Origin of the sequence: Bradyrhizobium sp. AZCC 1588, assembly GCF_036924735.1 — a bacterium.
In the GTDB taxonomy this organism is placed as follows: domain Bacteria; phylum Pseudomonadota; class Alphaproteobacteria; order Rhizobiales; family Xanthobacteraceae; genus Bradyrhizobium.
Genome location: NZ_JAZHSC010000001.1, coordinates 2,448,605 through 2,505,222, shown reverse-complemented (window position 1 = coordinate 2,505,222; position 56,618 = coordinate 2,448,605). Strand labels below are relative to the sequence as shown.

Here is a 56,618-nt window from a genome sequence, read left to right as displayed (position 1 = left end):
GTCGATGGGCGACAAGGACGGCGAACATCGCCACAATGTGCTGAAGCCTTATCAGGTCAATGCGAAGCTGATGTCGCTGGCCAAGCCGGACGCGATCTTCATGCACTGCCTGCCCGCCCATCGCGGCGAGGAGGTCACCGATGAAGTGATCGACGGTCCGCAATCGGTCGTGTTCGACGAAGCCGAAAACCGCCTGCACGCGCAAAAGGGCATTCTGGCCTGGTGTTTTGACGCGGCGGGATAACTCTCCGTCGTCCCTGCGGCTCCGTCGTCCCTGCGAACGCACTAGGGTTTCTACACGTCTGGCGCGACAGATTGACTCGGTGCGTCATGATGTTATCCCGCTTTGCGGTTTGTATGATTCTGTTTCTGACGCTTTGATTCGAAGGAGCGTCGGAGATGCAGCGAGAGCCGGATTTATCACTTGGCGAGTTTGGCGACGTTCGCCTCGATAAAAGGGGGCGGCGTTTGTTCAGGCTATGCTTTGCACGCGCAGCGTCTGCTTGCGCCAGATGGCGCAGGGTGACTGGGCCGCGTACATGGCGTACTGGCGGTTCGTGAACAATCCGCAAGTCACGACCGATCAACTGATTGAAGGCTGGAGCAGGCAGACGGCGACCGTGGTCAGCGGGCGTCATGTGCTGGCGATCCAGGACACCAGCGAGGTCAAGTTTCAAACGCGGCAGGGACGTCGGCGTAGACTGGGCAAAGTCGGCAAAGGCAATGCCCGCGGCGTGTTGCTGCATGCCATGATGGCGGTCGATGCCGACAGCGGGGCCTGCCTCGGCCTCACCGGCGGCAAGGTGTGGACGCGCAGGGGCACGGTTAAGACCCCTCACGACGAGCGTGAGTTGGCCAACAAGGAATCGGCGCGCTGGGTGACGACGGCCGAGCAGGGCTGCGAGGTTTTGGCTGCAGCGCGCATGATCACTGTCATCAATGACCGTGAGGGGGAGTTCTTTGCGCACTGGGCGTTGACGCCCGGCGACAACGTCCACCTGCTGACGCGGGCCATGCATGATCATGCGCTGGCCGACGGCAGAACACTTTATCAAGCGGTGGAGCGAGCCCGCTTCTGCAACAAGGCGGTGATCGATCTGCCGCAGCGGATGGATCGTCGCGGTCGCCAAGCCCACCTCTCGCTGCGCTTCGGAACCATCGTGCTCAAGCGGCCGGCGCGCCCCGGCGTGAAGGACCTGCCGGAGCGTGTCGAAGTCAGCTTCGTGGAAGTCGTCGAGTTGCACCCCCCGAAGGGGGCTGAGCCCGTTCATTGGCTGCTCTCTTGACCACTCATTCGATCGCCAATGCGGCCGATGCCTGGCGGATCGTCTCCTGGTACAAGCAGCGCTGGATCATCGAACAGTTGTTTCGCTCGCTGAAGAACCAGGGTCTGCGTATCGAGGACAGTCAGCTCGAAAGCGCCGAAGCCCTGATCAAGCTCGTGGCGATCGCCACTAAAGCAGCATGTATCGTCATTCAGCTCGTTCAGGCCCGCAATGGTGGTGGACAATTGCCGGTCAAATGCGCCTTCACGCCAGAAGAAATCGAAACACTTGCCGCCATCAACAGAACCATGAAAGGCAGGACCGAGCTTCAGAAGAACCCGCATCACCCCTACACTCTTCAGTGGGCGGCATGGATCATCGCCAAGCTCGGCGGATGGACCGGCTACGCCTCGCATCGGCCACCCGGACCAATCACCTTCCACAACGGAATGGCTCGCTTCCAAATCATCGTCGCTGGCAGAGCCCTCGAAAATGCGTAGAAACCCTAGTGCGTTCGCAGGGACCCATACGCCGCGGCCCTGATGATTGAAGGCAGCGGCTGACGCTCTGCCTGACTCACGACGCCCTGTGGTTATGGGTCCCTGCGTTCGCAGGGGCGACGGGTGGAGATAGTTTCGCTGCTCTCAAACCCCTTCCGTTTTGCATTCCGAACCCCCAGATAGAGCGCCATGGTTTCAGATTCCCCCGACATCAAAATCACCACCGAGGCGCCGATCCGCGCGCCCTCGTCCGTTCCCGTCGATGATGCGGTGCTGCCGTTCGAGGTCGCCTCGCTCGATCTGCGCGGACGGCTGACCCGGCTCGGCCCCGCGCTCGACGACATCCTGACCAAGCATGATTATCCGGCGCCGGTCGGCAAACTGCTTGGAGAGGCGATCGTGCTGGCGACGCTGCTCGGCACGGCGCTGAAATTCGAGGGCCGCTTCATCCTGCAGACGCAGACCGATGGGCCGGTGTCGTTCCTGATCGTGGATTTCCAGTCGCCGGATCGGTTGCGCGCCTATGCGCGCTATGACGCAAGGCGGCTGAAGGACGGCCAGGATTCAGGCGCCCTGCTCGGCAAGGGCCATCTCGCCATGACCATCGACCAGGGCGCGGACATGAGCCGCTATCAGGGCCTGGTGGCGCTCGACGGTGGCAGCCTGGAAGACGCGGCGCATGAGTATTTCCTGCGCTCCGAGCAGATCCCGACCCGCGTGCGGCTTGCGGTCGGCGAGGAGTGGCGCGGCGGCGACGGCGGCAAGCATCGCTGGCGCGCCGGCGGCATGCTGCTGCAATTCCTGCCGAAGTCGCCCGAGCGCGCGCGGCAGGCCGACCTGCATCCGGGCGATGCGCCGGAAGGCGCGGTCACGCATCAGGTGGCGGAAGACGACGCATGGGTGGAAGGTCAGTCGCTGATCGGCACCGTCGAGGATGTCGAACTGATCGATCCCGATCTGTCGGGCGAGCGGCTGCTGTATCGCCTGTTTCACGAGCGCGGCGTGCGCGTGTTCACGTCGCTGCCCTTGCGCGCGCAATGCTCCTGCTCGCGTGAGGCGGTCTCGGCGATGCTGAAGAGTTTTGCGCCCAAGGATCGCGCCGAGATGGTCAAGGACGACAAGGTGGTGGTGACCTGCGAGTTCTGCTCCTCGGTCTACCAGTTCACCCCACATGAAGCGGGCGTGGAGGAGTAGCCGGTGTTCGTAGGGTGGGCAAAGGCGCGATAGCGCCGTGCCCACCATCGATCATCGAGCGCGCGGTTAGATGGTGGTGGGCACGCTACGCTCTGCCCACCCTACGGGGCAAATCACTTCTGATTTTCAGAAATCGTGTCAAGTTCCGGAATCAAAAATAATCCGCTTTCGTTCTCACCCAAATCAGTCGCATAACTCCGCCCGTCTCACCCATTGAGGGGCGCTCGCGATCGTCACGAACGTGCGGTGAGATGCGATGGACGCTGAATGCGCGATAGACGTACGCGCAGGAGGCGTACGGCGAAGTCGTGTGGTTCGGGCGTCGCGGTGCTGGCGTTAAGTTCATTGAGAAGCGAAGCTTCTCAGGGGCGACGGAGGCAAGAAAGCCGTTCTCCGGGAAGAGCACGAAGTAAGCCGTAAAGCCATTGCGCAGGGAAGGCCGGAGTGTTTCCGCTGTACCTGTATGCTCGTGTGCGTTTCCTTTATGCGCAACGGCACACGAGACCTCGGGTGCAGCCAGCACCCGGTCTTCCCTGCGCCCTTGATTGGAAGAGGGCGGGAAGTTCTCAGAGCAAACCTCGGGCAGATGATGCCGCGAGGTCGCGAAGTCGTATTCGAAACCGTAGTATGGGTAGAGCGCAGCGAAACCCATCATCGCATGTGCCCGCCGGTATTGATGGGTATCGCTTCGCTCCACCCATCCTACGGTTTCGCTCCGCTCGACAGCAATGACGAACGATTTTATCGCCGCGAGTACACTGCGTTCCCTCCCCCCTTGCGGGGGAGGGTTAGGGAGAGGGGTGGCGGCATCGGCAGTGTTCGTGGAGAGAACCCCTCTCCCCAGCCCTCCCCCGCAAGGGGGGAGGGAGCCGACCGCCCGAGCGGTGAGACTGTTCGTTCGCATGACCGGGAGGGGGCGATGCCCCCAGATCCGCGCTACGAAATCAGAAGACGAAATCCCTGCCCCTAATTCAACACCCGCTTATTATCCGGGCTGTCCAGCGAGAACGTCGGCACGTCGATCTCGAAACGCTCGCCGCTTTCGCTGACCATTTGATAGCGCCCGGTCATGAAGCCCGATGCGGTCGGCAGCGGCACGCCGCTGGTATATTCGAAGCGTTCGCCCGGCGCCAAAACAGGCTGCTCGCCGACCACGCCCTCGCCGCGGACTTCCTGCTTGCGGCCGGTGGCGTCGGTGATGATCCAGTGCCGGGTACGAAGCTGCACGGTCTCGGCGCCGGTATTGGTGATGACGATGGTGTAGGACCAGAAATACTGGCCCTTGTCGACCGACGAGCGCTCGGGGAGGAAGTTCGGCTCGACGGTGACTTCGATCTGGCGGGTGACGGCGCGGTACATGCGGGCAAGCTTCCGGAAATCCTGTGTCGCATCATAGCCGGGAATGCCGGGGGAACCAATCTCCGCCGCGCCGGGTTGCCGCTTGCTTCATCGCGGTTTCAACATAGTTCCGTTCTAGAGCGCAGCCGCGCTGCCCGGCCCCGGACCTTCCGCTTGCGTATTCCTTGCGTATCTGGTGTGCAAGTTGCGGGCGGATATTACCATTTCCGGACAGTGCACGCGCAAAAGCTCAACTGCCCAAACGGTGCCAGATGTCGTCCATTGCCGATCCAGTCGCCGGAACGCCTCGCGGCGATGCCAAGGCCAGCGATACCAAGGCCGCCGCTGCATCTTCCGCGCCGGCGATTGCGTTCCCGGTGGCCGGCGAGCGCGAATTGCGGCTCGACCTGTTTCGCGGCATGGCGCTGTGGCTGATCTTCATCGACCATCTGCCGACCAACATCCTGACCTGGTTCACGATCCGCAACTACGGATTTTCCGACGCTACCGAGATCTTCATCTTCATCTCCGGATACACCGCCGCCTTCGTCTACGGTCGCGCGATGCTCGAGGCCGGCTTCGTGGTGGCGACCGCGCGCATCATGCGGCGCGTGTGGCAGATCTACGTCGCGCATGTGTTCCTGTTCACGATCTTCCTGGCGGAAATCTCCTACGTCGCCACCCGTTTCGAGAACCCGCTCTATAGCGAGGAAATGGGCATCATGGATTTCCTCAAGCAGCCGGATGTCACGATCGTCCAGGCGCTGCTGCTGCGATTTCGGCCCGTCAACATGGACGTGCTGCCGCTCTATATCGTGCTGATGCTGTTTCTGCCGATCATCCTGTGGCTGATGAAGTGGCGGCCGGACGTGTCGCTGGGTCTATCGGTGTTGCTGTACGCGCTGACGTGGCACTTCGACTGGTATCTGACGGCCTATCCGAGCGGCTTCTGGATTTTCAATCCGTTCGCCTGGCAATTGCTGTTCGTGTTCGGCGCGTGGTGTGCGCTGGGCGGTGCGCAGCGGATGTCCCGCATCCTGTCGTCGCCGGTGACGATGTGGATCTGCATCACCTACCTGGTGGCCGCATTCTTCGTCACGCTGACCTGGCACGTGCCGCAACTCGGCCACTTCATGCCCAAGCGGATCGAACAGTGGATGTACCCGATCACCAAGACCGATCTGGACGTGCTGCGGTTTGCCCATTTCCTGGCGCTGGCCGCGCTCACCGTGCGCTTCCTGCGTAAGGATTGGTCGGGCCTCAAGTCGCGCTGGCTGCGACCATTGATCCTGTGTGGCCAGCATTCGCTCGAGATATTCTGTCTCGGCGTCTTCCTGGCCTTTGCAGGACACTTCGTGCTGGCCGAAATCGGTGGGGGTGCCTTCACGCACGCCCTGGTCAGTCTTGCCGGTATCCTCATCATGTGGGGCATGGCGTCGGTGATTTCGTGGTACAAGCATTCGGCCGACAAGGGAGCCTCGAAAACGAAAAGCACGGCAATCAACGCCGATATGGCGGGAGGAAGCGCATGACGCCCGGCTCGGGAGCTGTGCTGGTCCTGACACTGCTTGCGGGTCTTGCGGCGGCCGGATTGGCTCGTGCCCAGGACGCCGCCCCCCAGGCTTGCGAAGTTCCCTCCTACCTCCTCTCCACCGAGAGCACGCTTCCGAAGGTGGCCGAGGCCGTCAAGAACGCCCGGCCGCTGACCGTCCTGGTGGTGGGGAGCCGCTCATCGACCATCCTGTCCTCCGAAAACAGCGCCTATCCGGCCAGGCTGCAGGCGGCGTTGAAGGAGAAGCTGCCCTCCACCCCAATCAACCTCTCCGTAGAACTACAGACCGGCAAGACCGCCGAGGAGGTGGATGCCGGCCTCGTTAAGCTGGTGGAAGCAAAAAGGCCTACTTTGGTCATCTGGCAGACGGGAACCGTCGATGCTATGCGATCCGTCGATCCCGACGATTTTCGTGGCGCCGTCGACGAGGGCGTTGCTGCGATGCAAAATGCGGGAGCCGACGTGGTTTTGGTCAATCTGCAATACAGCCCGCGTACGGAAACGATGATTTCGGCGCCGCCATACCTAGATAATATGCGCGTGGTGGCGCAGCAGCATAATGTTCCGCTGTTCGATCGGTTCGCCATCATGCGCCACTGGAACGACGCCGGAGATTTCGATCTGTTCAGTACTTTTCATGGCACCGACATGGCCAAGAGAGTTCATGCCTGCCTCGGCCGCGCGCTGTCGAAATTCGTGCTCGATGCGGCCCGCCTCGATCAGGCGCAGCAGAATTAGGGGCTAGCGTTAATGAGTTCTCACTGCCCTTTTCGTTTGTCGACATTGCTGACCGTCTTCGCCGCGGGCCTCGCGCTGTTGATGCCTGCCTCGGTGGTGCCGCTGCATGCCCAGACGGCTTCACAACAAGCCGGCCAACAGGCGGCGCTGTCCGATGGCGCCAAAGCCGAAAACAACCCGGAAAAGAAACCCGCGGCTGAAAGCGCCCCGCCGCAGGCTGCGCCGGCGGCCACCGGCAATCCGGCCGCGCAGAAGGGCGTCACCGGCAAAGCGATCGACAAGGTGAAGGAAGTCGCGAAATCGGCCGGCGACATCTTCAGCCGCGTTCCCTGCCTGCCGCCGAAGGGCGCTTCCAAATCGATGGGATCGCTGCCGCGTGTCGCGAACAAGCTCGTCGCGGGTCAGCCAGTGGTGATCATAGCTTTCGGATCGTCATCGACCCAGGGGTACGGCTCCAGTTCACCGGAATTCACCTATCCGAACCGGCTGGCGGCGCAGCTACGCCGCAAATATCCGACAGCCGACATCTCCGTGGTCAATGCCGGCAAGGGCGGCGAGGACGCGCCGGAAATGATGAAGCGACTGCAGACCTCCGTGATCGACTTGCATCCGGATCTGGTGATCTGGCAGGTCGGCACCAATGCGGTGCTGCGCAACCTCGATCCCGCCGAGACCGCCAAGCTCGTCGACGAAGGCATCGCACGCATTCAGGCTGCGGGCTCCGACGTCGTGCTGATCGATCCGCAATATTCGCCGCGGGTCAACGAGCACGCCGAAAGCGCCGGCAAGATGATGAAGCTCTTGAACAAGGCGGCCGAGCTTCGCAAGGTCGGCGTCTTCCCGCGCTTCGCGGTGATGAAGGACTGGCACGAGCGGCAGGCGATTCCGATCGAGAATTTCGTGATCGCCGACGGCCTGCATATGAGCGACTGGGGCTATGCCTGCTTCGCCCAACTGCTCGGCGACGACATCATCAAGTCGGTCGGCCAGATCAAGCTCGGCGTCGCCGTGCCGTCGGACGTCCGGGCCTATCGGCCGATGTGATCTCTCACCCTCCCCTGGAGGGGGAGGGTCGGCACGGATCGAGCGAAGCGAGATGCGTGACGGGGTGGGGTGATCTCTCCACTCGGGCACTGTTGGATGTGGAGAGACCGTCACCCCACCCCGCCGCGCGTTACACGCGCGTCGACCCTCCGCCCTCCAGGGGAGGGTAAGCGGCAGGCGCCTCACGCCTTCTCCAGCGCCTGCGCAAAATCCTCGATCAGATCATCCGCATGCTCGAGCCCGGCCGAGAAGCGGATAAAGCCTTCGCTGATGCCGAGCTCGGCGCGCGCCTCCGGCGTCAGCCGTTGATGCGTCGTCGTCGCGGGATGGGTGACGAGGCTCTTGCTATCGCCGAGATTGTTGGAGATGCGCGAGATCTGCAACGCATTGAGGACGCGGAAGGCGGCGGCTTTGCCGCCCTTGACCTCGAAGCCGATCAGCGTCGAGCCGCCGCGCATCTGCTTCTTCACCAGCTCCGCTTGCGGATGATCGGCGCGGCCAGGATAGATCAATCGCGCAATCTTCGGATGGCTTGCCAACGCCTCGGCGATTTTCGCCGCGTTGTCGGTCTGCGCGCGTACCCGCACGCCCAGCGTCTCCAGTCCCTTGAGCAGGACCCACGCGTTGAAGGGCGAGAGCGATGGCCCGGTCTGGCGCATGAAGTTGTGAATGTGCTCTGCGATGAAGGCTTCGGACGAGAGAATAATGCCGCCGAGGCAGCGCCCTTGACCGTCGATGTGTTTGGTCGCGGAGTAGACCACGACATCGGCGCCGAGCGAAAGCGGGCTCTGCCAGATCGGCGTGGCAAAGACGTTATCGACGACCAGCCGCGCGCCGCCCTTGTGCGCGATCTCGGCGATCGCCGGAATATCGAGCACATCGAGCGTCGGGTTGGTCGGGCTCTCCAGGAAGAAGGTCTTGGTGTTGGGCCGCAATGCGCGCTGCCATTGGTCGAGATCGAGGCCGTCGACCAGCGTCGTTTCGATCCCGTAGCGCGGCAGGAGGTCCTGCACGACGTAAAGGCACGAGCCGAACAGGGCTTTCGAGGCCACCACATGGTCGCCGGCTCTGAGCGGCGCGAGGATCGCGGTCGTCACCGCGGCCATGCCGGTGGCGGTGGAGCGTGCCGCTTCCGCGCCTTCGAGCTCGATCATTCGGCGCTCGAACATTGAAATCGTGGGATTGGAATAGCGCGAATAGATAAAGCCGGGATCCTCGCCCTTGAAGCGCGCCTCGCACTGCTCCGCGCTATCGTAGACATAGCCTTGGGTGAGAAACAGCGCTTCCGACGTCTCGCCGAATTGCGAGCGCAGCGTGCCGCCATGGACGAGGCGGGTTTCGGGACGAAAACGCTTGGTAGAACCAACTTCAGACATGTGACCTCCGCCGTGACCAGTAAGAAAATGGTCACAAAAAAACCGGCCTGGAAAAATCTCCACAGGCCGGGATCACACGTGTCCCCGGCCTGTTTAGCTACTTATTTAACGTGGCTGCAAGCCGGCCGGCTCAAATCACCACGGGATAAGTCATGCTGATATTCGCTTGCGCCCTTTCAGTCAAGGCGGCCATCGGATAACCCCTAAAAGCCCATATTTACGAGGTTTGGATGACATTTGGGCATCCAGGGCCACCTCAGAGGACCGCGCCGTGTCGTTCACGCTTCCGCCCGACGGTAACGGAATTCTACCCGACCGCATGATCGCGGCGATGGCGGATGCGGGCCTCATCTTGCCGGCCTATCCGTTTGTCGAGAGCCAGATCCAGCCCGCAAGCCTCGATTTGCGCCTCGGCGACGTTGCCTACCGGGTGCGCGCGAGCTTCCTGCCTGGGCCGGGCGCGACCGTCGCCGAGCGCATCGACGAATTGAAGCTGCATGAAATAAATCTCTCCGACGGCGCGGTGCTGGAGACCAATTGCGTCTATATCGTGCCGCTCCTGGAAAGCCTCGCGCTGCCGCCGGAGATCGTGGCCGCTGCCAACCCGAAAAGTTCGACCGGACGGCTCGACGTCTTCACCCGCGTGATTGCCGACGGCACCCGCCGCTTCGATATGATCGGCGCGGGCTATCACGGCCCGCTCTATGCCGAGATCAGCCCAAAGACGTTTCCGGTGCTGCTGCGCGAGGGCTCGCGGCTATCACAAGTGCGTTTCCGCACCGGCGACGCCATCCTCAATGCCGACGAACTCGACGCGCTGCATGGCGCCGAGCGCCTGGTCGATATCGATGACGCCGATCTCGCCAATGGCGTGGCGCTGTCGGTCGATCTCTCCGGCGAGAACACCAGTGGCTTCGTCGGCTACCGCGCCAAGCGCCATACTGGTGTGGTCGATATCGACCGCCGCGGCGGCTATGCGGTCGATGAATTCTGGGAACCGATCCCGGCTCGATCAGACGGCAGCCTCATCCTCGATCCCGGCGAGTTCTACATCCTGGCCTCGAAGGAGGCCGTGCAGGTGCCGCCGGATTACGCCGCCGAAATGGTGCCATTCGATCCCCTGGTCGGCGAATTCCGCGTGCATTACGCCGGATTCTTCGATCCCGGCTTCGGCTATGCCGGCGCTGGCGGGCAGGGCGCGCGCGCCGTGCTCGAAGTGCGCTCGCGCGAGGTGCCGTTCATCCTCGAGCACGGCCAGATCGTCGGGCGCCTGGTCTACGAGAAAATGCTGTCGCGGCCCGATGCGATGTACGGCCAGCGCATCGGCTCGAACTATCAGGCGCAGGGGTTGAAGCTCTCCAAGCACTTCCGGGTCTGACCGCCTGCGCCAGACCGCGCCTCAGTCGCGCACGTCAGAGATAAACTCGCCGATCTGCGCAATCGCGCGATGGGCCTCAGGCAACACCGGCACGAACAATTGCCAGACGTGCGGCATCCGCCGCCAGACCTCGAGCTTGCTGCGCGGATTGTGTGACCGAAGATTCTCCACCATTCGGACAGCGTCGTCCCTGAGAATTTCGTCGCTGCCGACCTGAATAAGCACCGGCGGCAATCCGGCGGGATCGCCGTAGAGCGGCGAAGCATAGGGCGTACGCGGATCGGCTCCACCGAGATAGAGCTTCGCCAGATCGGGAAGATCCTCGACGTTCAGCATCGGATCGGCCGCTGCATGCGTCTTCAGCGAAGCGCCGGTGAGGGCCAGATCGGTCCAGGGCGACAAGGCGACGGCCGCGGCAGGAAGCGGCTTGCCATCGTCACGGAGCCTCAATAGCAAGCCCAGCGCCAGGCCGCCGCCGGCCGAATCTCCCGCTACGAACAACTGGCGGCGATCTGGCGTGTTATCGACGAGCCAACGATAGCCCTCCACGGCATCCCCTAGCGCTGCCGGAAAAGCGTGTTCCGGAGCAAGGCGGTATTTAAGCGCCCAGACGCGCGCTTGCAAGGCGTCGGCAATCCGCCAGAGGAAGTGCCGGTAATAGACCGGCGCGCCGGAAACATAGGCGCCGCCGTGGAGATAGAGCACGTTGCGTTCGGGTCGGGATGCCGGCGTGGTAACCCGGTGAAACCGCACCCGACCGGCCTCGATCTCGACCGTTGCGCTCCGGGCGGGCGGATGCGGCACAAACCGCTCCATCGCACGCATGTTCCGCCGCCATTGCTCGACATCGAGACTTCCGCCGCGCCGCTTGAGCAACATGCGAATACCGATGCGCAAGAGTTCGGCTCGCAGGCTCATGGCGGCCCTGCGCTCAGGCTCTGAACGGCACGGCTGTGGGCATGCGCGGGCGGTCGGTACGCTCCTGCACGATTAGACCGTCCTCGATCTCGACGATGCGATCGGCGTAGGGGACGACGCGCGGATCGTGGGTGACGACCAGCACCGCCCGCTCACGCTCATGGGCGGTATCGGCGAGAATACGCATGATGCTCTGGCCGTTTTTTCCGTCCAGTGCCCCGGTAGGCTCGTCGGCAAGAACGACGGAGGGGTTTGCGACGAGAGCCCGCGCGATGGCGACCCTTTGCTGCTCGCCGCCGCTGAGCCCGCCCGGCAAACTGTCCACCTTTTGCTCGAGCCCGACCATTGCAAGGGCCTCCCGCGACTTCTGCGCGGCGCGCCTGCCGTGCTCGCCGCGGATATCCAGCGCCAACTGCACGTTCTGGGTCGCAGTCAGCGTCGGGAACAAATGATAGGACTGGAATACGAAACCAACATGCTCGCGCCGAATCCTGGCGAGCGATTCCTTGTCGGCGTTGGCTGTCGGCGTACCGCATACGGTGACGCTGCCCGAACTCGGCGTCAGCATGCATCCGAGGACTAGAAGCAGCGTAGTCTTGCCGCTCCCCGAAGGGCCCATCAGCAATGTCAACTCGCCCCGCCGCAGCGCGAGATCGATGCCACGCAACGCGTGCACCTCGCCGGCGCCGCGACCCAGCGTCTTCTCGACCGACTTGGCCTCGACTACATGGTCATTCATCGCATGAACACCGTGGCTGGATCGATACGAACGACACGGATGATTGCCCCAATGCCGGATGCTACGCACATCACCACCGTCAGCGCGAACAACGCCGCCATCAGCCATGGCGTGATGACAATCGGCAACGCGCTTTTGGCGGTCATCTGGACGACGATCGAGCCGATTCCGGCGGCGATCGCAAATCCGATCACGGCGTTGATGAGTGCCTGATAGATGATCACGGTGTAGATATAGGCGTTCGAGGAACCCATCGCGCGCAGGGTGGCGAATTCGGTCAGATGATCCTTGGTGCTGGAGTAAAGCGTCTGCGCGACGATCACGGTGCCGACGATCACTCCGAGCAATGCGCCGGCAAACAGCGCGGCTCCGGCCCCCGTGCCAAACAGCCAGAACGACCGGCTGCGGCCGCGGAAATCGTCCGACGTGAGAACCTCTGCATCGCCGACCTGAGCGCGAATGGCGCTGAGCGCCTTCTCCCGATCGGCATCGCTTTTCAGCCGAACCAGAACGCTGCTGGCGCGATCGCGCGGCGTTCCAGTGTAGTTGCGCGCGTTTTTCAAGTCCACAAACACGTACGGCGTCGTGGCGAACGAGCGGATGCCGTCGGTGATCGCGACCACGCGTACTTTGCGTCCGCGGATTTCTGCCGTCGAGCCGACGCCGCTGACACCGAGCCGGTCAAAATAGGAGCGGTCGACCGCAACGTTTGCTCCTTGCGTCAACGTCTGCACGTTGCCGTCCACCACGTTGAACGGTTGCAGGCTGCCGTCGCGCAGGTCCGCGCTCACAATGAAGACCGGCGTCACTTCGCCGCTTTCCAGGCGCCAGTCCGAGAAGCCGATCACGAGTGGGACGGCCCAACTAACGCCTTCCATGGTGGCAACGCGGTCGCGCAGCTTGACGTCGAGCAGCGAAGGGTCCTCGAAGCATTTGGCGCCCTTGGGCAGGATCCACAAATCGGCCGAGGCATGGTCGATCATCGTCGTGACCATTCGGCCGAACCCGAGGAACAGGCCCATCTGGATCATGACGAGGACGACCGAGAAGACAATTCCGACCATGGTTGCGACGAAGCGAAGCCGATCGTGGAACAGGTTGCGGGACGCAAGTGTCAGTACCAGCGACATGTCGGCATCCGTTATCGCGGTTGATTGGCGATGGCTCTCTCGTCTCGTGGCTCGGAATGGCGCGAAACGAGAGCTCTCACGCCGATTCTTGTTCCGGCGCTTGCAGCCAGACTTATGGCGAGCGCAGCGGCAAAAACGATCGTCGCCTTGCCGATCGCGTTGAGATCGACATCAAGCAACGCGTATTGCAGCCACACGACCACGACGTAATGCAACAGATAGATGCTGTAGGCATTGCTGGAGAGGTTATCGAGCAGGCGGTCGCGCGATTGCAGTAGCCGAAGGCAGATCGCGAGCAGACACAGGGCGGCGGCCGCGGAAGCAACTGGAAACGCCAGTGCCGAAGCCAGACGAAAGAGCGGGGCGCTCGCCTGCCACTCCGGCAAGGTCAGCGACGTGAGCCCGCCCCATACGGACATGCTGGCGATGGCGGCCGCAAGCCAGGCCAGCCAGTGACGTGCAAGCGGTCCATCGGGACGCAGCAAGCTGTGCTCGGGGCCGTAGCTGCCGATCGCAAATCCGGCGAAGAAATAGACCACGTAGTGCAGTGGCCGGCTGAGCTGAAATGAAAATGGGCCGAGAAAAGTCCACTCCCACGGCGTGAAGACCATCGCCAGCGGCACATAGGCCAGCGCGGAGAGCGCCGCCAGCCCAATGAAGAACATTAGCGGGCGATCGGCAACGCGGGCGACGAGCGCGCTCAATGCCCGAAGCCAATGCGGCGCGAACGCGTGGAGGGCGGCCGCAACGGCGCCCAGCAGAAAGATCTGCCACAAAAACCATTGCGGCCCTGCAGGCCACATCGGAAGCGCGCGCCAGTGTTGCCAAAAGGTGCCGAAGGAGGGATCGGCCGCGGTCAGCCGATAGGACGCGAAGTAGGCGAGAGGGCTAAGAACGCCGACGGCAAAAACGAACGGCAGGCCGATCCGCCACGAGCGCTCCAAGGTGTAGGTGCGAGGCCCCTTGCGGCCAAGGCTGGACGGCGTGAACAGACCGGCCAGCAAAAACATCAGCGACATCAGGCTGACATCCTGCCACGCGCAAAACAGATCGAAGCCGAACCAGCGCTGGCTATCGAGGATTGGGAATGCAATCCAGCGATAGGGCGGTGCGTCGAACGGAAAGGGATCAGCCGGTTGCGATGCGAGGTACGGCAGCACGGAGTGAAACGCGACCACGATGACGATGGTAATCGCGCGCAGGTTGCTGAGGGGTACGTTGACCTGTGGTAACACGGCCATTCGTCCACGCCGCCATCCCACTGATTTGGGAACCGGCAGGGGTTCAACGTGGAGCCGGCGCGCTCGTTCCCGCTAACGTGCGGAACTCCGCCCCTTTCGGGAGTGTGGTCCCGCAGCCGGGTCGGCCTTGGGAGACCGTGTTGCTGTTACCGCGATGCCGACCTCGCCGCCGGCGTCACGCGCCAGATCGTGTTGCCGACATCGTCAGCCACCAGCACCGCGCCCTGCTTGTCGAGCCGCAGCCCGACCGGGCGGCCCTGCGCCTGGCCCTTGTCGTTGAGGAAACCGGTGAGCACGTCCTGCGGCGGTCCGGATGGCCTGCCATCCTTGAAGGGGACAAAGATCACCTTGTAGCCCGAGGGGGGCTTGCGATTCCACGAGCCGTGCTGGCCGATGAAGGCGCCATTGGTCATTTCGGGCGGGAACAGATTGCCAGTGTTGAAGGTGAGCCCGAGCGAGGCGGTATGCGCGCCGAGCGCATAATCCGGGGCCATCGCCTTCTGCACGAGATCGGGCCGCCGCGGCTCGACGCGGGTGTCGACATGGTCGCCAAAATAGCTGTATGGCCAACCGTAGAACGCGCCGTCCTTCACCGACGTCATGTAATCGGGCACCAGGTCGTTACCGATCTCGTCGCGCTCGTTGACCACGACCCAGAGTTCGCCGGTCACTGGATTCCAGGCCGGGCCATTCGGATTGCGCAGGCCCGAAGCGAACACGCGCCATTGACCGGTTGCTCGATCGACCTCCAGTATCGCCGCGCGATCCTTTTCGGCATCCATGCCGTTTTCACCGACATTGCTGTTGGAGCCGACCGTTGCATAGAGCTTGGTGCCGCCAGGGCTGGCGGTGAGATCCTTGGTCCAGTGATGGTTGAGGGTGCCGGCCGGCAGGTCGGCAAGCTTGACGCCGGGCCCGCCGATCTTGGTGTCGCCTTCGCGATAAGGGAATTTCATGATCGCGTCGGTATTGGCGACATAGAGCGCGTCGCCGACCAGCACCATGCCGAAGGGCGAATTCAGCCCGCTGATGAAGGTGCTTCTCAGCTCGGCAACGCCGTCGCCGTCGGCATCGCGGAGCAGCGTGATGCGGTTGGCGCTGGGAACGCCGGCGCCGGCCCAGTTCTGCGCCTGCTTGTAGATGAAGCCCTTGATGCTCATGCCGCCGCCCTGCTTCGGCGGCGCGTTGCTCTCGGCGACCAGCACGTCGCCGTTCGGCAGTGTGTAGACGGTACGCGGATGTTCAAGGTCGAGGGCAAAGGCGCTGACCGTCATGCCGTTTGCGGCGGTCGGCGTGGCGCCGTTCGGCCAGCGCTTGACGGTTGCGATGTCCACCGTCGGGATCCAGGAATGTTCCGGTGGCGGCAGGTTGGGCGAAGGACCATAGCTCTGCGCCACGGTCGCGGTCTCCTTGGGGTCGCTGCAGGCGGCCAGTGGCAGCGCCAACGCGCCGACGCAGATGGCCAGAAGGAGGGGCTTGCGCATGGCAGGGTTCTCCGGGATATCGCCCGTACAATGCAGTGCCGGCCCGAACGTTCGTGTTCCGGCATGAATTCCCTGTGAAACGGCCGGCCGAAGGCCCGCCACGCAATCCCGCAGGCCCCCATTGCGCCCCGTGCACGTGGAATCAGGCTTCGCCATGCTAGGAAGCAGCGCGCCGCGGCTTGGCTAAGTTCGCGCGCGGGGAGCAGAAATGTCCGATCTCGGCGTTGCCGAAATTCCCGTAGACGAGGCTGAGCGTCCGCTTCCGCCACCGGCAGCGCCGGCGAAAAACGCGCTGCTCGACGGTCCGATCCTGCGCACGCTTTTGTGGCTGGCCTGGCCGAACGTGATCGCGCTCACCGCGGGCACCTGCGTCGTCATCGCCGAGACCTCCTATATCGGCCGTCTGGGCGTGGAAGCGCTCGCCGCGATGGCGCTGGTGTTTCCAACCGTGATCCTGACCATGACCATGTCGGGCGGCGCCATGGGCGGCGGCGTGGCATCCGCGATCGCGCGTGCGCTCGGCGCCGGAGACCTCGACCGCGCCTCCACCCTTGCCGCGCACGCGCTGCTGATCGGCCTCTGTTTCGGGTTGGCCTTCATGCTGGGCATGCTGATCTTCGGCCCCAAACTGTTCGAACTGCTCGGCGGCCGCGGCAACGTGCTGACCCAGGCGGTGGCCTATGCACAAATCTTCTTCGGCGGCGCCGTGGTGCCGTGGCTGATGAACACGATGTCGGGCATTCTGCGCGGCACTGGCAACATGAAACTGCCGTCGCTGCTGATGCTGTCGTCGGCGATTTGCCAGATCATTCTCGGCGGCACGCTGGGCTTGGGGCTCGGCCCGATCCCGCAATTCGGCATGCGCGGCGTCGCGGCCGGTTCGTTGATTGCTTACCTGATCAGCATCGCCGTGATGTCCTGGTATCTGTTTTCCGGCCGCGCGCGCGTCGTTCCCAAGGTCAGGGGCCTTCGTATTCAGTGGTCGATGTTCATCGACATCCTGAAGGTCGGGGCCATCGCCTGCTTCTCGCCGCTTCAGTCGGTGCTGACGATCAGTATCTTCACCCACATGCTGGCGAGTTTTGGCACCGAAGTCCTCGCCGGCTACGGCATCGGCGCGCGGCTCGAATTCATGCTGACCTCGATCTCATTTGCGGTCGGCATAGCCTCGGTTCCGATGGTCGGTATGGCCGTCGGCGCGCAGCGCATCGCGCGGGCCCGCAAGATTGCCTGGACGGCGGGGCTCGTCGCATTCGCCTCGGTCGGCACATTCGCGACCTTCATCGCAATCTTCCCCGACATCTGGGTCAACCTCTTCACCGACGATGCGGCCGTGCGTGCCGCGAGCCGTCAATATCTTTCGACAGCGGCGCCGATGTACGCCTTCCTCGGCCTTGCCACCGCGATGTACTTCTCCTCGCAGGGCGCGGCCAAGGTGATCGGCCCGGTGATGGCGCAGACCGCGCGGCTGTTGTTCATCGGCGCCGGTGGCTGGTGGCTGTTGACGCACGACGCCACCGCGCAGAGCTTCTTCATGCTGGCGGCGGCCTCCATGGTGCTGCTCGGCGTGCTCTCATGCGCGAGCGTGGTGCTGACGCGCTGGGGGCCGAAGCAGCGGGTGCCCGCGGTTAGTCCGGCGCTGTCGTAACGATCGTCATTGCGAGCGAAGCGAAGCAATCCATCTTTCCGCTAGCGGAGATATGGATTGCTTCGTCGCTTGCGCTCCTCGCAATGACGGTGACGACTACCGCCGCCGGTGACGCCGGCCCGATCGGCCGCCGCCGACATTGGCCATGCGCATCAGTTGCGGGACCATGCTCATCAGCTCGCCGCCGCCAGCGCCACCGAGCATGCCCATCAAATCGCCGCCGCCCGCGCCGCCCAGATTCATGCCGCCAGCGTTCACACCGTAACCCTCGGGCACGTAGCCGCCGCCAAAGCCGCCGGGGATACCACCGCCCATCATGCCGCCGAGCCTACTGCCACCGCCTTCCATCATGCGGCTCATCATCGGGCCCATGGTCTGCATCATCATGGCAAAGCGGCGCTTGCCCATCTTCGCCTTCATCATTTCCAGCATCGGCGCCATCTGCGTCATCATGTCTGAGCCGTCACCGCCGCCGCCGAAGCCGGCAAATTGCGCCTTTGCCGGCGTCGACGTCAGGGCGAACAGCAACAGCAGCGTGGCCGCCTGGCACACCACCTTGTCAGCTCCCGTCACGGTCCTGCTCCTCATGCGCCGGCGGCCGCGGACGCGGCGCCATTCGGACGCACGCGCCGAGGCTAGGAGTGGGCAGGGAGCCAATCTGTGAGAAGGATCACGCCAGCTAGCTAGTGCCGGTAATGCATCATGCCGCGCTTCGTCCGAACGCCTTCTGCATGGCAAGCACGCCCTGGTCCATCTGTGAGGAGACGTAGGGCGCGATCTCGTTCGGCAATACGTCGACGATCCAGACCAATCGGCTGCGCGCGTCGCCATCAGCGAACACCTGGGCGGACGCGCTATAATGCTTCACACGCTCGCTGTTGATCGCATAGACCAGCCGCATTCGCTCGTCGTCGCAATCGACCAGCGTCTCGCGCGCGACGGTGCCGTTGGCGAAGGTGACGATGCGCGCATCGCCGTCGAGCTTGGTGTCGGTGACGAACCCCGGCACCAGCCGGGTATGCAGCGCGCCGAAATCGCGCAATGCGTCCCAGACGTCGTTGGGGGAAGCGTCGAGGGCGATGTCTTTGTGGATGGAGGCCATGTTCAAATCCGTTGTTGGGGTGTCGTAGGGTGGGCAAAGGCGCTTGCGCCGTGCCCACCATCTCTCGAAGGCTCGTGCATGCGGTGGTGGGCACGCTTCGCTTTGCCCACCCTACGCACTGCCGATGGCGCGCTACGTACAAACCGCCTCGACATTGTTGCCATCGGGGTCGATCAAAAACGCAGCGTAATAGGTTGGGCTGTAATCCGCGCGCAGTCCGGCGCCGCCATTGTCGCGGCCGCCGGCCTTCAGGCCTTCGGCGTGGAATTGCTTGATCGCCGCATGATCCTTGGCGCGGAACGCGACATGCGCGGCGGAGCCTGAAGATCCCTTGTGCAGATGCAGCCAGAGCGCGGGCGCGCCCTTCGGGCCGAAGCCTGCGCCGGAATCATCCCGCGAGCACAGCACGAAGCCGAGGGGCGCGAGCGCTGCCGTATAGAAGCGCACGCTGGCGTCGAGATCGCCGACGCGCAATCCGATGTGGTCGTACATGACATTCTCCAGCAAAAAAATGCCGCGAGCTCGCGCGGCCTGGAGAAAGCCTAATCAGTGGAGGGCCAGCCGTTCTTGGAAAATCTTGCGCATGCCCCGCGAGGCCTGGCGGAATTTCAGCGGCGAGGCTCCCGCGGCGCGATGGAAGGTGCGCACGAAATTCGAGAGGTCGGCAAAACCGACGTCATAGGCGATGTCGGTGATCGGGCTGTCGTCGTCGGCCAGGCGCCGCGCAGCATGGCGCAGCCGCGAGCGCACCAGATATTGGTGCGGGGTGACGCCGAGCGCTTGCGAGAACAGCCGCAGGAAGTGGAACGGGCTGATCCCGGCCTCGGCCGCAGCATCCTCCAGGTTGATCTGACGGTGCGAATTGGCATCGATCCACAGCGCGGTTTCCACCGCGCGGCGGCGGTCGCGCGCCGCATCAGGACCGGATTTGCGGGCCTTGCCGGAAACCACCTCGACAAAGCGGCTCGCCAGCACCTGACCGATCTCGTCGAGGCCGATGTCGCTGCTGCCATCTGCTGCCGACTGTGCCAGTTCGCCAAGCACGACGAGCTCCGGCAGCGGCGGCGCGGAGCCGATCTGCCATGGCGACCGGCTGTCGCCGATGGTTTCCACCAGCTCGGGGGCAAAGAAGAACGACAGGCACTCGTCACCGCAGACGTGCTCGTGGGTACAGGTATATTCGTCGCCGGGATGGCCGATCAGCACCGATCCCACCACCAGTTCGCTGCATTTGCCGCGGCTGCGCAGGCCGAAACTGCCTTTGCCCACATAGGAAATCGAATGACCGCCATGCTGCTCCGCGAACGGCTTGTCGCCCGGTCCCGCGGTGCAGCGAAAGTCGAAGACGGATATGGATTTGCGTTCAAGAAGCGTGGTCGCGATCATCCCGCCTACTTAAGGATGCGGGCGCGGCGGTGCAACCGGCAGCAGCACGTCGAACAATGTCTTGCCGGAGGTCTGGCTGGCGCCCTCGATCGAGAGCAGCCGCCGCTTGGAGATCGCCCCGCCAAAGGCTGAGATCTTGTCGGCATAATTGCCGGCTTCAAGCACGCGATGGCACGGCACGATGATCATGAAGGGGTTGCGGCCGACCGCTCGCGCCACCGAATAGACCGCGCCTGAAGCGCGAAGGCTGGCGGCCACTTCCGCATAGGTCCGCGTCTCGCCGCGCGGGATCGCGCGCGTATAGGCATAGACGCGCTGGTTGAAGGCGGGAATGCCGGTCATATCGAGCGCAACGTCGGACAGATCGCGCGCCGCCCCGCGCGACAGCGCGATGATGCCTTCGATCGCGACCTGGACATTTGCCGGCGGGCGAAGCTCGCGGGCATCAGGATAGAGCTGATAAAGCCGCCGCCGCGTGTCGATCTCGCGAACTTCCGGGAGCTGCACGCCGATAATGCCCGCCGGGCTCCATGCGACCCCGCAGCGGCCGATCGCCGTATCAAAAATGCTGTAGCCACGCCCCGTCATACGCCACCAATCCCAAACGCGAATCATACCACCGCCCGGACGAATCGCATGGAATTTTGGCGAAGTCGACAGCGAGCAAGACGGCCAATGGAACAGCTTGGCGAATGGCGCGCGGTCGGCTAATCATGGCAGCATGATCCGGAAAAGTCGTCGCCGGTTTTCCGACAAGATCATGCTCGATACGAAAGTGCGGCCCGCGGGCGTAGTTCAATGGTAGAACGGCAGCTTCCCAAGCTGCATACGAGGGTTCGATTCCCTTCGCCCGCTCCAATTCCCGGCCCTGCCGGCTACGGATTGCGCCAGGCTGTCGTTAGAACAGCACGCTGTCAGGCTCGCGATGATCTTGCGGCGGTCCTGAAGCCTTGAGCCTTCCATTCATCAATAAAGCAGAGTCCTGATCGCCGTCGGGATAGCCGCACCACGACATTTGAGACGCTAACCCCGTAATACTACCGGCCTCGATTTAAGCCGGCCTTAGTCCGTTCTGCCTACGTTGCCCGCTTCTCCCTGGCAGAGTGGAAACAAGAAATGCGGATCGGTCGGCTATTTGCACTATCGATGCTTTCGGTGACGGTCCTGGCGGTCGTCCTCGGCGCCGGGGTCCTTGTCCCGCAATACCGCACCTTTGCCAGCAAGAGCGAGGCGATCAAGACCGTGGAGGCCTATGGCGCGGTGCTGGCGGTTGGCCAGCAGGTCGCCGGCTATCGGGCGCCCTATGTCGGCCCGCTGTTCAAGGAAACGGCCGCGACACCCGAGCAGATGGAGACCGTCGCGAAAGCGGTGCAGGCGGCCGATGCAGCGTTCGCCAGGGCGCGAACGGTGGTTGGCGCGCTCAACGATGGCGCAGCGATTGTCCAGAGCCTGAACCTGGCGGCGGCCAAGCTTGCCGAGGTTCGCGCGGCGAGCGATCGCGCGCTGAGCCTGCCGATGAGCGGGCGCGACCCGGCCGCGGTCAAGGGCTTTCTGCCGGGCATTGCCGCCGTTGTCGGAATCCTCGAGCCGCTGTCGAACCGGCTGGAAAACCAGGTGGCGATGGCGGATGCGTCGCTGACGGCGCTGCTGAATGTCGCCCGCACCGCGCAGGATCTGCGGATCTCCGCCGGCGGCCGCGCCGCCACCATGTCGCTTGCGATCAGCACGCGTCGCCCGCTCACGGCGGCTGAAATTTCCATCACCGACCGCGCCCAGGGCCGCGTCGATCTCGACCGCGAGCGGATCGAGGCCGGCGTCGATCAGATCGGCAGTCCGCCGCGGCTTGCCAAAGCGATGAACGATGCCATCGAGGGCTATTTCGCTAAGGCCGCGCCATGGCTTGAAAAGGAGATGGCGGCTGGGCGCGCCGACGGCAACTACGGTATCAATTCGGATCAGCTTGCCAGAACGATCGTGCCTGCGGTGCAGGCCTTCTTCGCGGTGCGCGATGCGGCGCTCGCGGAAGCCGCGGAGCGTGCAGGGGCCGCGCGCGATGGCGCGCTGACGATGCTGGCGCTTGCGGGTATCGCCGTCGTGGCGTTGCTCGCCGTGCTTGCCGGCGTCACCGTGATGCTGCGGCGGCGCGTGATCACGCCGCTGGCAAACTTGACCGGCGTGGTCGGCGAACTCGCAGCCGGCCGGCATGACGTCACGATCCCGACCATCGAGCGTGCCGACGAAATCGGCGCCATGGCGGGCTCGCTGCAGGTTTTCAAGGACGCCCTTATCGCCAAACAGGCCGCCGACGAGGCGGCCGCGGTGGAAGCCGATGTAAAAATCCAGCGCGGCCAGCGCGTCGACCGGATCACCAGCGATTTCGAGGCGATGATCGGCGAGATCATCGAGATCGTGTCGCAGGCGTCGACCGAGCTGGAAGCCTCCGCCGGCACGCTGACGGCAACTGCGGAGCGTTCCGAAGAGCTGACCACCGTGGTTGCGGCGGCATCCGAAGAAGCCTCCACCAACGTGCAATCGGTGGCATCCGCCACCGAAGAGATGGCATCGTCGGTCAACGAGATCAGCCGTCAGGTCCAGGGCTCGGCGCGCATCGCCAGCGAGGCGGTGGAGCAGGCGCAGAAGACCAATGACCGTGTTGCCGAACTCGCCAAGGCTGCCGCCCGCATCGGCGACGTGGTGGAGCTGATCAACACCATCGCGGGCCAGACCAACCTGCTGGCGCTGAATGCCACCATCGAAGCGGCGCGAGCCGGCGAGGCGGGGCGCGGTTTTGCGGTGGTCGCCTCCGAAGTGAAGGCGTTGGCCGAGCAGACCGCGAAAGCGACCGGCGAGATCAGCCAGCAGATATCGGGCATCCAGGCGGCGACGCAGGAATCGGTCGGCGCCATCAAGGAGATCGGCGATACCATCGGACGGATGTCGGAGATTGCCGCCACCATCGCCGCCGCCGTCGAGGAGCAGGGCGCGGCGACCCAGGAAATATCCCGCAACGTGCAGCAGGCCGCGAACGGCACGCAGCAGGTCTCCGCCAACATCACGGACGTGCAGCGCGGTGCCAGCGAGACAGGCTCCGCCTCCGCCCAGGTGCTATCAGCGGCAAGATCGCTGTCCGGCGAAAACGACCGGCTGAAGCGCGAGGTCGGCAAATTCCTCAGCTCGGTGCGCGCCGCCTGAGCCGCGCTAGCGAGGGGGAAATAGCGGACGACTCTCGGTCCTCGTCATTCCGGGGCGTGCGAAGCACGAGCTACGATGTGCAATTGCACATCTGAGAATCCATCTCACCTCGGCCATGCGGCTCAATGGATTCCGGGCTCGCGCCAAGAGGCGCGCCCCGGAATGACGGCCGTGTTACGGCGCAATCGTCAGCACCGCCTTCATGTTCGGATGATAGCGGCAGTAATATTCGACGCTGCCGGCCTTCTTCAGCACCGACGTCACTGTCTTCTTCGGCGGCGTGGGGACATCGAAATCGCCGTTGCGCGCGGTCGCGGTGTGCGCGAACACGTCCTTGTTGATCCATTCGATGGTGTCGCCGACCTTGGCGGACACCTCGGCCGGCGCGAACACCAGATTGTCGATCGTGATCTGGATCGTCGCTGCATGCGCCGGGACGGCCGCCGCGCCAAGCAGCAGGGCGGCGACGAGGGGCAGATATCGTCCCGGACGCATGGCGGCCTCCTACTTCAGCTTGGCGGCGACTTGTTCGGCGTGCTGCTGGTGGCCTTGAAAAATCTTTAGGCCGGTTTGCAGCAGGCTCTTCAGCTCGGCATTGCTGGCCGACGGAATCAATTGCGTCTCCAGCGCGCTGTTGACGGCCTTGTGGTAGGCGACCTCGTTGGCGAGATAGGCCTTGTCGTAGTCGGCGCCTTTCAGCTTGTCGAGTTCGGCGAGTTTCTCGGTGGCCTGCTTCGACAGCGTCTTGCTGGTGTCGTTGTCCTCCGGCGTCACCTTCAGCTTCTTGACGAGGTCAAGCGCCTGCTTGTTCACGGCCTCATGGTCGCGCACCATGTCTTGCGCGAATGCCTTGACGTCCTTGTTGCGGGCTTTCGCGATCGCCTGCTTGGCGGCGTTGATGTCGATGACGCCCGCCGTGTAGGCGATATGCGCTATCTGGGGATCGGTGGGCTTTGCGCCTTGCGCCAGCGCGGCGCTGCCAAGAAGGCTCAATGCGGCGATCGCCGCGCTCAATCGTATGAACATGGCTTGATACTCCTGTGGCGCGGCGGGCCGCGCGTTGTGGATGCACAGGCGTTGGATGGTCGGAACGCGCGGAGGTTCCCAAGAAACTTACGTTCGGCAGCAGCCGGGCCTACATGGCCCCTAGCTAATACCCCAGCCGCTTCAGCACGGCGTCCGTCAGCCGTTCGCAACGACGGCCGGCAAAGGGGAACGCCTCCAGCACCACGGGGCCGATCTTGTTCTCGACGATATCGCGCAGCATGGTGCGGGCGCGGTGCAGTCGGGTTTTTACGGTCTCCGGCTTCAGCCCAAGAATTTCTGCGGTCTCTTCCACATTCATCCCCTCGATTACGCGAGTGATGAAGACGAGACGGAACGCTTCCGGCAATTCATCGATGGCGTGTTCGACGACATGCTGAATTTCACGCTGGGCCATGGATTTTTCCGGATCGTCGGCGGCAAGAGGAAACTGGATGATCTGGGCCTCCAGCGCGCCCTGCGGCAATGAGTCCAGTTCGACGGCGGGCCTCTGGCGGCGCAGCCGGCCGAGCGCCTCGTTCACGGCGATCCGCGACAACCACGTCGACAGGCTGGAATCACCGCGAAAGTTTTCCAGATGGGTGAAGGCACGGACATAGGCTTCCTGCACGACGTCCTCGGCCTCGCCATCGTTGCGCAGAATGCCGCGGGCAAGGCGATAGAGCCTGCGATTATTCGCCTGCATGATCGCCCGCACCGCCGCCTCGTCGCGGGCCAGCGCGCGGCGCACCAACTCGGCGTCGCCGGCATCGAGAGGCGCGATGTCCGGTATGTGGGCCTGGTGCATGATATCTACCAATAACAGGGTATTGGGATTGGATGCTGCAGGAGCCAGCAGGTTCCCGAAATAATTTCGGCTGCATAGGCGGGCCAAACGTCAGCGTGCCAGCCATTCGGCATGACGCATTGGCTGCACCGAGCCTTTCAATTTTGCGATAGAAGCCATGTCCACATTCAAATTCCTCGAACCCTCGCCGCGATCTATTCTGCACGTCAATCAACCCTTGGAATCGCGGAGGAAATTGAGCCCAATGGCGGAAGCAGCAAAATCACGCGCCGAGGCCGCACCGGCGCTGCCGACGTGGCCGGACGAGATCTACCGCGTGCTCAAGGACGCCGGCATTCGCCAGGTCGCGATGGTTCCGGACGCCGGCCACAGCCGCCTGATCCGCTCCTTCGAGGCCGATCCCGAGACTCGCGTCGTCACCCTGACGACGGAGGAAGAGGGCGTGGCGATGCTGGCGGGCGCGTGGCTCGGCGGCGAGCGCGGCGTTCTCCTGCTGCAGTCGAGCGGCGTCGGCAATTGCATCAACATGCTGTCGCTGCCCGTCATCTGCCATATGCCGCTGTTGATGATCGTCACCATGCGCGGCGATTGGGGCGAGTTCAATCCGTGGCAGATTCCGATGGGGCAGGGCACGCGGCCCTCGCTGGAGGCCATGGGCGTGATCGTGAACAAGGTCGATGAGCCTGATCTCGTCGCCTCCACCGTCCAGGGCGCGGCGAACCTCGCCTTCAACACCTGGAAGCCGGTGGCGGTCCTGATCGGCCAGCGCGTGCTTGGCGCCAAGAATTTCAAGGAGCTTGCCCGCAAATGAGCAATCCGAACGCACTTCTGCATCGCCGCGATGTCGTCAACGAATTGTTGCGCGACCGCGCCGATCTTCTCGTCATCGCCGGCCTCGGCGCGCCGAACTGGGACGTCTCCGCCGCCGGCGACCACCCGAACAATTTTCCACTCTGGGGCGCCATGGGCGCCGCCTCGATGATCGGGCTTGGGCTGGCGCTGGCGCAGCCCAAGCGCAAGGTGCTCGTCATCACCGGCGACGGCGAGATGCTAATGAATATCGGCTCGCTTGCCACGATCGCGGTGGAGGCGCCGAAGAATCTCACGATTGCCGTTCTCGACAACGAGCGCTTCGGCGAGACCGGCATGCAGAAAACCCCCACCGCCTCCGGCGTCGATCTTGCCGCCATCGCAACCGCTTGCGGCATCCGCACCTCGCGCATTGTTCGCACGATGGCGGAAGTCACCGAATTGCGCGATCTCGCGCATGAGGGACGCGGAACGGCCTTTGCGCAGATCAAGATCAATCCCGAGGCGCTGGTGTTCGTGATGCCGCCGGCGGACGGCGTCATCCTGACGACGCGATTCCGGCAATCGGTGTTGGGAGACGAGGCGCTTTTTAATTGAGGCGCGGTTACGCCGTCATGCTGATCTTCCAAAGCCCTTCCCTGGAGAGCTGTTGAATCTCGGATACGATCAACGTCGCGATCGTCGTCGTTGCGATCGACGGCGGGTGGGCGATCGGCGAGGCCAGAATCAGTTCGCGCGACACGGCGGGATTGACGGCGGCCATCTCCAGCCGTTTCGCCGCCACCTCGGTGCGGATCGCCGAGGGCGGCAGCAGCGTGTAGCCAAGCCCTTCCTCCATCAGGCTGATCTGGGCGCGGTAGGAATCGACCTCGATCATGGCCTCTAACTTCAGTTTTTCGCGCGCCAGCGCCTTCTCCAAGAGCGCCCGCAAGCCATGCGAGATGCTCGGCAGGATCAGCTTCTGCTTCACCAGCCACTTCAGATCGACCTGCTTGCGCTTGTTCAGCCCCGACCCCGGTGGCCCGACGGCGACGATATCCTCACGACCGATCGACTGGACCTGAAGATGGAGGTCGACCGCCGGACCATAGATGATCGCGAGATCCATCTCGCCGCGGTGCAGCCATTCGACCAGGTGTCCGCCATAGCTCTCCACCATGCGCAGCGAGACATCGGGAAACTCGTTGAGGACGCGGCGGGCAAACCGTCCGGACAGGACGGCGCTGACCGTCGGCACCAGCCCGAGAATGACCCGGCCCGACGGATTGCCGTTCGCCGATTTGAGGTCGTCGCTGACCTGCTCGATCTGGCGGATCAGGCCGGTGGTGCGGTCGAGCAGCATCCGGCCTGCGCTGGTCAAGAGCATGCCGCGCCCGTTGCGGACGAACAGCTCGACGCGAAGCTCATGCTCGAGCAGCTTGATATGCCGGCTCAGCGCCGGCTGCGCGGCACGCAGCCGGTCCGCGGCCTTGCTCAGGCTTCCAAGTTCGGCTACGGCCCGGAAAGTCCGCAATTGTTTGAGATCCATCGGGTGTCCAGAGTGTCCATTATGCAAGCGATCATAGGCCGTTTTCGGAATCTCCGTCCATGACCGTACCCTCAGTTACCCCCTCGCAAGTTCGCGCCGCGCTGCTGCTGCGCGAGGAAATCGCGCTGCTCGATGTCAGGCACGAGGCCGTGTTCGCCACCGGCCATCCTCTGTTTGCCGCCAACATGGCAGCCGACCGGATCGCGCTCGAAGCGGAGACGCGGCTGCCGCGCAAGGACGTGCCGATCGTGATCTATGACGCCGGTGAAGGCGTCGTCAGCGCAGCGGCGGACCACCTGAAAGCGTTGCGCTACACTAATGTCCGCCAGCTCGACGGCGGGCTGCAGGGCTGGAAGTTGGCGGGCTATGAGGTGTTCGAGGACGTCAATTCCTATGCCAAGGCGTTCGGCGAACTGGTCGAGTCGCGGCGGCACACGCCTTCGCTCGCCGCCGAGGAAGTCGGCGCCCTGATTGCGAGCGGCGCCAATATCCAAATCCTCGATGTCCGTCGCTTCGATGAATACGCCACCATGAACATCCCGGGCTCCATCAGCGTGCCCGGTGCGGAACTGGTATTGCGCGCCGGGCGCGCCGCACCGGATCCCGAGACCACCATCATCGTCAATTGCGCAGGCCGCACCCGCTCGATCATCGGCGCCCAGTCGCTGATCAATGCCGGCGTCGCGAACAAGGTGCGGGCGCTGCGCAACGGCACGATCGGCTGGACGCTGGCCAAACAACATCTCGAACATGGCAGTGACAGGTGCGGCGAGGTCGGTGCTATCAAAGACAGCGAAGCCAATGCCCGCGACGTCGCCTATCGCGCCGGCGTCCGGCACATCGGGCTTGAGGAAATGGCGGCGTTGCAGGCGCAGGCCAACCGTACGCTCTACTGCTTCGACGTCCGCTCGGAGGAGGAATACACGGCTGGCCATCTCAAGGGCTTCCGCCATTACGCCGGCGGGCAACTGGTGCAGGAAATCGATATGGCGGCGCCGGTGCGCGGCGCCCGGATCGTGCTGACGGACAGTATGAGCGTGCGTGCCGACATGACGGCGTCCTGGCTGGCGCAAATGGGCTGGGAAACTTACGTGCTCGAAGGGGGCTACGACGCCACGCTGGAAATCGGACCGCCGCGCCTGATCCCAAAACCCGATCCGTCACACCGCTATCGCCGGCCCTATGAGGGCACCGATGTCAAGGAAAGCGCCATGCAGGCTTATCTCGATTGGGAATACGGTCTCGTCGAGCAGCTCCGCCGCGACGGCACGCACGGATTTTTCGTCATATAATTCGAAGCGCTTGTCGCGCCGTAGCTCAAAGAGCGAAGGCGGATCATTCATCCGCGCCGAAACTGGCCAACTTCTCCGCCGAATAATTCTCGCCGATCGATAGCGCACAAATCCGAGAGATATGCACGTAGGGAAGGCCGGTCTCCTCCGCCCAGGCGTTGAACTGCGCCTGCACCTTCGCGAGATCGCGCTTGGAGGTAACCGTCTCCGCAATGTCGAGCCCGGCATCGCGTAGGCACAGCACGACGTCTCTGGAGGTGACGAATCCGTCCCAGCCGAGGAAACGCAGCATCATCTGCCCGGTATTGCCGCCGAGCCGGCTGCCGCGCTTGGCCAGCAGTTCCAGCAAGCCGGCCTGGTCCGACCGCGGCCAGTTCGCAAGGAACTTGCCGAAACTACCGTGCTCCTTGGCTACGTCGCGGACGAAGCCGGCATTGGCGCGCACCGACATGATCTTGGCGCCGTTGCGGACAATGCGGGTGTCCTTCATCAGGTCGTCCCAGAAATCATCCGGCTGCAGCGTCAGCGGCCCGGGCTTGAAGCCGAGAAACGCCTTCTCGAAGCCCGGCCATTTGCTCTCGATCACGCTCCAGGCAAAGCCCGCGCAGAACACCCGCTTGGTCATTTCGGCGAGAATCCGGTCGTCGCCGAGCTTGACGAGCGCCTTCGGGTCCGGCTTGGCCGGCAGCAGCTTGGCGAGTGCCTTCGGCCCGCCCTTGCGCTTCTCGGCGCGGGCGCGGATGGTTTTGAACGCGGTCACGGTGCATGGCCCCATATGGCTAAGTTGAAAACCACGGCTGAAATACCCGGAAAGCCGCAGTGTAGCGGATCATCCCGAAAATCCCAGCCGGCAGCCTGGAAGGTTAACCGTCGCAGAAGTGATCGGCTGACCTGCAAAGAATGGATGGCGTTCTGGCTGGATTTCGCCTAAAGCATCCCCACCTCATTCAAATCCGTCAGGCCGTGCGGCTGCGCGTCGTCAATGCGCAGCTTTTTAAGTCATTTCGGTTCGAGGCGCCCTTTTCATATTCCCGGCCGACAACGCCAACCAAGGTCTGACATCTCGTGACATTACTGCCCGCAAATGCGCCGCTCGCCCGAGCTTTGGCGGAACGCAACTATGATCGGCTGACGCCGGTGCAGACGGCGGTGCTGGCCGACGATGCTGATGGCCGTGACCTGCTCGTTTCTGCGCAAACCGGTTCCGGCAAAACGGTCGCCTATGGTCTGGCGATTGGAACGAACCTGCTGGATGGCGCCGAACGATTCGAGCGGGCTGCCGCGCCCCTTGCATTGATTGTCGCGCCGACCCGCGAGCTTGCGCTTCAGGTTCACCGCGAACTCGGCTGGCTTTATCAGCATGCGAACGCCCGCGTTGTTTCCTGCGTCGGCGGCATGGATCCGCGCCGCGAGCAGCGCGAACTGGCCGCGGGCGCCCATATCGTGGTCGGCACGCCGGGGCGACTCTGCGATCACTTGCGGCGTGGCCGGCTTGACGTCAGCGAGTTGAAGGCAATCGTGCTCGACGAGGCTGACGAGATGCTCGATCTCGGCTTCCGTGAGGATATGGAATTCATCCTGCAGGCCACACCCGACGATCGCCGCACGCTGTTGTTCTCGGCGACCCTGCCGCCCGGCATCGTCGCGCTGGCAAAGGAATATCAGCAGCAGGCCTTCCGCGTCGAAGTCGCCGGCGACGAAGGCGGTCATGCCGATATCGAGTATCGCGCCATCCGGATCGCCGCCGGCGATGTCGAGCACGCCGTCGTCAACATCCTCCGCTACTTCGAATCGCCGGGCACCCTGGTGTTCTGCAACACGCGCGAGGCCGTGCGACATCTGCAGGCAACGCTGCTGGAGCGCGGCTTCTCCGTGGTGGCGCTGTCGGGCGAGTTGACCCAGAACGAGCGAACGCTGGCGCTGCAGGCCTTGCGCGACGGCCGCGCCCGCGTTTGCGTTGCGACCGACGTTGCCGCGCGCGGCATCGATTTGCCGAACCTCGACCTCGTCATCCACGCCGATCTGCCGAACGATCCGGAAGTCATGCAGCATCGCTCCGGCCGCACCGGGCGAGCCGGTCGCAAGGGCGTCAGCATCTTGCTGGTGCCGCCGGCGCGGCGGCGTCGCGCGGACATGTTGCTCAAGCTCGCCGGCATTGACGCGGCCTGGGGCTTGGCGCCGCAGCCGGATGAAATCCGCAAGCTCGATCAGGAGCGGCTGCTGCGCGATGATGTGTTCGCAGGCGAAATAACTGCAGAGGATGAGGCACTCGCGCAAACCTTGCTTGCGGAACGGTCGTCGCAAGAGATCGCCACTGCACTAGCACGGCTCTATCGCGCGCGATTGCCCTCTCCCGAGGACATCGTCGATCCCGGCGAGGAGCGCGTCAAATCTCGTGCCGAGCGCGCCCGCGAGCGGGCCGATCGCGAGGCCGAGCGGGGATCGAAGCCTGCAAAATCGTCCGCGCGTCACCGCATGGGGGAGGACACCGTGTGGTTCAGCGCCGCGATCGGACGCCGGAAGAACGCGGAAGCGCGTTGGCTGCTGCCGATGTTGTGCCGCCGCGGCAGCATCAAGAAGGAAGATATCGGCACCATCCGTATTCTGGACACCGTCACCGAGTTCGAGATTTCCGCGCGTGTCGCCAGCCGCTTCGCCGCCAGAGTTCGCCGTCCCGACAAGGAAGACAGCATTCGCATCGAGGCGATGACGAATGCCCCGCCGCGCGAGGAGGCACGGCCCTCGAAGCCGCACGGCAAAACCGCAAAGAGCCCTGACCGGGCAGGGTTTGACAAGGAAGTGCGTTACGATAGGAAGAAACCGCATCGGGACAGGCCGGCTCACGCCGGAAAACCGCGGCATGAACGCGAGGCGCCCGCGGCGTCTGCATTCGCTACGAAGAAAAAGAAGAAGTTTCGCGGCTGACCGGCATGACCGAGACCTCAACGGCCCCGCCGCGCAATCCGCAAATGAGGAGTCGTCATGAGCGTCTACATCATCGCCCAGTTGAAGTTTACCCGCCGCGAACTCTACGATCGCTATCAGGCGCGCTTTATGGGCGTGTTCAATAAGTTCAGGGGCAAGCTCCTGGTGGCAGATGCGCATCCAGCGGTACTGGAAGGCGAATGGCCGCGCGACAAGGTCGTGATCATGGAATTTCCTGACAACGCCGCGGCAAAGGAATTTCAGAATTCGCCGGAATATCAGGAGATCTCGGTCGATCGTAAAGCCGGCGCCGACGCCATCGTGCTGGCGGTAAGGGGTTTGTAGGATGCCCGCCTTGCCACGTTGACTTGATCCGAGCCGGGGTTCCCGGCTTGGCATTGTTGCATTCCGGAACATCAACGAGGCCGGCTTTCGCCGGGCAATTCTTGTGCTATTGCTGCTGTCGCGCGCTTCGCTCGCGTTGACATGATTGCGCCATCATGGCCGAATGTTGCGAAGCCCTAAAAATCCTTCAACGTTGGCCGAAAGAATCATGACCGCACCTGAGCGAAACGCTTCCGTCTCGATTGATCCCGTAAAGCTCGACCGCCTCGCCGAAGTCGCGGTCAAGGTCGGCTTGCGGCTACAGCCGGGGCAGGACCTGCTGCTGACCGCGCCCTCGGTCGCGCTGCCGCTGGTGCGCCGGATTGCCGTACATGCCTACCAGGCCGGCGCGGGCTTGGTGACCCCGTTACTGTCGGACGAAGCGATCACGCTGGCGCGCTACCGCTACGGCCACGAAGCCGGTTTCGATCGTGCCGCCAACTGGCTCTACGAGGGCATGGCGAAGGCGTTCGGCGCCAACACCGCGCGCCTGGCCATCGTCGGCGACAATCCGATGCTGCTGTCGGGCGAGGATCCGGTGAAGGTGGCGCGCGCCAGCAAGGCCAATTCGATCGCCTATCAGCCGGCGCTGGAGAAGATCGTCAATTTCGATACCAACTGGAACATCATCGCCTATCCGAGCCCGTCCTGGGCCAAACAGGTTTTCCCTGACGTCCCCGAGGACGTCGCGGTGGCAAAACTGGCGGATGCGATTTTTGCGGCGTCCCGCGTCGATCAGGATGGCGCCGTCGCCGCCTGGGAAAAACACAACGCCGTGCTGCGCGAGCGGACCGAATGGCTGAACGGCCAGCGCTTCCACGCGCTGAAATATTCCGGCCCGGGCACCGATCTGACGATCGGTCTTGCCGACGGCCACGAATGGGAAGGCGGCGCCTCGACCGCGAAGAACGGCATTACCTGCAACGCCAACATCCCGACCGAGGAAGTCTTCACCACACCGCATTGCCGGCGCGTCAGCGGCCATGTCGTCTCCTCCAAGCCACTGTCCTATCAGGGCTCGCTGATCGACAACATCGCGGTCAGGTTCGAGGAAGGCCGCATCGTCGATGCTAGGGCCTCGCGCGGCGAGGAGGTGCTCAAGAAGGTGCTCGACACCGACGAGGGCGCGGCGCGTCTCGGCGAAGTGGCGCTGGTGCCGCATTCCTCGCCGATCTCGAAAAGCGGGCTGTTGTTCTTCAACACGCTGTTCGACGAGAACGCTGCTTCCCATATCGCGCTCGGCCAGTGCTACTCGAAATGCTTCGTTGGCGGCGACAAGCTGACGCCGCAGCAGATCGCCGAACAAGGCGGCAACAAGAGCCTCATTCACATCGACTGGATGATCGGATCGGCCGAGACCGACATCGACGGTATACACGCCGACGGAAGCCGCGTGCCGGTATTCCGCAAGGGCGAGTGGGCGTAGCTAGCCCAGCGTCAGCCTGTAGAAGTCGGTCGCTGTCTTCGAAAACAGCGCCGTCTTCTCGGCCTCGCTGTATTGCGCGGCCAGCCGCTTGAAGGCGTTGAAGATCACCTGATAGCTACACTGGCCCTTGTCGGGCGGAAAATTGCTTTCGAACATGCATCGTTTCGGTCCGAACGCCTCGATGCACGTTTCGATATAGGGGCGCCAGGCGGCCGCGGCCTCCTCGGAAGACGGCGGCTTCGGCCGCAGATGAAAGTCGTAGCCGAGCAGGCACATCGCGAGCCCGCCGAGCTTCACCACGACGTTCGGGCATCGCGCGATTTCCTGGATCGAGGCCTTCCATTCCGGTAACACCTCCTCGCGCCGGCCGGCAAAGCGGCCGATGCCGACCGGGCCGCCGCAATGATCGAGCACGATTTTGGTGTCGGGAAAAGCGCGGGCGAGATCGGTGAGTTCGCCGATCTGCGGATGAAACAGCCAGGCGTCGAAGCTCAGGCCCAATGGCGCGAGGCAGGCAAAGCCCCTGCGAAACGTGCTGTCGAGTAACAGCCCCTGCGGCCGCGTCGCATACATGCCGGCGACGTTGGGATCGGCATCCCACGCCGAGGAATGCCGGATGCCGCGGAAGCGGCCGTTGCCGGCAGCGATCTCCGCTTCCATCACGGCTCTTGCGCCTTCGCCGAGCAGCAGGTTGACGTGGCTGACGATGCCGGCGCAGATCGCGGCCTTGCCATAGCCGCCGCTCGCCGCCATCGCCGCAACGCCATTGGCGAACTCGACCTCGCCGACCGGGCGAAACGCTTCCGGCCCCTGCGCGCGGTACATCGAGCGGCAATCGACATAAACGGTCGCGATGATGTTGTGACCGGAGGCGATGTCGGCCGCCATCTCCTCGATCATGTAGCGCAGGCCGCCGCGGTCCCAGAGATGGTGATGCGGATCGACGATCGGACGGGCGGGATCGATGATCTCTTCGGTGTGCTGCGCCAGCCAGTCTTCGCGCGGATCGGCGTAGAGCCCGCTTCTGGAGGCGGGTGCAGTGCTGGCCATGGAGGTCGCTCCCTTGAATCGCTGATTCTTGTTTTACGTCATTGCGAGCGCAGCGAAGCAATCCATCCGTCCGCTTGCGGCACCATGGATTGCTTCGCTGCGCTCGCAATGACGGCGCTACTAGCGATGCGCTTATACCCCCTCCAGAATGATCACCGTCGGCGTGCCCGGCAGCGTCTCCCGCGAAATCTTCAGGGTCCGCTCGGTTCGCTGGTCGATGGTGAATTGCTGGCCGATCAGGCGCATGAATTCGTCGAGCGGGGTGGCGAAGCGGTGCATCGGCAGCACGATGGAGGAACGTAGCCGCCGGGTGATCTCGGAAACGCCGTCGAGCGACATCGTATAGGTGCCGTCGATCGGCACCATCACGATGTCGAGCCGGCCGATCGCCGCAAAATGCGTCTCGTCGAGTTTGTGATGCAGATGTCCGAGATGGCCGATGCAGAGGCCGGCGACTTCGAAGATGAAGATGGAGTTGCCATCCTTGATCATCCCGCCGCCGGAGCCCTCGCCATAGTAGCGGCGGATGTCGGTCGACACGTTGCGAATATAGACGTCGCCGACGCGCGTTGAGATATGCGCCGCCTGTCCATTCTCGCCCCAGCCATGCAGGACGTGCGGAATTTTTGGATCAGGAAACAGCGTGTAATGCGTCGAGTGGGCGCGGTTCATGGTAACGACATCAGGCAGGCGGCCGGTCCGGTAGGCGCCGTTGAAGTCAGTCCCGATCCGCACGCCGTCGGGCGTGTCGATGTAATAGGTGGAATGTCCGACATAGGTAATCGCGACCTCTTCCACCTTGGCGGCGGTACGGCGCAGGCTGACCGGAACGGCGCGTGGCGGCGCGTTCGCCATCGCCAGGCACTCGCTGCGTAAAGGCTGCTGTTGGGCGGCCGCCGGGACGATCAGCGAACCGAGGAAGGCGAGGGCGACAGCAAGGGATCGCAACATGGCATGACCCGTCAGCGGTGAAGGCCGTGGGCGACACTGTATCGCCGAATTCGGGAGACGTCATGGCATTCGCCCACGGCAGCGCGCCGGATTTGCTTCATCGGGGCCGGGCTATGACATATTGTAAGAAATAACCTGGGAGTTCGCCGTGACTGAAGAACCCGCCGCCCCGGCCTCGCGTGCCCCGTCATCGAAGCGGCTGGAGCCGCTGCGGCAGGTCGATGCCGGCCCGCTCAGCATCGCCTATTACGAGGCGGGCCCGGCGGATGGCCCCGCCGTGATGCTCATGCATGGCTTTCCCTATGACATTCATTCCTATGTCGACGTCGCGCCGCAACTGGCTGCCCAGGGCTGCCGTGTCATCGTTCCCTATCTGCGCGGCTATGGCCCGACCCGGTTTCGCGATGCCGCGACGCCGCGCTCGGGCGAGCAGGCGGCGGTCGGCGCGGACATGATGGCGCTGATGGATGCGCTCGGCATAAGCCACGCGGTGTTTGCCGGCTACGACTGGGGTGGCCGCGCGGCCTGCGTCGGCGCCGCCTTATGGCCGGCGCGTTGCCTCGGCCTCGTCTGCGTCAATTCCTATCTGATCCAGGATATTGCCAACGCCATGGTGCCAATGCGCCCCGAACGCGAGGTGGCGCTGTGGTACCAGTATTACTTCCAGCTCGAGCGCGGCCGCGCCGGTCTTGCCGCCAACCGACGCGAGATCGCCCGAATATTGTGGACGCAGTGGTCGCCGAACTGGTCGTTCGACGATGCCTGTTTCGAGCGAACTGCGAGCGCCCACGACAATCCCGACTACGTCGATGTGGTGATCCACAGCTATCGCCACCGCTTTGGTCTGGCCGAAGGAGATCCGCAATATGCCGACATCCAGCGCAGGCTGGCGGCACTTCCTCCCATCACCGTGCCGTCAATCACGCTGGACGGCGCTGGCGATGGCGTGGCGCCCGCGAGCGATGGCGCTGCCAGCGCGTCGAAATTCACCGGCCGCCGCGTCCATCGCGTGGTGCCGCGCGTCGGGCACAATCTGCCGCAGGAAGCGCCGGTGGAGTTTGCGGCGGCTGTGATGGAGCTGGTTCGCGGATAAGTCGAGGGAGATCAAACGCTGGGGCGACGTGAGCAGGAGGGTCGGAGAGGCAGTAGCGAAGCAGCCTATGGCTTTCGTTGACCGGCCCAGCTCAAAGCGGCTGCTTCGTTGATCTCGTCGATCGATAGGGAGGGACTGCCTTCCCTTCGCAGAAAACCGAACGTGTCCGAAATGCTTCCCTTTGGTCGACAGGCCTTGATCGCGAGACGGCCGTCGGAAAGCTTTTCAACACTAACTTGCTGACCGCACTGAACTCCAAGGTGCTCGAGCAAATCCTTGTCGAGCGCAATTTGTCCTTCCGCGGAAACAATAAGCGTAGCCATGGCGATCACGCCTTTTCTAGTTTCCCGAAGACACCTAGCACAAACGACCAACGGTGTCCGCTATTCTCGCCGTGGGCCGACCTTCCACGTCGCAGCCAGAATCGCCGCGGTCAGCGCGCCGCTGATCACGGCGGCAATCGGGATGGTGACGGCGAGAACTGACGTCGCAGCCCAGCCGATCGAGCAGAAGGCTTCCGCGAAGGTCGCCAGTCGCGACGAGGTCTGGCGGCGGCGGAACTGGGAGCGTTTGGCCTGCACGCGGAACCAGAGCTGGATCGCGGCGGCGGAGACGGTCGCGATAATGACGCCGAGCGCGGTGACGATCGCCTGCGTCAAGGAGGCAAACACAAGGGCTGCGATCAGCGGCGTGAAGATGGCGCCGATTGAGATCAGCACCACTTCAACCTTGGCGCGGATCACGCGCGAGGGCGGCAGCGGTGCGGTTGCGACCAGGTCGGCGGCATCTTCGCCTGATATCGTCAGCCATGCGAGGCCGCCGGCAAGCTGGCCCGCCGCCATCACGATCACGGGCGTGATCAGCACGATCGCGTCAGAGCTTTCGGAAAAACTTCGCCACAGCATCAGGGCCGGCGGCACCAGATACAGCAATTGCATCAGGCTTTGCGATAGCAGCCACGGGTCGCGCCGCAGCAGCAGGAACTCCTTGGTGCGTAGCGCCCGTTGCCGCGAGCCGCCGCGAAATGCCGTGGCGCGCGGCCCGCGACGGACAGAGCGCGTGGTTGCGGCGACACGGACGACGGTATCGGCAAATCGCGGCGAAAAGACCGCCATCACGGCGCCGAGCAGCAGGAGCCCGCCGGCCATGAGCCATGACAGCACCATGCCGTCGCCGATCGCCGCACGCGCCGGCCACCACAGCGGACTGTCGAGATCAGGCGCATAGGCTGAAGCGGCATCGGAGGTCAGCACGGCGAAGCGAGACAACGTACCGTAGGAAAGAATGGCCGCGACCTGGAGCGCGATGACGAAGCCGGCGCCGATGACGGCGGCCACGATCTGTGCGACGAGGCGGGTGCGGCTCGGGCCGATCAGCCTGAACAGCAGCACGGTGACCGCGATCGCTACCGCTGCAGCCGAAAGGCCGATGGCGACGACGACGCCGAACGCCGAGAGCCAGCGCACGCCGCCGCCGATCACGAGAACGTCTACAAAGGGCGTCGACAGCAGCAGCGCCATTCCGATGACGGATAGCGCGATCGCTGCGATCCGCACTGAGAACACGTTGGCGAGGTTGGCCGGCGACGACATCAGGAGGTCAAGATCGGCGCGGGCGTAAAACACCCGCGTCACGGATTCGATCGCCTGCGACAGCATCAAAGCCCAGGCGAGAAAGATAGTCGCGGTGATGACGATCAGTTCGGATTTGCCTAGCGGTGCCTGCAGATCGGCGAAGCGGCCGATTACGGCATAGGCCGGCAAATGCATGATGGCAGCGAACACGACCAGGGCGATGATGGCGCGCTTTCGTTTTCCCCGGCTGCCGGTCATCATGGCCAGCCATTCGCGCCAGGCCAGCCGGATCTCGTGCCGGGCAAACCAGGTGAGCGCCGCGGCCGAACTCATGCGGCGGCCGCATCGGCGTCGACGAGCGCGATGAACATGTCTTCGAGACTGGTGTCGCCGCGGCCATTCTGCTGGCGCAGCTCGCTGAGCGTACCCTCGGCCACCAGCCGTCCGGCGGCGATGACGCCGATCCGGTCGGCCATCCGCTCGGCGACTTCGAGAATATGCGTCGTCATGATCACGGTGCAGCCGGAGCGGACGCGCTCCTGCAGCAATCCCTTGACGTGCCGCGCGGACAGCGCGTCGAGCCCGGTCAGCGGCTCGTCCAGGATGATCAGCCGGGGATTGTGAACCAGTGCGCCGGCGAGCGCCACCTTCTGCCGCATGCCCTTGGAAAATCCCTCGCAGCGTTCGTGCAGATGCGGCTCCAGTCCGAGCGACGCCAGAAGCTGGTGAGCGGAAGTTTCGGAAGTTGCAGGATCGATGCCCCACAGGCCAGCGACGAATTCGAGATATTCCAGCGGCGTCAGCTTGTCGTAGATCATGGGCTCGTCGGAAACCCAGGCCATGATCTGCTTGGCGGCGACGGGATCGGCGAGCGCATCGATGCCCGATATCGCGACAGAGCCTGCGTCGGGCTTGAGCAGACCGGCGACCATGCGCAAGGTCGTGGTCTTGCCGGCGCCGTTGGGGCCGAGCAGGGCGTAGAACTCGCCGGTGCGAACGGTGAGGTCGAGCGCATCGACCGCCGGGCGGCGGTCAAAACGCTTCGTTAACCCTTGCACCTCGAGCGCCGATACATCCGCTTTCATGATTTCGGAACGATCCATTTGTTCGTCGCGGACCATGAACCGAAGAACTTTCGGCGCGGTGAATCTGGTGGACCAAATCGCGCCGACCCCCGCAACTTCCCGGGCTGCGGCATTTCTCCGCAATTGTTAACGGCGCCGCTCGCAGCGCTTTGTTGACAGCGGTCGGCGCTTTGGGCTCAATGCGACGGGACATATGCGGCTGCAGGCGTCGTCGATGCCGGGCAGCGTGTAGACACAAGATGCGAAGGAGGCGATCGACAGAATCGCCCGGCATCGGGGAGGGAAATGATGCTGGACTTCGTTCAGCAGCTCGTGAGTGGCATCGCGCTCGGCTGCGTTTATGGCCTGATCGCGCTCGGTTTCGTGCTCATTTACAAGGCAACCGAGGTCGTCAATTTCGCCCAGGGCGATTTGATGATGCTGGGCGGATTCTTCGCCTTCACATTCATCGGCATGCTTGGTCTCAATTACTGGCTCGGATTCGCCGGTGCCGTCATCGCCATGGCCCTGTTCGGCATGTTGGCCGAACGCGTCGTCGTGCGCCCGATTCTCGGTTATCCGCAGTTTTCCATCATCATGGCAACGATCGGGCTCGGATACTTCCTGCGCTCCGTCGTCGGCATGATCTGGGGCACCGACGATTTCAAGATCGAGACGCCGTTCAGCGACGGTGTGCTGCGAATCGGCTCGCTGGTGCTCGCATACGACAAGCTGTCGGTGATCGCCGCCACCATCATCCTCTGCGCGCTGCTGTACCTGTTCTTCAACCGTACCACGCTCGGCACCGCGATGCGCGCCAGTTCGGAGAACATGCTGGCTGCCTACTACATGGGCATTCCGGTCAAGCGCGTGGTCTCGATCGTGTGGGCGATCGCTGCGGCGGTCGCGACCGCAGCCGGCGTGCTGCTGGCGCCCATCACCTTCATTCACTCCAATGTCGGACTGGTGCTCGGCCTGAAAGCATTTCCCGCCGCCGTGCTCGGCGGTTTCGGCTCGATTCCGGGTGCCGTGGTCGGCGGCGTGCTGATCGGCGTGATCGAGAGCATGGCCGGCTTCTACCTGCCGCAGGGCTGGAAAGACGTCGCGCCCTACATCGTCCTTCTGGTGGTGCTGCTGCTCAAGCCCGAAGGCCTGTTCGGTGTTCACATGCGGAAGAAGGTCTAATGCGTTTTCTCTTCAAGACGGAATACGAAGACGACATCAAACTTTTTCCGCACAGCGGCTACGTCGTCTCCTACGGTATCCTGCTGGCGTTTCTGCTGATCGCGCCGTTCGTGCTTTCCAGCTATCTCGTCAGCCAACTGGTGTTCGTCTGCATCTATGCGACGGTTGGCGTGGGACTGATGATTCTCACCGGCTTCACCGGGCAGGCCTCGCTCGGGCACGCCGCCTTTCTGGCGATCGGCGCCTACACGGCGGCCTATCTGCAGCAGTTCAACGTGCCGTTTCCGGTCTACTTCCTGGCCGGCGGCCTGTTGACCGGCGTGGTCGGTGCGCTGGTCGGATTCCCGGCGCTGCGGCTGACGGGCATTTATCTCGTCATCGCGACGATTTCCTTTGCCTTCATCGTCGAGGAGGTGCTGGCTCGCTGGGAAAGCGTAACCCACGGCAACGAGGGCATGCGGGTCAAGACGCTGAGCCTGTTCGGGCAGGCGGTGCCGCAAAACGGCCCGACCTTCTACTATCTCTGTCTTGCCGTACTGATCCTGACCATCGTCGGCGCGCTCAATCTGCTGCGCTCGCCGACAGGACGCGCCTTCGTCGCGATCCGCGACAGCGAAACGGCGGCGCGCAGCATGGGCGTCAACGTGTCGCTCTACAAGGTGAAGTCGTTTGCGATCAGTGCGGCGATCACAGGCCTCGCCGGCGTGCTGTTCGCGCACAAGCTCTCCTTCATCTCGCCGGAAATGTTCACGCTGCAGCTCTCGATTGAGTTCATCATCGTGATCCTGATTGGCGGCGCCTTCAGCCTGCACGGCGCGGTGTTAGGTGCAATCTTTCTGGTCATGATCGACCCGTTCCTGACGTACCTGAAGGACGACCTGCCCGGCATCATCGCCGGCATCGCAGCGACCTTCGGCGCTGACAGCATTACGGCCGGGAAAATTCACGGCAACGTCGCCGCCATTGCGTCCGCCAACGGTCTGAAGGGCGCCATCTACGGGGTAATCATCGTGCTGTTCGTGCTGTTCGAGCCGCTCGGTCTCTACGGCCGCTGGCTGAAGATAAAACTCTTCTTCCAGCTCTTCCCGCTCTACAAGCGCGCCACCTTCAAACGCCAGAAGATCTACGTGAAATCGGAGCGGAACCGATGAGCTATTTCCGTGCGGAAAATCTCTCTCTGCACTTCGGCGGCCTCAAAGCTGTCGATTCCGTCAGCTTCGCTGTGGAAAAGGGCGAGATACTCTCGATCATCGGCCCGAACGGCGCCGGCAAGAGTTCAATCTTCAACCTGATCTCGCGGATTTATCCGCCGACCTCGGGCAGGATCTTCTTCGAAGACCAGGATATTACCAATCAGCCGGCCTACGATATCGCAGGCCTCGGCATCGCCCGCACCTTCCAGAACATCGAATTGTTCGAGAACGCGACCATGCTGAGCAATCTCCTGGTCGGCCGCCACCGCCACTCCACCACGCGGCTCTGGCAGGAATTGTTGTTCCTGCCGAGCGTGCGCGCCGGCGAAAAGATGCATCGCCGCCGTGTCGAGCAGGTAATCGAATTCCTCGATCTCGAAGCCTATCGCGACAAGCTGATCTCGGGACTGCCTTACGGCGTCCGCAAGGTGATCGAGCTGGCACGCGCGCTGTGTTCCGAGCCGAAGCTGATCCTGCTGGACGAGCCGTCCTCCGGCCTCAATGTCGAGGAGACCGAGGACATGTCGTTCTGGATCCGCGACATGAAGACCGAGCTTGGCATCACCGTCTTGATGGTCGAGCACGACATGACGCTGGTCAATCGCGTCTCCGACCGCGTGATTGCGCTTAACTATGGCCGAGTGCTCGCGATGGGCTCGCCGTCCGAGGTGCAGCGCCATCCCGATGTCGTCGCCGCCTATCTCGGCGCATGAGGATGATGCCATGAGCGCTTCCGACATCATCCTCAAGCTCAGCAATATCGAGAGCTATTACGGGCCGATCATGGCCATCCGCGGCATCAGCCTGGAGGTGCCGCGCGGCCGCATCGTCACCCTGCTCGGCGCCAACGGCGCCGGCAAGACCACCGTGCTCAAGACCATCTCCGGCATTCTCGATCCGCAAAAAGGCTCGATCGAGTTTCTGGGCAAGCCGATCCAGCGCATGGAAGCCGACAAGATCGTCCGGCTGGGCTTGAGCCACGTGCCGGAGGGGCGCGAGGTGTTTCCGTTCCTCTCGGTACGCGAGAACCTGATGATGGGTGCCTATCCGCGCAAGGATCGGGCCGGCGTCGCCGAGGACCTCGATCGCGTCTACGGCTATTTCCCGCGGCTGAAGGAACGCATCAACCAGCCGGCCGGGCAGCTTTCCGGCGGCGAGCAGCAGATGCTGGCGATCGGGCGGGCTCTGATGAACCGGCCGACCCTACTACTTTTGGACGAGCCCTCACTCGGCTTGTCGCCGATCCTGGTGAAAGAGATCTTCGCCATCATCAAGCGCGTCAACGAGGAGCAGGGCATGTCGATCCTGCTGGTCGAGCAGAACGCCAAGGTGGCGCTGGAGACCGCGCATTACGGCTACGTGCTGGAAATTGGCCGGGTCGTGATGAACGACACCTGCGAGCGGCTGATGAATTCAAAGGACATCCAGGAATTCTATCTCGGCGCCAAGGAGGAGGGCGCCCGCGGCGAACGGCGCTGGAAAAAGAAGAAGACGTGGCGTTAGAAAACTTGGCGTTAGAAAACCTGGCGTCAGAAGATCTGGCGTTAACCGTCGCAGTCAAAAGCATGGCGTTAAGAACGAGTTAGAGCTAAATTCGAGCCCTGCTTCGAAAACCAAGACCGGTTCAAACACCGGCACCCGAGGCAGGCGACAGAGGGAGGAGATGCGCATGGCCAGACCGGCAGTGCTGACGGTCGCCGACACGATCGCGAAGAGCTTCTTGCTGTCCGTGGAAACACGCGGCGACCGGCCGGCGATCCGCGAGAAGAAATTCGGCATCTGGCAGCCGACCAGTTGGCGCGAGTGGCTGCAGATATCCAAGGACGTGGCCTATGGCCTGCATGCCAGCGGGTTCCGCCCCGGGGACGTCGCCTCGATCATCGCCAACGCCGTGCCGGAATGGGTCTATGCCGACATGGGCATCCTCTGCGCCGGCGGCGTTTCGTCCGGCATCTACCCGACCGACTCCTCGTCGCAGGTCGAATATCTCATCAACGATTCCTCGACCAAGGTAATCTTCGCCGAGGACGAGGAGCAGCTCGACAAGATCCTCGCCTGCCGTTCGCGTTGTCCGACGCTGCAGAAGATCGTCGTGTTCGACATGGAAGGTCTGACCGGCTTTACCGACCCGATGGTGCTGTCGCTGGCCGAATTCATGGCGCTCGGTCGCAACCACGCGCAAGGCAACGAGGCGCTGTGGGACGAGATGATCGGAAGCCGAAGCGCAGGCGATCTCGCCATCCTCGTCTACACCTCGGGCACTACCGGCCCGCCCAAGGGCGCCATGCACTCCAACCGCAGCGTGACGCACCAGATGCGCCATGCCAATGACCTGTTTCCGTCGACCGACAACGAGGAACGGTTGGTGTTCCTGCCGCTCTGCCACGTCGCCGAGCGGATCGGCGGCTATTACGTCTCGCTTGCGCTGGGATCGGTGATGAATTTCGCCGAGAGTCCGGAGACCGTGCCGGATAATCTGCGCGAGGTGCAGCCGACCGCTTTCCTCGCGGTGCCGAGAATCTGGGAAAAGTTCTATTCCGGAATCACGATCGCGCTGAAGGATGCGACCACGTTTCAGAACTGGATGTACCGCAACGCCCTCGCCATCGGCAATCGGATGACCGAGTACAAGCTACAGGGCGATACGCCGCCACTGTCCTTGCGGCTGGCCAACCGCGCCGCCTATTGGCTGGTGTTCCGCAACATTCGCCGCATGCTCGGGCTCGATCGGTGCCGGCTGGCCTTTACCGGCGCAGCCCCGATCGCGCCGGACCTGATCCGCTGGTATCTCGCGCTCGGCCTCGACATGCGCGAAGTCTACGGCCAGACCGAGAATTGCGGCGTCGCGACCATCATGCCGCCCGACCGCATCAAGCTCGGGTCGGTCGGCAAGGCCGCGCCGTGGGGCGAGGTTGCGATCTCGCCGCAGGGCGAAATCCTGATCCGCGGCGATTTCCTGTTCATGGGCTATCTGAACCAGCCGGAGAAGACCGCCGAGACCATCGACGCCAAGGGATGGCTGCACACCGGCGATGTCGGCTCGATCGACAATGAAGGCTTCGTCAAGATCACTGACCGCATGAAGGACATCATCATCACCTCGGGCGGCAAGAACATCACGCCGTCGGAGATCGAGAACCAGCTAAAATTCTCGCCTTACGTTTCGGACGCCGTGGTGATCGGCGACAAGCGTCCGTATTTGACCTGCCTCGTGATGATCGACCAGGAGAACGTCGAGAAATACGCGCAGGACCACGATATTCCGTTTACCAATTATGCCAGCCTGTGCCGTGCGCAGGAGATCCAGGACTTGATCCAGCGCGAGATCGAGGCGGTCAACGCCAACTTCGCGCGTGTCGAGACCATCAAGAAGTTCTACCTGATCGAACGTCAGCTCACGCCCGAGGACGAGGAGCTGACGCCGACCATGAAGCTGAAGCGCAGCTTCGTGAACAAGCGCTATGCGGCCGAGATCGAAGCGATGTATCGCGAGAAGGCGGTGGCGTAGGCGACATTTGGAACCAAGCTATTTGAAAACGGCGAAGGACTGAGAAGGCCCCACCCTTCGCGCAACACGGGCCAAGGAAGAGGAGACTGCAATGTCGAAATCGTTCAAGGCGCTGGGCCTTGCGGTGAGCGCCCTTGCGCTGACCCAATTGCCGGCCGCAGCCCAAACCAAGGTTACCGATCAAGGCATCTCGGCCAATGAGATCGTCATCGGTACCCATCAGGATCTGTCCGGTCCGATCAAGGTCTGGGGCGTGCCGGTATCCAACGGCATGAAGATGGCAGCCGAAGAGATCAATACCGCAGGCGGCATCCACGGTCGCAAGGTCAAGCTGATCATCGAGGACAGCGGCTACGATCCGAAGCGCGCCGTGCTGGCCTCGCAGAAGATGGTCGAGCGCGACAAGGTCTTTGCCATGGTCGGCCCGATGGGGTCGCCCACTGTGCTCGCCGCGCAGGACATCCTGTTCGACGCCGGTGTCATGCAGCTCTTCCCGCTGACGGCGGCCGAATTCACCTTCAAGTTCGATCCGGCGAAGCCGCAGGAGAGGCTGAAGTTCAACAACCTGTTGCCTTACGTCGAGAGCACCCGCGCCGCCGTCAAGTACATGCTGGAGACCAAGGGTTTCAAGAAGCCCTGCATCCTGCATCAGGACGACGAGTACGGAAAGAACGTGCTTGACGGCTTCACGCAGCAGGTCAAGGCGATGAAGCTGGAGCCGGCCTCGGTGACGAGCTACAAGCGCGGCGCTTCCGACTTCAGCGCGCAGATCGCCAAGATGAAGTCCGATGGCTGCGACGTCGTCGTGCTCGGCACGGTGATCCGCGAGACCATCGGCGCGATGGGCGAGGCCAAGAAGCTTGGTTGGGACGTCACCTTCCTCGGCGCCACGCCGACCAACGTTCTGGAAGTGCCGGCGCTCGGCAAGGACGCGGTGGAAGGCCTCTACGCGGCCTCCGGCTTCGAAATTCCGTACGAAGACACCGCCAAGGGCAAGGTCAAGGATTGGCTCGCCAACTACAAGAAGATGTTCGGCTCGGATGCCAACACCCAGGCGATCATCGGCTACAACGCCATGATGACGTTTGCGTTCTACGCCGAGAAGGCCGGCAAGGACCTGACCGGCCAGAAGATGATGAGCGCGCTGGAGTCAGGCGAGCAGTTCCGCGACATCTTCAACTCGCCGCCGACCAAGTTCTCCAAGACCGACCATCTGGCCAACACCATCACTCAGGTCCAGCAGATCAAGAACGGCCGCTGGGTGCTGGTCAAGGAAGGCTTGATGTTCTGAGGGGCGCTTCGCTCTAACGACAGGGCTTCAACGAGAAGGGCTGCGCGATCATCTCGCGCAGCCCTCTTTATTTGCGCATCTGAGGTCTGGTGCTTGCGCACCATCCCGGGATGACTTCGTCACTTCGGCCTTATCGCGTCCGCGGTGCCCTGGATAAAGGCCTGGATCTTCACCACGTCGGCTTCGGTCAGCTTGCCGGTGAAGTCGGGCATGCCCTGATCGTGGAACGGGCCCTTGAACACGAAGTTCTTCAAGTTCTCGATGGTCTCCTTGGAGACATAGCCGAGATTCCTGACATTGCCGCCCTTGTCGACGCCGGGCACGCCATGGCACTGGGCGCAGGCGGTGACGTAGAGCGCAGTGCCTTCGGGAACGTCCTTCGGATCGTACTTGACGCCGGCGAGCAGGCCTTCGGTCTGGTACTTCACGAAGGCCGGCGGCGGCGCTTTGCCATCGATCGCGAAGGTGTAGACCGTGCCAGGGCTCTGCAGTTCGGTGGCGCGCGCGGCAATCCCGAACACGCCGCCCCAGCCGACCGCGATCGAGACATATTGCTTGCCGTCGATCAGATAGGTCGAGGCGGCCGCAACCACGCCGCTACCGACCGGCGTCTCCCAGAGCTTTTCGCCCGTCGTGGCGTTGTAGGCGATGAAGCGGCCGTCCGCAGTGCCCTGGAAAACGAGGTTGCCCGCGGTGGTGAGCGTGCCGCCGTTCCACGGCGCCACATATTCCGCGCGCCAGGCTTCCTTCTGCTTCACCGGGTCCCACGCGAGCAGGCGGCCGAACGGCGCGCTCTTCGGCGGCGTCGCGTTCAGCATGAAGCCGACGTTCCAGCCCGCCGCGGAAGCGAATTTGCCGGGCTCCTGTGCGTTGTGCTTGACCGCCTTTTCCGGCGTGAGGTTCACCGGAATGTTCTGCGCCGGCAGATAGACGAGGCCGGTCTGAGGATTGAACGACATCGGATGCCAGTTATGGGCGCCGTACGGGCCCGGGATGCTGTCATACTGTTCCCTCCCGCGCGCCTCCTTCACCTCGATCGGCCGGCCGTTGGCGTCGTAGCCGGTCGCCCAGTTCACATCGACGAAGTTCTTGGCCGAGATGAACTTGCCGTTGGTGCGGTCGACGACGAAGAAGAAGCCATTCTTCGGCGCGTGCAGGATCACCTTGCGTGGCGTTCCATCGATAGTGAGATCGGCGAGGATCATAGGCTGGGTGGAGGTGTAGTCCCAGTGATCGCCGGGCGTCTCCTGATAGTGCCAGACGTATTTTCCGGTGTCGGCGTTCAGCGCGACCAGCGAGGCCAGATAGAGGTTGTCGCCGCCGGACGGGCTGCGCACATCCCGATTCCACGGTGAGCCGTTGCCGGTGCCGATATAGACGAGGTTGAGGTCTGGATCGAAGGTAATGGTGTCCCACGCCGTTCCGCCGCCGCCGTTGATCCAGTATTTGCCGGCGGGGTCCCAGGTCTTGGCGGCGGCCGCCATTGATTCATCTTCGAACGGTTTTGACGGATCGCCCGGCACCGTGAACCAGCGCCAGGCCTGATTGCCGGTTTCGGCGTCGTAAGCGGTGACGTAGCCGCGGGCGCCGTATTCCGCACCGCCATTGCCGATCACGACCTTGCCGTTGAACACGCGCGGCGCGCCGGTGATGGTGTAGGAATGCTCCTTGTCGATCAGCGTGTCCTTTTCCCAGACCACTTTGCCGGTGACGGCGTCGAGCGCGATCAGCCGCCCGTCATAGACGCCGACGAACACCTTGCCTTTCCAGAGCGCAACGCCGCGATTGACCACGTCGCAGCAGCCTTTGTAGCCCTTTGTGCGATCGACCTTCGGATCGTATGTCCAGAGCCGCTTGCCGGTGCGGGCATCGATGGCATGCACCACACTCCAGGACGCGGTCTGATACATGACGCCGTCGACAACGACCGGCGTCGCCTCGACGCCGCGGGAGGATTCCAGCGGATAGCTCCACACCAGTCCGAGCTTCTTCACGTTGTCGGCGTTGATCTGGTTGAGCTTGGAAAAGCGCGTCTCGGCATAGTCGAGGCCGATGGTCGGCCAGTCGCTCGAGGTCGCGGTGTTGGCCTTGATCGATGCGCCGTCGACCGCCGAGGTAACCGCCTTGATGTGCTCGGGCGATCCCTTGGCGGGTGTCTGCGCAAGGGCTGTGCTGCAGCCCAGCGTCAGGCCCAGCCCGATTGCGATCACGGCCTGCGCAAAGCGCGCCGGCCGACGCGAAGTGACGGCAATTTCAGGAAATAAAAGGCAAGCGGAATCAACGCGCGGCAAACGTGTCATCTCATTCCCTCCCAGTGATCTCTAGCGGATCTGGTGGAATGCTATGCCGGTGAGAAGGATCGCGTCAATCAACGCGATGCGCGAAACGAAAAAGAGAAAATTTGTCTCGCATATTTTGCGCGAGCGCTTTCGCCGAACGAATGCAAGCTGGCATGCCGGCTGCAGCGCACCATTGGCCGTGAGGCAGGGAAGATCAGGTAAGGAAAGCAGGTTGCTGCCTGCCGTCGCCGCGCAACAATTGCGCGCCGTCATTCCGTTGGCACGTTCGAATGACCGGTCGGCGGAGCGGCCAGAGAACTCAAGACAAGCGGAGCCGCAAGCGTACTGCCCGAGGCGTCGGCGAGCAGCGGGGTATCGGCATATCGCATCACGCCGTGCTGACCGATCACGAATGTCGGCCGAAAGTTTCTGACGTCGACGTCCTCGACCATCGCCATGCGGCGGTTATCGAGCGTCAGCCAGCGCCCCTCCAGCCGCGCGGCGGCCACCGCATGGTCCTCGCCGCGGATGGTATCGTGCAGGACCACAATCCTGAGATCGTCGGGCGCGAGGCCGGCGCGGCGCAAGGCTATGAATTTCGCAATTGCATAATCCTCGCAGTCGCCACCGCCGCGCGCGAGCGTCGCGAGCGGCGGCGTCCAGACGTCGATCTGGCCGTGCTGGGCGAGGTCGCTCATCGGCCGGATGGCGAGATTGACGGCGCGGTTGATTTCGCCGAGCCGCGCGCGGCCTTCGCGCAAGCGCGCGGCGTCGACAATGTCGAGGAATTTCAGTGCGGCCGGAGACACGCAGCCGTCACGGTCGCCTTCGCAGAGCGCAAGTTGCACCATTTCGTCGTCGAGCCGGCGCTGCAGGCCAAGCCATTTGTCCCGCAGCCCGCCGCCGGCGAGGGGAGAAGCGGTAAGCCCGAACGGCTCGGCCGACCGCCGGACCAGCTCCGCCGGCGCGGATAGCTCGCCCGTCTCCGCGCGCAGGTCGGCCGGCCCGAACCAGGCCAGGCCGCACGCGACGATGCCCGCACGCCATGCGCGTGCATAGACTGACAACCCCATCTGACACCCCTTGTCCGGGCATCGGCGGGCTTGCTCTGCCTGCTCGTGCCCAGATCATTTCAGAACGGGCAGGATGGGCAACGGCGCTTTTGATCCGTTTAAAACGAGGGGAGGCCTATCGGAAGTTTGCGAAGCAGCGTGAACGCGGCCTTGCCGGTTTGCAGAGGATTTTATCGATCCACTCAGATCGGCGCTCATCGGGGCCGCTTGGCCATCCGAGACAGGAGGCGGACACGGCGCAAAAGTTTACGGTTGCGGAAGGGTTACAGGTCACCGAATTAACCTTACCCACGGGATCGCTCGGTGCGCGATTGCAACCTGTCCCGGACGCCTTGAAGGCGATGACGGCTTCGAATGGATCCGCGAGGTGATCAGTCTTAAGGCGACTAGGAAGCGGCATTCGCTGCGCTGCGGCAGAGATAAATTATTATGGCTGCTTATCTTTATGCCGTGGGAGGCCATGCCCATTTTTCGATCAGTCCGAGTAAGTTCCGGCCTTTTCCTTGCCACACTTTCGCCGGACACTTTGTTTCGGACCTTTTCGGTCCTGTTGCAGACATACCCCATATCGAGGGTATTCGCGGCATGCCTGCTTTTGTGTTCCTTACCTGCGTGGTATGAAAATCCCGCAGGGAAATTTCATAATTCTTAACCATTTAAATCGGTGCCCCATTGAATTATGCCGGCAAATTCGGATCGGGAGACCTCGACCCTTTTTCCGGCGCGGATGTCGGCCTTGGACCTCTGCTGTCATCGCACGGCCATCTTCCGTCTTCCGGCAAGTTCAATGTCGACAAAGTTTCGACACATGCGCCGTCCGACGCCATAATCATTTCTGATGCTGATCTGCTCTTCAGCGGCGACTTCAAGCGATCGGGCGTCGACCTGATCCTCAGTAGCGCCGACCGCGAGGTCGTGCTGCGCGACTACTTCAGGGGCGAGAAGCGCGCTGCGCTGGCCTCGCCCGATGGCGCCCATCTCACCGGCGACATCGTCAACGCGCTGAGCGGGCACACCCAGTTCGCGCAAGCGGACGGCAGTCCGAGCGTCGCGCCGCCTGTGATCGGGCACGTCACCAAGCTGACGGGGAATGCGACCGCGATCCGCAACGGCGTCTCGATCATCCTGAACCAGGGCGAAACCGTCCATAAAGGTGACGTCGTCCAGTCCGGCTCCGATTCGACGCTCGGCATCACCTTCATCGACGGCACCGTGTTCGGTCTCGCATCGAATGCCAGGATGGTGCTGAACGAAATGGTCTACGACCCCAACGGGTCGGACAACAGGTCGCTGCTTAGCCTGGTGCAGGGCACGATCTCGTTCGTCGCCGGCGCCACCGCCAAGAAAGGCGACATGAAGGTCGACACCCCGGTCGCGACCATGGGCATCCGCGGCACCGCGGTGCTGGTCGAGATCGACTTCGAAGTGCCGGGCCAAGGCGGTGCGCCGCCGGCGAAATTCCAGGTGCTGGTCGAGCCCGACGGCACCACCGGCTCCTACATCCTGTTCGACAAGACTACGCTGACGCCGATTGCGACCGTCAACCGGGCCGGAACGCAGACGATCGTCAGCGGCCAGGGCACGGTCAGCTTCCAATCGTCGGTGCAGCTATCGCCCGACGCGCAGAAGATCATCAGCGACGTGTTCTCGCTGAAGTTCACCGACCTGAACAACCCGAACACCAAGCTCACCAACAATTTTACTGATTCGATCGTTCCGGAAACGTTGTTCGTCAAGCTGGCCGGCGGGGAGTTCATTCCCGTGACGCTTCAGCTACTCAACATCCCGAGCGGGGCTACTCCCCCCGTGGATCCGGGGCCGCCCCCCAGGCTTGTGCATATTCCGGGGCCGCCGCTGGCAGCGGCGCACGGCGGCGCCGTTACCGAACGGATCGATGTGACCGCGAGCTCCGCGCTCGACAGCATATCGAGTGTCGTCAACTATATCGATGTCAACGTCGGCGACACTCCGACCGTCAGTACGCAGTTTTCTTCCTTCATTTATCAGAACGCGCAGGGCGCCGACGTCACCGCTACGCTGACGGCGCAGCAACTGGCCGCGATCAAAGCGGTCGAAGTGCCGCTGTCCGTGGTGCAGGATCCCAACGGCAAGAACATCGGTACGGCGACCTGGACGTACAACATTGCCGACGGCGCGTTCGACTTCCTCGCCGCCGGCGAGACGCTGAAGCTGACCTACATGGCGCGGGTCGACAACAATTACGCGCCGAGCAACGAGACGACGTTTGTGCCGTTTACGATCGTCATCACTGGCACCAATGACAAGCCGACGATCTCTGCGACCGGCGGCGAGATCACGGAGCGGATCGGCACCGGCAATACGGTGATCGATACCGTGTCCGGCACCGTTACCTTCGGCGATGTCGATCTGACCGACCGTCCCATCGTCAGCGCGGCGATCTCCACGACCGATCCGTTCCGCTATTACGACGCACAGGGCAACGACATCACAGCGACGCTGACGCCGGAACAGTTGGCGGCGATCCTGGCCGTCGAGGTGCCGCTGACGGTGGTGCCGGCTCCCGGAAACAGCAACAACGGCACGGCAACCTGGACCTACAGCATCGAGGACAGCAAGTTCGACTTTATCGCCAAGGGCGAGACGCTGACCCTCAATTACGTCGCGCAAGTCGATGACGGCCATGGCGGTGTCATCTCCACGCCGATCACGGTTTCGATCCAGGGCGCCGACGTCGTCGTCATCGGTACCAACGACGTTCCGACCATCGCGGCAACGAGCGCTGCGTTCCCCGAGCTGGAGAATCCCAGCCAGCCCAATCCGACCGGATCCACGGCGCTTCATACGGTATCGGGCAAGATCAGTTTCACCGACGTCGACCTGACCGATCGCCCGGTGGCGAGCGCGGCGTTCACGTCTTTCACCTACAAAAACGCCGCCCTGACCGACATCACCTCATCTCTCACTGCAGCCCAGCTCGCCGCGATCGCGGCTGTCGATGTGCCGCTGACGGTGGTGCAGGCGAACGGCAATACCAACAACGGTTCGGCAAGCTGGAGTTACAGCGCGCTCGACGGAGCGTTCGATTTCCTCGCCAACGGCGAAATCCTGACGCTGACCTATACGGCCACGGTCGATGATCGCCATGGCGGTGTGGTGACCAAGCCGTTTACCGTCACCGTCACCGGCAGCAACGATACGGCTGATATCACCAGCGACCCGCAGACCGCGACCATTGCCGAACGTGCTGACGCCCACAATTCAGCGACGCCGGATACCGCCAGCGGCGCGATCACGTTCACCGATGCCGATCTGACCGACACGCACGACGTCAAGATCACCGGCGTCAGCGCCTCCGGCGTGATGACCGGCCTCGCCAACGGAACGGTCCAGCTAAGCTGGCTGTCGCTGGGGTCGTTGACCGATTCCACCGATGGCGTGCAGGGCTCGAAGAGTTGGTCGTTCTCGGCGCCGGATAGTTATTTCGACTACCTCGCCGATGGCGAGATGGTCACGCTGACCTACACGGTGGAGGTCGACGACCACCATAGCGGCGTCACGTGGCAGGATGTCGTCGTCACGATCAAGGGCAGCAACGACGCGCCTGAAATCGCTGATATCGCACAGCAGGGCCTCACCGAGCCAACCGACACCGCGGCGCTGACGAAGACGATTCCTGTTACGTTCACCGATCTCGACCTGTCCGACGTCGGCCACACCGCAACCGTCACTGGCGCGGTGGCGTCCGGTACCACCGCGGGCCTTGCGCTCGATCAGGCGGCGCTGATCGCGCTGGTCACGCCGGGTGCTGTGGCCAAGAATTCCGGCTCCTCGGCCGGATCGGTCAATCTGTCATTCTCGGCGGCCTCGACCGCGTTCGATTATCTGGCGAAGGGCGAAGTCCTGACGCTGACCTATACGGTCGCGATCAACGATGGCGATGGCGGCGTGACGCCGAAGACCTTTGTCGTCACGGTTACCGGCACCGACGACGCGCCTGAAATCGGCAACATAGCGCAGAAGAATCTGACCGAGCAGACCGATACCTCGGCGCTGACGGCGGCGATCCCGGTCACCTTCACCGACGTCGATCTGGCCGATGTCGGTCACGCCGCCAGCATCACCGGCGTGGCGGTGTCGGGCACCACCACCGGCCTTGCGCTCGATGACGCCGCGCTGATCGCGCTGGTGAAGCCGGGCGCTGTGGCCAAGAATTCCGGCTCCTCCACCGGCTCGGTCGATCTCAACTTCTCGGCCGCATCGTCTGCTTTCGACTATCTCACGGCCGGCGAGCAACTGACGCTCACCTACACGGTTTCGATCGACGATGGCGATGGCGGGGTAGCCGCGCAGACCTTCGTCGTTACCGTCACCGGCACCAACGATGCGCCGATGTTCACCGGCGCCAATCTCGCGCGGACCTATCAGGCGGGCGGTGCGGCCGTCGCTCTGGCCGGCAGTGTCTCGGCCAGCGACGTCGATAGCAGCAGCTACGCCGGCGGATCGTTCACCGCGACAGTGACGGCTGGCGGAAACCAGGGTGACACGCTTGCCATTGCCAACGGCGGCCTCATCTCGCTCAGCGGCACCAACATCATGTACGACGCGGACGGCGCCGCCGGCCCAGGCAGCGCCAAGATCGTCGGAACGCTCTCGGATTACGACACCAACAGCCTGACGGTGACGCTGAACGGCAATGCCGATGATGCGGCCGTCGCGGCGCTGGCGCAGGCGATCGAGTTTTCGAACTCCAAGTCCGCGCCCGTCGCCGGCGAGCGCACCGTGACGTTCACACTGAGGGATGGCGGCGGCACCGCCAATGGCGGCCAGGACTCCGACTTCTTCACTGCGACGGTCAACGTCACGTCCAATAACCACGCGGCAACGATCGGCGGGAACACCACCGGCAGGGTGTTCGAGGATGAGCACTACACCGACGCCAGCGGTCATCTAGTCGCCAATGACATGGATGACGGCACGCTGACTGTGGAGGACGTCGACAGCGGCGAGAGCTATTTCCAGCCGGTGGAGCAGGCAGCGCTGACAGGCACCTACGGCGACTTCACCTTCGACGAGACCACCGGACACTGGACCTATGCTCTGGTCCACCAACGAGTGGACAACCTCGCTGCGGATGAGATCAAACACGATACCCTGACCGTGACGACTGCGGATGGCACGACGCAGGTGATCGATATCACCGTCAACGGCACCAACGACGCACCTGTGCTCGAAGCTGAGGACATTACGGCAATCTACGGAGTAAATGGGCCCGCCGTTGCGGTAGCAACCAATGTGTCGGTAAGCGATATCGACAGCACCACCGACTACAACGGCGGATCGTTGACCGTATGGCTGGACGACGGGCGCCCCGGCGATATTCTGTCGATCTGGCAAAGCAATTACATCTCGGTTACCGGCACCACCGTCATGTTCGATGCCGACGGTGACGGCGATCTTTCTGACGCTGTCGAGATCGGCACCAAGACCGACGCCATCGACATTTTGGCAATTGACCTGAACGGCAACGCCACCGATGAGGCCATAGCGCATCTGACTGAGGCGATCCGGTTCCAGAGCATCGCGCAGAATCCGGAGGCCGGCACGCGTAGCGTGGTGTTCGAACTCAGCGACGGCGACGGCACCGAGCACAACGGCAAGGATACAGGCTTGCTGTATACGACGGTCAACGTCACCGCGCCGTCGCCTGACAATCAGGCGCCGCTGATCTCGACCGACAATCTGCATATTGAAGAGGATGGCGAGACTACGACGGTTACCGGACTTTCAGTTTCCGACGCGGATGTCACCTCCAATGAAACCTTCACCATCAACGTGGTAACCCAAGCTGCCGGTTCGGGTAGCAGCATGACGCCCTCGACGGGCACCGGTTCCCTGGACGATATCAACACCACACTGGACAACGGCCTGGCTTACGATCCGGGGTCACCTGCTCCGTTGACCGACAAGGTTACCATTACCGTCACCGATGGGTTCGGCGCCACCGGCACCGTGAACTTCATCTTCAACGAGGCCGGCGAGGGCCCGAATATCACGCTCCAGGGGACAGACGGCAAGGACGTGATTTTTGCGACCGGCCATACCGACACCCTCACGGGTGGTGCGGGCGCCGATCAATTCGTGTTCAGCGCCGGCTCCGGTGACGACATCATCACCGACTTCATGTCCGGCCAGGACAGGATTGATCTGCTAGACCACTTGCCGTTCGATGCGGGCGATACCGACTCGTTCAACGCGTGGATCAATGACGATGCGGAGGTCAAGCAACCGGCCAGCGGCACGCTGATTCACCTCGATGGCGGCGACTCGATTCTGCTTTCGAATGTCAACCGCGCGAGCCTCCAGCTCAACGACTTCATCCTGCATCCCAGCGGCGTCTGATCGCCTGTGTCTCCCGCATCAGGTCGCAGAATCCTACGAGAGGCGCGGAATACCCAGCCGGTCGACCTCGGCGAGCACGGCGGCGAGGTTCTGGTGGCCGGCGCCGAAATGACCTTTGCGCTCTCCGAGTGGGAGCGTGTGAACGCCGGGTAGCCGGTAATGTCTGTCGTGGACCAAGCATCGGTTGCGGATCAGCGGCCACAGCATCAGGCCGAGCATGCGTTGGTCGTGGCCGTACTTCGCCGTTGGCCCGAACTTGAAATAGCGCCGCATCAACTCGACCATGTCGATTCCGCAATCGGTGCGGCCGGCCCACGTGCACCCGATCATCAGTTCGTTGTGCATGACGTGATCGCGCACGGCGTGAAAGGGATAGCCGCTCTCGATCCATTGCTGCACCAGATCGGCCTCCGCTGCGGAGAGCCGTGCGTCGCAATCCCGCACAAGAAAGCGCCCGACGGTGCGATCGTTCATGACCAGGAAACGCTGAAACAGGCCGACACTCGGATACTCGTCCTCAATGCTGCGGACGTCGCCGCCGTTTTCACGCAGGAA

At 63.2% G+C, this 56,618-nt stretch carries 52 protein-coding genes, 1 tRNA gene and 1 riboswitch (3 of these 54 only partly in view); of the genes, 25 read left to right on the top strand and 28 right to left on the bottom strand.

All coding sequences use genetic code 11. From position 1 onward, the window contains the following. The 4 genes from argF to V1277_RS11720 all read left to right on the top strand — a co-directional run. Window positions 1-244: the 3' end of an ornithine carbamoyltransferase gene (argF, locus tag V1277_RS11735; RefSeq protein ID WP_334416287.1), read on the top strand. Its footprint begins 683 nt before the window's first position; 244 of the gene's 927 nt are visible here — the last part of the coding sequence; its start codon lies off the left edge, out of view; it ends in the stop codon at window positions 242-244. Window positions 245-479: 235 nt separating this feature from the next. Then, window positions 480-1,286 (top strand): hypothetical protein, encoded by an 807-nt coding sequence (locus tag V1277_RS11730; RefSeq protein WP_334416286.1) that lies wholly within the window; start codon window positions 480-482, stop codon window positions 1,284-1,286. Continuing rightward, the gene (locus V1277_RS11725) at window positions 1,283-1,765 is read left to right on the top strand and encodes a transposase (protein WP_334416285.1); all 483 of its coding nucleotides are present in this window, start codon (window positions 1,283-1,285) and stop codon (window positions 1,763-1,765) included. Before V1277_RS11730 ends, V1277_RS11725 begins: the two co-directional genes overlap by 4 nt. Window positions 1,766-1,954: 189 nt before the next feature. Then, window positions 1,955-2,959 carry an Hsp33 family molecular chaperone gene (locus V1277_RS11720; protein WP_334416284.1) on the top strand — a complete coding sequence of 335 codons (1,005 nt, stop codon included), beginning with the start codon at window positions 1,955-1,957 and terminating at the stop codon, window positions 2,957-2,959. Between the two features lie 151 nt (window positions 2,960-3,110). Here V1277_RS11720 and V1277_RS11715 read toward each other — a convergent pair whose 3' ends face one another. After that, window positions 3,111-3,614 (bottom strand): hypothetical protein, encoded by a 504-nt coding sequence (locus V1277_RS11715; protein WP_334416283.1) that lies wholly within the window; start codon window positions 3,612-3,614, stop codon window positions 3,111-3,113. Between the two features lie 311 nt (window positions 3,615-3,925). After that, on the bottom strand, window positions 3,926-4,318 hold the full coding sequence (apaG, locus tag V1277_RS11710) for a Co2+/Mg2+ efflux protein ApaG (RefSeq protein ID WP_028351829.1): 393 nt from the start codon (window positions 4,316-4,318) through the stop codon (window positions 3,926-3,928). Between the two features lie 251 nt (window positions 4,319-4,569). Between apaG and V1277_RS11705 the strand changes: the two genes are divergently transcribed. Genes V1277_RS11705 through V1277_RS11695 form a run of 3 tightly spaced genes read left to right on the top strand, consistent with a single transcriptional unit; the run spans window position 4,570 to window position 7,631 of the window. Further along, window positions 4,570-5,829 carry an OpgC domain-containing protein gene (locus tag V1277_RS11705; protein WP_334416282.1) on the top strand — a complete coding sequence of 420 codons (1,260 nt, stop codon included), beginning with the start codon at window positions 4,570-4,572 and terminating at the stop codon, window positions 5,827-5,829. Next, on the top strand, window positions 5,826-6,587 hold the full coding sequence (locus V1277_RS11700) for an SGNH/GDSL hydrolase family protein (RefSeq protein ID WP_334416281.1): 762 nt from the start codon (window positions 5,826-5,828) through the stop codon (window positions 6,585-6,587). Before V1277_RS11705 ends, V1277_RS11700 begins: the two co-directional genes overlap by 4 nt. A gap of 12 nt (window positions 6,588-6,599) precedes the next feature. Then, window positions 6,600-7,631 carry an SGNH/GDSL hydrolase family protein gene (locus V1277_RS11695; RefSeq protein ID WP_334416280.1) on the top strand — a complete coding sequence of 344 codons (1,032 nt, stop codon included), beginning with the start codon at window positions 6,600-6,602 and terminating at the stop codon, window positions 7,629-7,631. A 182-nt stretch (window positions 7,632-7,813) separates the two neighbouring features. Here V1277_RS11695 and V1277_RS11690 read toward each other — a convergent pair whose 3' ends face one another. Beyond that, window positions 7,814-9,007, bottom strand: a complete 1,194-nt coding sequence (locus V1277_RS11690) for an O-succinylhomoserine sulfhydrylase (RefSeq protein WP_334416279.1) — start codon at window positions 9,005-9,007, stop codon at window positions 7,814-7,816. Window positions 9,008-9,079: 72 nt separating this feature from the next. After that, window positions 9,080-9,159, bottom strand: a riboswitch (SAM riboswitch). A 119-nt stretch (window positions 9,160-9,278) separates the two neighbouring features. Here V1277_RS11690 and V1277_RS11685 point away from each other — a divergent pair. Then, a complete protein-coding gene (locus V1277_RS11685; RefSeq protein WP_334372369.1) occupies window positions 9,279-10,385 on the top strand; it encodes a 2'-deoxycytidine 5'-triphosphate deaminase in 1,107 nt (368 codons plus the stop codon). A 21-nt stretch (window positions 10,386-10,406) separates the two neighbouring features. On the opposite strand, the gene V1277_RS11680 is transcribed toward V1277_RS11685, so the two are convergent. The 5 genes from V1277_RS11680 to V1277_RS11660 form a co-directional block, all read right to left on the bottom strand. Next, complete coding sequence (locus V1277_RS11680; RefSeq protein ID WP_334416278.1) at window positions 10,407-11,303, bottom strand: alpha/beta hydrolase; 897 nt, start codon at window positions 11,301-11,303, stop codon at window positions 10,407-10,409. A gap of 13 nt (window positions 11,304-11,316) precedes the next feature. After that, window positions 11,317-12,042: an ABC transporter ATP-binding protein gene (locus V1277_RS11675; RefSeq protein ID WP_334416277.1), complete on the bottom strand. Its 726-nt coding sequence runs from the start codon at window positions 12,040-12,042 to the stop codon at window positions 11,317-11,319. Beyond that, the gene (locus V1277_RS11670; RefSeq protein ID WP_334416276.1) at window positions 12,039-13,172 is read right to left on the bottom strand and encodes an ABC transporter permease; all 1,134 of its coding nucleotides are present in this window, start codon (window positions 13,170-13,172) and stop codon (window positions 12,039-12,041) included. Before V1277_RS11670 ends, V1277_RS11675 begins: the two co-directional genes overlap by 4 nt. An 11-nt stretch (window positions 13,173-13,183) precedes the next feature. Further along, complete coding sequence (locus V1277_RS11665) at window positions 13,184-14,413, bottom strand: acyltransferase family protein (protein ID WP_334416275.1); 1,230 nt, start codon at window positions 14,411-14,413, stop codon at window positions 13,184-13,186. A 146-nt stretch (window positions 14,414-14,559) separates the two neighbouring features. Then, entirely contained in the window at window positions 14,560-15,897 is a 1,338-nt protein-coding gene (locus V1277_RS11660) for a PQQ-dependent sugar dehydrogenase (protein ID WP_334416274.1), read from the bottom strand. A gap of 208 nt (window positions 15,898-16,105) precedes the next feature. Between V1277_RS11660 and V1277_RS11655 the strand changes: the two genes are divergently transcribed. After that, window positions 16,106-17,545, top strand: coding sequence for an MATE family efflux transporter (locus V1277_RS11655; RefSeq protein WP_334416273.1), 1,440 nt, complete (start codon window positions 16,106-16,108; stop codon window positions 17,543-17,545). Window positions 17,546-17,641: 96 nt separating this feature from the next. On the opposite strand, the gene V1277_RS11650 is transcribed toward V1277_RS11655, so the two are convergent. From V1277_RS11650 to V1277_RS11630, 5 genes are all read right to left on the bottom strand, one after another. After that, window positions 17,642-18,118: a hypothetical protein gene (locus tag V1277_RS11650; RefSeq protein WP_334416272.1), complete on the bottom strand. Its 477-nt coding sequence runs from the start codon at window positions 18,116-18,118 to the stop codon at window positions 17,642-17,644. A gap of 127 nt (window positions 18,119-18,245) precedes the next feature. After that, window positions 18,246-18,647 carry an SRPBCC family protein gene (locus V1277_RS11645; protein ID WP_334416271.1) on the bottom strand — a complete coding sequence of 134 codons (402 nt, stop codon included), beginning with the start codon at window positions 18,645-18,647 and terminating at the stop codon, window positions 18,246-18,248. Between the two features lie 132 nt (window positions 18,648-18,779). Continuing rightward, window positions 18,780-19,139 carry a VOC family protein gene (locus V1277_RS11640; RefSeq protein WP_334416269.1) on the bottom strand — a complete coding sequence of 120 codons (360 nt, stop codon included), beginning with the start codon at window positions 19,137-19,139 and terminating at the stop codon, window positions 18,780-18,782. Between the two features lie 54 nt (window positions 19,140-19,193). Further along, the gene (locus V1277_RS11635; protein ID WP_334416268.1) at window positions 19,194-20,033 is read right to left on the bottom strand and encodes a helix-turn-helix transcriptional regulator; all 840 of its coding nucleotides are present in this window, start codon (window positions 20,031-20,033) and stop codon (window positions 19,194-19,196) included. A 9-nt stretch (window positions 20,034-20,042) separates the two neighbouring features. Further along, window positions 20,043-20,621: a methylated-DNA--[protein]-cysteine S-methyltransferase gene (locus tag V1277_RS11630; RefSeq protein ID WP_334416267.1), complete on the bottom strand. Its 579-nt coding sequence runs from the start codon at window positions 20,619-20,621 to the stop codon at window positions 20,043-20,045. Window positions 20,622-20,817: 196 nt separating this feature from the next. Here V1277_RS11630 and V1277_RS11625 point away from each other — a divergent pair. Beyond that, a tRNA-Gly gene (locus V1277_RS11625) sits at window positions 20,818-20,891 on the top strand. A gap of 258 nt (window positions 20,892-21,149) precedes the next feature. Further along, entirely contained in the window at window positions 21,150-23,225 is a 2,076-nt protein-coding gene (locus tag V1277_RS11620; RefSeq protein ID WP_334416266.1) for a methyl-accepting chemotaxis protein, read from the top strand. Between the two features lie 174 nt (window positions 23,226-23,399). Here V1277_RS11620 and V1277_RS11615 read toward each other — a convergent pair whose 3' ends face one another. From V1277_RS11615 to V1277_RS11605, 3 genes are all read right to left on the bottom strand, one after another. Continuing rightward, entirely contained in the window at window positions 23,400-23,720 is a 321-nt protein-coding gene (locus V1277_RS11615) for a cupredoxin domain-containing protein (RefSeq protein ID WP_334416265.1), read from the bottom strand. Window positions 23,721-23,729: 9 nt separating this feature from the next. After that, window positions 23,730-24,251: a DUF4142 domain-containing protein gene (locus tag V1277_RS11610; RefSeq protein ID WP_334416264.1), complete on the bottom strand. Its 522-nt coding sequence runs from the start codon at window positions 24,249-24,251 to the stop codon at window positions 23,730-23,732. Between the two features lie 124 nt (window positions 24,252-24,375). Beyond that, a complete protein-coding gene (locus V1277_RS11605; RefSeq protein WP_334416263.1) occupies window positions 24,376-25,056 on the bottom strand; it encodes an RNA polymerase sigma factor in 681 nt (226 codons plus the stop codon). Window positions 25,057-25,300: 244 nt separating this feature from the next. Here V1277_RS11605 and V1277_RS11600 point away from each other — a divergent pair, with 244 nt between their 5' ends. Together V1277_RS11600 and V1277_RS11595 are read left to right on the top strand one after the other, a co-directional pair. Then, a complete protein-coding gene (locus tag V1277_RS11600) occupies window positions 25,301-25,867 on the top strand; it encodes a thiamine pyrophosphate-binding protein (RefSeq protein WP_057841186.1) in 567 nt (188 codons plus the stop codon). Continuing rightward, window positions 25,864-26,463, top strand: a complete 600-nt coding sequence (locus V1277_RS11595) for a thiamine pyrophosphate-dependent enzyme (protein ID WP_334416262.1) — start codon at window positions 25,864-25,866, stop codon at window positions 26,461-26,463. The genes V1277_RS11600 and V1277_RS11595 overlap by 4 nt, the downstream gene beginning before the upstream one ends. Before the next feature lie 7 nt (window positions 26,464-26,470). Here the strand turns inward: V1277_RS11595 and V1277_RS11590 are convergent, their stop codons facing one another. Then, window positions 26,471-27,394, bottom strand: a complete 924-nt coding sequence (locus tag V1277_RS11590) for a LysR family transcriptional regulator (RefSeq protein WP_334416261.1) — start codon at window positions 27,392-27,394, stop codon at window positions 26,471-26,473. Between the two features lie 59 nt (window positions 27,395-27,453). Here V1277_RS11590 and V1277_RS11585 point away from each other — a divergent pair, with 59 nt between their 5' ends. Beyond that, window positions 27,454-28,686, top strand: a complete 1,233-nt coding sequence (locus V1277_RS11585; RefSeq protein ID WP_334416260.1) for a rhodanese-like domain-containing protein — start codon at window positions 27,454-27,456, stop codon at window positions 28,684-28,686. Between the two features lie 43 nt (window positions 28,687-28,729). On the opposite strand, the gene V1277_RS11580 is transcribed toward V1277_RS11585, so the two are convergent. Further along, a complete protein-coding gene (locus tag V1277_RS11580; protein ID WP_334416259.1) occupies window positions 28,730-29,446 on the bottom strand; it encodes a DNA-3-methyladenine glycosylase I in 717 nt (238 codons plus the stop codon). Between the two features lie 305 nt (window positions 29,447-29,751). On the opposite strand from V1277_RS11580, the gene V1277_RS11575 reads away from it, so the two are divergent. The 3 genes from V1277_RS11575 to V1277_RS11565 all read left to right on the top strand — a co-directional run bounded on the left by V1277_RS11575 (window position 29,752) and on the right by V1277_RS11565 (window position 33,421). Next, complete coding sequence (locus V1277_RS11575; RefSeq protein ID WP_334416258.1) at window positions 29,752-31,611, top strand: DEAD/DEAH box helicase; 1,860 nt, start codon at window positions 29,752-29,754, stop codon at window positions 31,609-31,611. A gap of 57 nt (window positions 31,612-31,668) precedes the next feature. Beyond that, on the top strand, window positions 31,669-31,956 hold the full coding sequence (locus tag V1277_RS11570; protein WP_334416257.1) for a DUF1330 domain-containing protein: 288 nt from the start codon (window positions 31,669-31,671) through the stop codon (window positions 31,954-31,956). A gap of 208 nt (window positions 31,957-32,164) precedes the next feature. Next, a complete protein-coding gene (locus V1277_RS11565; protein WP_334416256.1) occupies window positions 32,165-33,421 on the top strand; it encodes an aminopeptidase in 1,257 nt (418 codons plus the stop codon). Here the strand turns inward: V1277_RS11565 and V1277_RS11560 are convergent, their stop codons facing one another. Both V1277_RS11560 and V1277_RS11555 read right to left on the bottom strand, forming a co-directional pair. Further along, window positions 33,422-34,471: an amidohydrolase family protein gene (locus V1277_RS11560; protein WP_334416255.1), complete on the bottom strand. Its 1,050-nt coding sequence runs from the start codon at window positions 34,469-34,471 to the stop codon at window positions 33,422-33,424. 132 nt (window positions 34,472-34,603) lie between these two features. Beyond that, window positions 34,604-35,422, bottom strand: coding sequence for an MBL fold metallo-hydrolase (locus tag V1277_RS11555; protein WP_334416254.1), 819 nt, complete (start codon window positions 35,420-35,422; stop codon window positions 34,604-34,606). 208 nt (window positions 35,423-35,630) lie between these two features. On the opposite strand from V1277_RS11555, the gene V1277_RS11550 reads away from it, so the two are divergent. Beyond that, window positions 35,631-36,515 carry an alpha/beta fold hydrolase gene (locus V1277_RS11550; protein ID WP_442894574.1) on the top strand — a complete coding sequence of 295 codons (885 nt, stop codon included), beginning with the start codon at window positions 35,631-35,633 and terminating at the stop codon, window positions 36,513-36,515. A gap of 65 nt (window positions 36,516-36,580) precedes the next feature. Here V1277_RS11550 and V1277_RS11545 read toward each other — a convergent pair whose 3' ends face one another. The 3 genes from V1277_RS11545 to V1277_RS11535 are packed head-to-tail and all read right to left on the bottom strand — an operon-like array spanning window position 36,581 to window position 39,174. Continuing rightward, complete coding sequence (locus tag V1277_RS11545) at window positions 36,581-36,838, bottom strand: AbrB/MazE/SpoVT family DNA-binding domain-containing protein (protein ID WP_334416252.1); 258 nt, start codon at window positions 36,836-36,838, stop codon at window positions 36,581-36,583. A 60-nt stretch (window positions 36,839-36,898) separates the two neighbouring features. Then, complete coding sequence (locus V1277_RS11540) at window positions 36,899-38,422, bottom strand: permease (protein WP_334416251.1); 1,524 nt, start codon at window positions 38,420-38,422, stop codon at window positions 36,899-36,901. After that, on the bottom strand, window positions 38,419-39,174 hold the full coding sequence (locus tag V1277_RS11535; protein ID WP_334420340.1) for an ABC transporter ATP-binding protein: 756 nt from the start codon (window positions 39,172-39,174) through the stop codon (window positions 38,419-38,421). The genes V1277_RS11540 and V1277_RS11535 overlap by 4 nt, the downstream gene beginning before the upstream one ends. Before the next feature lie 288 nt (window positions 39,175-39,462). Between V1277_RS11535 and V1277_RS11530 the strand changes: the two genes are divergently transcribed. The 6 genes from V1277_RS11530 (at window position 39,463) to V1277_RS11505 (ending at window position 46,330) form a co-directional block, all read left to right on the top strand. Continuing rightward, a complete protein-coding gene (locus V1277_RS11530) occupies window positions 39,463-40,338 on the top strand; it encodes a branched-chain amino acid ABC transporter permease (protein ID WP_028351790.1) in 876 nt (291 codons plus the stop codon). Next, on the top strand, window positions 40,338-41,489 hold the full coding sequence (locus tag V1277_RS11525; protein WP_334416250.1) for a branched-chain amino acid ABC transporter permease: 1,152 nt from the start codon (window positions 40,338-40,340) through the stop codon (window positions 41,487-41,489). The genes V1277_RS11530 and V1277_RS11525 overlap by 1 nt, the downstream gene beginning before the upstream one ends. Next, window positions 41,486-42,244, top strand: a complete 759-nt coding sequence (locus V1277_RS11520; RefSeq protein WP_028351788.1) for an ABC transporter ATP-binding protein — start codon at window positions 41,486-41,488, stop codon at window positions 42,242-42,244. Before V1277_RS11525 ends, V1277_RS11520 begins: the two co-directional genes overlap by 4 nt. 10 nt (window positions 42,245-42,254) lie before the next feature. Further along, on the top strand, window positions 42,255-43,034 hold the full coding sequence (locus tag V1277_RS11515) for an ABC transporter ATP-binding protein (RefSeq protein WP_028351787.1): 780 nt from the start codon (window positions 42,255-42,257) through the stop codon (window positions 43,032-43,034). Between the two features lie 166 nt (window positions 43,035-43,200). Beyond that, on the top strand, window positions 43,201-45,039 hold the full coding sequence (locus V1277_RS11510; RefSeq protein ID WP_334416249.1) for an AMP-dependent synthetase/ligase: 1,839 nt from the start codon (window positions 43,201-43,203) through the stop codon (window positions 45,037-45,039). A 91-nt stretch (window positions 45,040-45,130) separates the two neighbouring features. Further along, complete coding sequence (locus V1277_RS11505) at window positions 45,131-46,330, top strand: ABC transporter substrate-binding protein (protein WP_334372423.1); 1,200 nt, start codon at window positions 45,131-45,133, stop codon at window positions 46,328-46,330. A gap of 119 nt (window positions 46,331-46,449) precedes the next feature. Here V1277_RS11505 and V1277_RS11500 read toward each other — a convergent pair whose 3' ends face one another. The 3 genes from V1277_RS11500 to V1277_RS11490 are packed head-to-tail and all read right to left on the bottom strand — an operon-like array spanning window position 46,450 to window position 49,682. Then, window positions 46,450-48,630, bottom strand: coding sequence for a PQQ-dependent dehydrogenase, methanol/ethanol family (locus V1277_RS11500; RefSeq protein ID WP_334416248.1), 2,181 nt, complete (start codon window positions 48,628-48,630; stop codon window positions 46,450-46,452). Window positions 48,631-48,651: 21 nt separating this feature from the next. Beyond that, entirely contained in the window at window positions 48,652-48,882 is a 231-nt protein-coding gene (locus V1277_RS11495) for a hypothetical protein (RefSeq protein WP_334416247.1), read from the bottom strand. Further along, window positions 48,879-49,682, bottom strand: a complete 804-nt coding sequence (locus tag V1277_RS11490; protein ID WP_334416246.1) for a transglutaminase-like cysteine peptidase — start codon at window positions 49,680-49,682, stop codon at window positions 48,879-48,881. The genes V1277_RS11495 and V1277_RS11490 overlap by 4 nt, the downstream gene beginning before the upstream one ends. A gap of 672 nt (window positions 49,683-50,354) precedes the next feature. Between V1277_RS11490 and V1277_RS11485 the strand changes: the two genes are divergently transcribed. Next, window positions 50,355-56,063 (top strand): VCBS domain-containing protein, encoded by a 5,709-nt coding sequence (locus V1277_RS11485; protein WP_334416245.1) that lies wholly within the window; start codon window positions 50,355-50,357, stop codon window positions 56,061-56,063. A 33-nt stretch (window positions 56,064-56,096) separates the two neighbouring features. Here V1277_RS11485 and V1277_RS11480 read toward each other — a convergent pair whose 3' ends face one another. Further along, on the bottom strand, window positions 56,097-56,618 hold the 3' portion of the coding sequence (locus V1277_RS11480; protein WP_334416244.1) for a hypothetical protein. It continues 78 nt past the right edge of the window; the window shows 522 of its 600 coding nt (coding positions 79-600); the start codon falls outside the window, past its right edge; it ends in the stop codon at window positions 56,097-56,099. Beyond that, window positions 56,608-56,618: the end of a tetratricopeptide repeat protein gene (locus V1277_RS11475; protein WP_334416243.1), read on the bottom strand. It continues 646 nt past the right edge of the window; only the last 11 of its 657 coding nucleotides appear in the window; its start codon lies beyond the right edge, outside the window — the gene reads right to left on this strand; it ends in the stop codon at window positions 56,608-56,610. The genes V1277_RS11480 and V1277_RS11475 overlap by 89 nt, the downstream gene beginning before the upstream one ends.

Excerpts from the sequence above, each read along its gene's own strand:
- V1277_RS11730 (WP_334416286.1), top strand. The coding sequence starts at position 480 with ATGCTTTGCACGCGCAGCGTCTGCTTGCGCCAGATGGCGCAGGGTGAC.
- V1277_RS11720 (WP_334416284.1), top strand. The coding sequence starts at position 1,955 with ATGGTTTCAGATTCCCCCGACATCAAAATCACCACCGAGGCGCCGATC.
- V1277_RS11715 (WP_334416283.1), bottom strand. The coding sequence starts at position 3,614 with ATGATGGGTTTCGCTGCGCTCTACCCATACTACGGTTTCGAATACGAC.
- apaG (WP_028351829.1), bottom strand. The coding sequence starts at position 4,318 with ATGTACCGCGCCGTCACCCGCCAGATCGAAGTCACCGTCGAGCCGAAC.
- V1277_RS11705 (WP_334416282.1), top strand. The coding sequence starts at position 4,570 with ATGTCGTCCATTGCCGATCCAGTCGCCGGAACGCCTCGCGGCGATGCC.
- V1277_RS11700 (WP_334416281.1), top strand. The coding sequence starts at position 5,826 with ATGACGCCCGGCTCGGGAGCTGTGCTGGTCCTGACACTGCTTGCGGGT.
- V1277_RS11695 (WP_334416280.1), top strand. The coding sequence starts at position 6,600 with ATGAGTTCTCACTGCCCTTTTCGTTTGTCGACATTGCTGACCGTCTTC.
- V1277_RS11690 (WP_334416279.1), bottom strand. The coding sequence starts at position 9,007 with ATGTCTGAAGTTGGTTCTACCAAGCGTTTTCGTCCCGAAACCCGCCTC.
- V1277_RS11680 (WP_334416278.1), bottom strand. The coding sequence starts at position 11,303 with ATGAGCCTGCGAGCCGAACTCTTGCGCATCGGTATTCGCATGTTGCTC.
- V1277_RS11675 (WP_334416277.1), bottom strand. The coding sequence starts at position 12,042 with ATGAATGACCATGTAGTCGAGGCCAAGTCGGTCGAGAAGACGCTGGGT.
- V1277_RS11670 (WP_334416276.1), bottom strand. The coding sequence starts at position 13,172 with ATGTCGCTGGTACTGACACTTGCGTCCCGCAACCTGTTCCACGATCGG.
- V1277_RS11665 (WP_334416275.1), bottom strand. The coding sequence starts at position 14,413 with ATGGCCGTGTTACCACAGGTCAACGTACCCCTCAGCAACCTGCGCGCG.
- V1277_RS11660 (WP_334416274.1), bottom strand. The coding sequence starts at position 15,897 with ATGCGCAAGCCCCTCCTTCTGGCCATCTGCGTCGGCGCGTTGGCGCTG.
- V1277_RS11655 (WP_334416273.1), top strand. The coding sequence starts at position 16,106 with ATGTCCGATCTCGGCGTTGCCGAAATTCCCGTAGACGAGGCTGAGCGT.
- V1277_RS11645 (WP_334416271.1), bottom strand. The coding sequence starts at position 18,647 with ATGGCCTCCATCCACAAAGACATCGCCCTCGACGCTTCCCCCAACGAC.
- V1277_RS11640 (WP_334416269.1), bottom strand. The coding sequence starts at position 19,139 with ATGTACGACCACATCGGATTGCGCGTCGGCGATCTCGACGCCAGCGTG.
- V1277_RS11635 (WP_334416268.1), bottom strand. The coding sequence starts at position 20,033 with ATGATCGCGACCACGCTTCTTGAACGCAAATCCATATCCGTCTTCGAC.
- V1277_RS11630 (WP_334416267.1), bottom strand. The coding sequence starts at position 20,621 with ATGACGGGGCGTGGCTACAGCATTTTTGATACGGCGATCGGCCGCTGC.
- V1277_RS11620 (WP_334416266.1), top strand. The coding sequence starts at position 21,150 with ATGCGGATCGGTCGGCTATTTGCACTATCGATGCTTTCGGTGACGGTC.
- V1277_RS11615 (WP_334416265.1), bottom strand. The coding sequence starts at position 23,720 with ATGCGTCCGGGACGATATCTGCCCCTCGTCGCCGCCCTGCTGCTTGGC.
- V1277_RS11610 (WP_334416264.1), bottom strand. The coding sequence starts at position 24,251 with ATGTTCATACGATTGAGCGCGGCGATCGCCGCATTGAGCCTTCTTGGC.
- V1277_RS11605 (WP_334416263.1), bottom strand. The coding sequence starts at position 25,056 with ATGCACCAGGCCCACATACCGGACATCGCGCCTCTCGATGCCGGCGAC.
- V1277_RS11600 (WP_057841186.1), top strand. The coding sequence starts at position 25,301 with ATGGCGGAAGCAGCAAAATCACGCGCCGAGGCCGCACCGGCGCTGCCG.
- V1277_RS11595 (WP_334416262.1), top strand. The coding sequence starts at position 25,864 with ATGAGCAATCCGAACGCACTTCTGCATCGCCGCGATGTCGTCAACGAA.
- V1277_RS11590 (WP_334416261.1), bottom strand. The coding sequence starts at position 27,394 with ATGGATCTCAAACAATTGCGGACTTTCCGGGCCGTAGCCGAACTTGGA.
- V1277_RS11585 (WP_334416260.1), top strand. The coding sequence starts at position 27,454 with ATGACCGTACCCTCAGTTACCCCCTCGCAAGTTCGCGCCGCGCTGCTG.
- V1277_RS11570 (WP_334416257.1), top strand. The coding sequence starts at position 31,669 with ATGAGCGTCTACATCATCGCCCAGTTGAAGTTTACCCGCCGCGAACTC.
- V1277_RS11565 (WP_334416256.1), top strand. The coding sequence starts at position 32,165 with ATGACCGCACCTGAGCGAAACGCTTCCGTCTCGATTGATCCCGTAAAG.
- V1277_RS11560 (WP_334416255.1), bottom strand. The coding sequence starts at position 34,471 with ATGGCCAGCACTGCACCCGCCTCCAGAAGCGGGCTCTACGCCGATCCG.
- V1277_RS11555 (WP_334416254.1), bottom strand. The coding sequence starts at position 35,422 with ATGTTGCGATCCCTTGCTGTCGCCCTCGCCTTCCTCGGTTCGCTGATC.
- V1277_RS11545 (WP_334416252.1), bottom strand. The coding sequence starts at position 36,838 with ATGGCTACGCTTATTGTTTCCGCGGAAGGACAAATTGCGCTCGACAAG.
- V1277_RS11540 (WP_334416251.1), bottom strand. The coding sequence starts at position 38,422 with ATGAGTTCGGCCGCGGCGCTCACCTGGTTTGCCCGGCACGAGATCCGG.
- V1277_RS11535 (WP_334420340.1), bottom strand. The coding sequence starts at position 39,174 with ATGAAAGCGGATGTATCGGCGCTCGAGGTGCAAGGGTTAACGAAGCGT.
- V1277_RS11530 (WP_028351790.1), top strand. The coding sequence starts at position 39,463 with ATGCTGGACTTCGTTCAGCAGCTCGTGAGTGGCATCGCGCTCGGCTGC.
- V1277_RS11525 (WP_334416250.1), top strand. The coding sequence starts at position 40,338 with ATGCGTTTTCTCTTCAAGACGGAATACGAAGACGACATCAAACTTTTT.
- V1277_RS11520 (WP_028351788.1), top strand. The coding sequence starts at position 41,486 with ATGAGCTATTTCCGTGCGGAAAATCTCTCTCTGCACTTCGGCGGCCTC.
- V1277_RS11515 (WP_028351787.1), top strand. The coding sequence starts at position 42,255 with ATGAGCGCTTCCGACATCATCCTCAAGCTCAGCAATATCGAGAGCTAT.
- V1277_RS11510 (WP_334416249.1), top strand. The coding sequence starts at position 43,201 with ATGGCCAGACCGGCAGTGCTGACGGTCGCCGACACGATCGCGAAGAGC.
- V1277_RS11505 (WP_334372423.1), top strand. The coding sequence starts at position 45,131 with ATGTCGAAATCGTTCAAGGCGCTGGGCCTTGCGGTGAGCGCCCTTGCG.
- V1277_RS11500 (WP_334416248.1), bottom strand. The coding sequence starts at position 48,630 with ATGACACGTTTGCCGCGCGTTGATTCCGCTTGCCTTTTATTTCCTGAA.
- V1277_RS11495 (WP_334416247.1), bottom strand. The coding sequence starts at position 48,882 with ATGACGGCGCGCAATTGTTGCGCGGCGACGGCAGGCAGCAACCTGCTT.
- V1277_RS11490 (WP_334416246.1), bottom strand. The coding sequence starts at position 49,682 with ATGGGGTTGTCAGTCTATGCACGCGCATGGCGTGCGGGCATCGTCGCG.